The following is a 57,327-nucleotide window of genomic DNA, read 5'->3' on the forward strand; positions in this document are numbered from 1 at the left end:
GAACATCTTGGTGACCTCCGGCCTCGGCGACCGCCTGCCGCATCGCTGCCACGACTCGGTCGTCCACCACCCCGAAGGCCGGCTTCCTGCGGTCCGGCCGTTGATCGGCCAGTCCCATCACGCCCTGGGCCTGGTAGCGGCGCCGCTTCAGGGCGGCTCGGCGGCCTTCGCCCGCTCGCGGACCGTCGACGACCGGCCCGTGTGGCCGGTGCCGCGTACGAGCACCCCGATCTTCACCGCCTCGTCGTTCATGTCCACCAAGAGCCCGCCACGTCCACGGTGGACGGGAACAGCATCCTCCAGCCGGAGCAACGGCTCTTCCGCGACGTCGGACTGTCGGCCACACCAAGATCGGCGCCGGCCACGGAAAGCGAGCGAGCCGGGGACCCGTATCCGGAGGCTGTGGAAGTTCAGCGCGGACGGCTGCAACGACGTAGGCCGGACAGGCGCCCCACAGCGGCTGACGGTCGGCGAGTGGACGCGATCCGCCCTGACTCCCGTATTGACGGTGGATCTCTGGAATCGGCTCTGTTGCCACCTGGGTGGAGCCGCTAGCAAGTGCGGCTCCACCCCTCGCCGGCAGAACCGCCGAGCATGGTCGCCCCGAGGATGGACATCGGGGCGCGGGAACTCACTGGACCGGCTGGTAGGCCTCGGTTCCGTCGTTCAGGAGGCGCTCGGCCTCGGCCTCGATCTCGTGCAGTGGCAGGTCGAGGTTGAGGGTTTTGCGGAACGGCTGGCGGACGTCCTTCTCCACACGGACGTACACCTCGTTGCGGTTGCCCTCGGGGTCGAAGAAGTAGATGCCGTAGGCGTTGCCGTGGGTGACTTCCTGCTGGACGATGATGCCCTCGTCCCGGAAGCGGTTGTGGTAGCCGACGAGGGTCTCCAGGGAGTCGATGCGCCAGGAGATCTGGTGGGTGAGCTTGACTCCGTCGGGGGCGGTACGACCGCTCTGGAGGACGAACTCGTGGTGCTCTTCGTCGGGCTTGGAGCTGAGGAACACGATGCCGCGCTCAGGGTCCTCGTCGGTGACCGTGAGACCCAGCAGACGGGTGTAGAAGTCGCGCATGACCTCCAGGTCGTTGACCCAGAGTCCGGTGTGGCCGAGGCCGGTGATCGCCATGGGGATGCTCGCTTTCGTTTGAGTGGTGCCGGGAGGGATTACGCCCGGGGCTGTTCGGCTTGGACGGTGCTGGTCAGGTCACCGATGCCGTCGATGCTGACGGTGACGCGGTCGCCGGGAGTCAGGAACACCTGGGGGTCGCGACGGAATCCGACCCCACCGGGGGTGCCGGTGAGGATGACGTCGCCCGGGAGCAGCGTCGTGAACTCGGAGACGGTGCTGACCAGGGTGGGGATGTCGAAGATGAGACGGGAGGTGTCGGAGGACTGCAGCACCTCGCCGTTGAGGGTCAGTGTCACCGTCAGTTCGGCGACCCTGTCGCCGATCTCGTCCTCCGTGACCAGCCAAGGGCCCAGGGGCGTGCTGGCGTCCCATGCCTTGCCCTGGAGCCACTGGTGCGTCTTGTACTGGTAGTCGCGCATGGTCACGTCGTTGGCGATGGTGTAACCGGCGATCACCTCGAAGGCGTTCTCCGGAGCCACTCGGCGAGCCTCCCGGCCGATCACGACGGCGAGCTCGGCCTCGTAGTCGACCTGGGACGACTCGGCCGGGACGAGGATCGGGTCGTCCGGGCCGAGGAGACTGGTCGGGAACTTGGTGAACAGAACCGGGTAGGTGGGCAGTTCACGCTTGGTCTCGGTGACGTGAGAGCGGTAGTTCAGGCCTACGCAGAAGATCTTCTGGGGCTCCGGGACGACCGGGCGAAGGGTCACTTCGGCGAGCGGCACGCGGCCCGCCTCGTCCAGTCGCGGCTCGGCGAGCAGTTGCTTCGGAGTCTCGCGCCCCAGCTCACGGACTCCTGCCAGGGGGACGATGTCGTCGCCGTCCACCAGTCCTGCGTGGGGGACTCCGTCCCGGAGATATGACACGTAGCGCATGTGCGCCCCTTTCCATGGTGCAGAGGGGGGATGGTCACCGGCTGCGGGGCGGCGGGCCTCCGACGGAGGTGGCCTCGGGCACGGTGCGGGCCTGGTCGGCATGGGTCCCGAGGAGTCGGCGCAGAGCCGCACCGACAGCGGACGCCTGCCGTGGTTCGAGGACCGCGCAGACGTACCGGTCCGGCCTGATGACCAGCAGTTTTCCGCGGCTGTCCGCCATGATCCGGTCCAGCCTGCCGTCGTAGTCGGCGACCGTCCGGCGGGCGGCACCGCTCCGGGGCAGCCGGTCGCCGTACAGGACGTCGATCTCGGTGGCGCCCAGTGCGGCCAGCGGGGAGTCGTGGACAGGACGCCAGTCGTCCTGGGCGAGGTCGACGCCGACGAGCGCGAAGCCGTTGCCCAGCGCGCTGTCGAGATGATCCGTGGTACACCCGTCCGACAGCAGCACCCGCGGCTGCTCCAGGGGCCGGCCGAGCAGCGGTGACGCGGAACCGGCGGGGGGACCCACGACCACTCCGGAGCTCAGGACCGCCGACGGCCGGTACTTCATGCCCTCCAGGTACCGGCGTCCGCTGGGGAGGAGCATCCCGAGGGATATGAGGAGGTCGCGGGCGACTGCTTTGGGTCTGCTGGTGGTCATGACGGTGTCGCGGAGCATTTCCGAGAGCCGCACCACGGCGGTCGCGTGCGGGCGGCGCTCGGTCTCGTAGGTGTCCAGCAGTTCGTCTCCCGCTCTCGCGGCCAGCACCTCGGCGAGCTTCCAGCAGAGGTTGGCGGCGTCCCTGACCCCGGAGTTGAGGCCCTGGCCGGCGAACGGAGGCATCATGTGCGCGGCATCACCCAGGAGGAAGGCGCGTCCGGAGCGCCAGCGGTCGGCGACCACGGCGTTGAAGCGGTAGTTGACGCTGCGTTCCACTTGTTCGGGCGTGATCGTCCGGTAGGGCGCGAGCAGCTCACGGATCAGCTCGAAGGCGGGCGGGACGCCTGGTTCGCCCTCGCCGGGGTGGAGCAGGAACTCGTACCGGCAGCGGCCCTCGCGGCCGGGGACGACCACGTGCGGACGGGACGGGTCACCGTGGTGCATGCCGTACCGCTCGTCGTGCGGGTCCTCGACGGTGTCGACCACCAACCAGACGTCCGGGTAGCTGGTGCCGGTCATACCGACCCCGGTGAGCTGGCGCACGGTGCTACGGCCGCCGTCGCACCCCAGGACGTAGCGCGCCGTGACGCGCTCCTCACCCGTCGGCGTACCGATCACGGCCGTGACGCCCTCCGGATCCTGCTCCAGCGTGAGCAGTTCCTGCCCGAAGCGGGACTCGCCGGGCAGGGTGTCCAGCAGCAGTCGCTCCAGCTCCGGCTGGGCGAACTGGTTCTTGAAGGAGTGGCCGAACTGGAACGGCGTCGCGCCCCGGGCCTGGAAGAGGGGCCGGCCGGTGCGCGCGTAGTAGCGGGTCCCGGTGCCCGGGACGACCACGGAGGACAGCCCTTCGACCAGGCCGCCCGACCGCAGTGTGCGCAGCGACTCGTCGTCGAGGCTGATGGCCTTCGCCTCGTCGCTGGTCGACGCGTTGCGCTCGATCAGGAGCGTGCGTACTCCGCGGGCGGCCAGCAGGTGGGCCGAGGTCAGACCGACCGGTCCCCCGCCCACCACAAGCACCTCGTAGTCCGCGGGCATCCCACGTACCTCCTCCGCTCGGAACATCGCGGCGTGGACGCCGCATCTCGAACATAGGACAAGCGTGTTCTGAAATCAAGGACGGACGTTTCGAATAACAGAACACATGCTCCCCGTTCCGTCAGGCTCAGTCGCCGATGCGGCTGAAGGGCTGAGGCGGAGGAAGCGGCGACGCGGCTCGGGGCACGGCGACGCCGTCGTCCCGGGACGGTTGAGGGTCCCGGGACGACGGCGGTCAGGCGCGGCGTCCGGCGTCCGGCCTAGACCATCGCCCGGTCGGCCGCCTCGTCGGCGGGGGCGAGGGGCCGGGAACGGCTGCGGCGGGGCTCCTTGAGGCCGAAGGCCGGCAGGACGGCCACCAGGTAGGAGCAGGAGGTCGCGGCCATGACGATCTTGCGCCCCATAGGCCCCGGCCGACCGCTCGAACCGTGGTGACATGCCGACGCCGCCAGACCTGTCCAGGGTGGTGATGAGCCGTGGGCCGACAGGACGCCCGTTCCCACTCGCCCACCGCACACCGGAGGCAGCGACGGTTGCAGGGCGCCTGTGGATTCGAGGCTCGTGGATCGTGCCGCCGGGAGCAGCGCGGGCGCCTGTCTGCCCTCCCGCGCCAACCGGCACCGCCCACGGCGGAAGCAGGCCCGGCCATGCGGCGACCTCACATTCGCCCGACGGTCGCGGCCCTCGCGCCGAAGGCCATCACCCCGGCCGGGACCGGGGAGGAGACGGTGCGGCCCCGCTGCGACGGAATCCGTGAGCGGCACACGGCAAACGGGATGGATCGGAAGCAATCTCCCACTCCACCCCGTCCACGACGGCGGCAAGGCCGCCACCGAGCGGCTTCGTCAGCGCCCGGTGACGCTCGTCCGCCGGCTCGAGGCGCCCGGCCTCAAGCAGCAACCCGCCTGTCACCGGCGTCGGCAGGCTGCCACGGGCGCACCAGCACGGCGAGCGAGAGCAGCGCCCCGGAGAAGACGGCGAAGCCGAGCGAGCCGCCGACCGGCAAGCGGCGCCTGCCGATGCTGTCGCTGGCGGGTCCGCAGAAGACCTGTCCGACGACCAGGCCGATCAGGAAGGTCGTCATGGTGAGCTGGAGCGCGGAGCTGCTGGTGCCGAGGGCGTCCCCATGGAGGGGAAGCCCGGGTCTTTCCTCGGCAGCCGGCGATCGAGGCACGTCTGCTGTCCGGTCTGGGAGAACAAGGACCGGCCGTGCTGCGCGCGCTGGACGCCCTGGTGGACGCGCTGCACGACCGGCGCGCCGGCGACGGCGAGGGGTGAGTCGCGAAGCGCCGTCACCTCGTGTCGTCGCGTGGTTCCCCGTCCCGTCGCGGGCGCGGCCGGGTGGAACGCTCCCCCGCTCCTCGCCGGCTGCCCGCCTCGCGGCGGACGTCGCGTGCGCCGCCGGTACTCAGCCGGCGAGTTCGAGCGCCCCGGTGATGCGGGCGGCCGCGTCGCGGACCAGGTCCAGAACCTCGGGAAGCCGCTCCGCCGGAACCCGCCGCTCCAGGGCCGCGATGCTGATCGCGGCGGTGACGACGCCCTGGGCATCCCTCAGGGGTGCGGCGATGCCGAGAATGTAGTCATCGAGCTCGCCTCGGGACACGCAGTAGCCGTCCTCGCGGATGCGCTCCAGGCGGGCGGTCAGCTCCTTCACGTCGGTCAGAGTGTTGGGGGTGAACCTGGCCAGCGGCTCCCTGGCGAACAGTTCCTCCGCCGCGGACGGCGGCAGCCACGCCAGCAGGACGAGCGCGGACGCACCCGCGTTGATGGGCAGGATGCTGCCGCGCTCGTAGGAGATGCGAGCGGGGTGGTCGGCCTCGGACCGCTCCAGGCAGATGGCATGGCCCCCTACCCGGCGGGTCAGCAGGACCGTCTCGCCGGTGCGGTCCCGTAGTTCGTCCATGACCGGCAGCGCCACCTCGGACAGTCCGTAGGCGCGGCGGGCCAGACGCGACAGTTCCAGGATGCGCGGCCCCAGACGGAAGCCGCCCCGGGGGTTCTCCTCCAGGAATCCGCCCGCGATCAGACTCTGCACGTAGCGGTAGGCCGTGGAGCGGGCCGTGCCCAGTTCCGTCGCGATCTCCTGCCCGGAGAGCGACAGGCGTGCGTCCGAGAAGAGATTGAGGATGTCGAGCGCGCGGTCCGCGGTGGAATTGCGCTCGCGGTAGTTCCCGGGACCGCCGGCGGGCTTCTCACCATCACGTCCTGTCATGCAGGACACTGTACCGGCATGTCGGATGCGTGTGATGCTGTGACCGGAACGGAGCTCGGCCGCCGGTATCGCACGACCACCGGGCGACGGAGCGGGAAAGGCGGAACGGTGTCGGACTGGATCAGGAACCTGAGGCCCGAGGGGCCCGTCCAGGCGCCGGCCAGCGCTGCGGAGACGATCGCCGAGGCGACGCGCGTCGTGGGACCGGAGGTCGTCCAGTGGGCCGTGCAGCTGGCGGCGCGCATCGACAGGGACGTCTCGCGAAGCGCCCGGGAAGATCCGCAGTTGTGGCTCACCGGACGGGAGCGCTCCGCCTGTGAGGCGTCCCTGCTGACGGCGCTCACGTCCCTGGCCTCGGAGGGGGGCCAGCCGCGGGCCGCGCCGGAGGAGGCCGTGGCCCACGTACGGCTGGCGGTTCGCCAGGGGGCCCCGGTCACCGGGGTGCTGCGGGTGGTGTGGCTGTCGCACACCGCCGTACAGGACACCCTGCTGGACGTCCTCACCGAGTCCGCCGGCGGGCAGCCCCCGATGTCGGAGGTGCGGCGGCTGGCCTCGCGGCTGCTGGAGTTCGTCGACCTGCTCGCCCGCGAACTCTCCCTGTCGTATGAGGCCGAGCAAGAGGCCTGGCAGAACAAGGTGTCGGTGTCCCGTCGACACGTGTTCGACGACATCCTCGCCACCGGGCGGGCGCCGCAAGGGGCGGAGGAAGTCCTCGGCGTGCGTCTGGCACGCCGCCACGTCGCCGGGGTGCTGTGGGCGCACGGCCCGGCGCAGCAGTCGTCGTCCGCCGACCCCCTGAGCGCCTTCGCCCACCAGGTGGCCGCGGAGACCGGGGCCGCGGGGGTCCTGACCGTGGACAGCCCCGATGGCACCGCGACGGTGGTGTGGTCCTTCCGGGCAGAGGAGAGCGACCCGGTCCGCCGGATCCGCGACGTGGTCGCTCCCCCCGGGCTGTGTGCGGCGATCGGCCCGGCTGCGGCCGGGAGCGGGGGGCTGCGGGTGAGCGTCCTGGGCTCGCGGCTGATGCACCGGCTCGGCCGCCGGGTCGGGGGTGTGGGCCGATGGTTCTACGACGGCACCGCCCTCGCGGCGCTCGCCGCCACCGCCGACGACGACACCCGCCGCTACGTCCAGCACGTCCTGGCGGGCCTCACCGACCGGGACAGCAGATCCGCCGCCATCCGCGAGACGCTCCGCTCCTACCTGGAGCATGGGGGAAGCCGCCAGTCCGCGGCCCAGGAACTCTCGCTGGCGCCCAACACGGTGGCCTACCGGGTGCGGCAGGCCGAGCAGCGCCTGGGGCGGCCGGTGACCGAGCAGCCGACGGACACCGTGGCCGCCCTCATCCTGTCCCGGGAGTGTCCCTGGGCCCTGGAGCCGGAGCGGCTGCGCTGACGGATGCCTCACCCCCGCGCGCCGGACGGGTGACGGCACTGCGGCACAGCGGCGGGGGCAGGCCGGCGGGCAGGCCGGCGGGCAGGCCGGCGGGCAGGCCGGCGGGCAGGCCGGCGGGCAGGCCGGGGTGCCGCGCACCAGCTGTGCGCGGCACCCCGGCTCGGAAAGCTGCCTTCAGCGAACTAGAAGGGGTAGCGCTCGATGTCGCTCTGAGCGGTGATCCACTGGACCTCGGAGAAGGTGTCGAGGCCGGCGTTGCCGCCGAAGCGGCCGCCGGTGCCGGAGGCCTTCGTGCCGCCGAACGGCGCCACCGCCTCGTCGTCGACGGTCTGGTCGTTGATGTGGACCGCTCCGGACTCGATCCGGTCGGCGAGCTCCCATGCGGCGAAGGGGTCGGAGGTCAGAACGGCCACCGACAGCCCGTACTCCGAGGAGTTGATCAGCTCGATCGCCTCGTCGACCGTGTCGTAGGCGACGACCGGGGCGACGGGGCCGAAGACCTCCTCGGCGAACGCCGGGGCGTCCAGCGGCACGTCCGTCAGCACGGTGGGCCGGTAGAACAGACCGTCGTAGGTGCCACCCGCAGCGAGGACCGCGCCCGCCTCCACCGAACGCGTCACGATCGAGTGGACCTTGTCGCGCTGCCGCTCGTCGATGATCGGGCCGAGCGGGTTGGCCGGGTCCGTCGGGTCGCCCACCGGGATGTGGGCGGCCTTCTCGGCGAGCTTCGCCGCGTACTCGGCCACCTGCGAACGGTGCACCAGGTGGCGGCCCGTGGTCATGCAGATCTGCCCTTGGTGGAGGAAGGAGCCCCAGGCTCCCGCCGACGCCGCCGCGTCCAGGTCGGCGTCCGGCAGGACGAGCAGCGCGTTGTTCCCGCCCAGCTCCAGATGCACCTTCTTCAGCAGCGGCGCGGCAGCCGTGGCGATCGCCCGGCCGGCCGGGGTGGAGCCGGTGAAGGAGATGCACGGCACGTCGGGGTGGGCGACCAGGGCCTGCCCGACCTCGGCGCCGCCGGGCAGCACGTGCAGCAGACCGGCCGGCAGACCCGCCTCCTCCAGTACCTCCGCCAGTGCCAGACCGCCTGACACCGAGGTGCGCGGGTCCGGCTTCAGGACCACCGCGTTGCCCGCGGCCAGTGCCGGCGCCACCGAACGCATCGCCAGGATCGCCGGGAAGTTGAAGGGGCTGATCACGCCCACGACGCCGAGGGGTACCCGGCGCACCGCGGACAGCCGGGGCTTGCCGCTGCGCAGCAGCTCGCCGTAGGGCTGGGAGGTGAGCGAGGCCGCCTCGGTCAGCTCGGAGACCACCAGCCCGACCTCGAACGCGGCCTTGCCCTGCCCCGACCCCGACTCCGGCACCAGCCAGCGCAGCACCCGGTCCGGGTCGGTCTCCAGGAGCGCGGCGGCCCGGACGAAGACGCGGGCTCGCTCCGCGTAGGTGAGGCGTGCCCAGGCCCGCTGGGCCACCCGGGCCGCCGCCACCGACTCGTCGAGGTCCTCGGCGGTGGCGTTGCCGATGGTCGCGATCGTCTTCCCGGTGGCCGGCGCGGTCACATCCAGCGTGCCGCCGCGGGCGTCCCGCCAGGAGCCGTCGAAGATCTTGCCGTGCCAGCGGGGCGCGGCAGAGGGGTATGCGGTCATGATGTGTGTCCTTCGGCGAGGTCTGGTCAGGAAGCCGGGTGGGCAGTGTCGGCGGCCGCGGCGGCCTTGTCGAGGCCGGCCTGGTCGGCCCAGTTGCCGTGGAAGCCGAAGGGGACGCGCACCGGGAGGAGCACCCGGGCGATCGGCTGGGAGTCGAAGGACGCGGCGTCGTGGATGAGGAGTTCGGACAGTTCGGTGTCGCGGTTCCACCACAGGGTGAGGAGGTAGCCGTCCTCCTCCCGTTCGGCACCCGCGCGGGCCACGAAGACCGGCTCGCTCGGGTTGGTCAGGGCGCCGGGCCCCTCGATGACGAGGGTGTTGCCCGCGGTGAAGTCGTGCCGGGCGAGGCCGTCGGTCATGGTGTCGGCGGCCAGCGACCGGGTGGTGGCGAAGTAGCCGTACTGCTGCGGCTTGCCGAGGAAGTCGTCGTTGATCTTCGGGAACTCGCCTGCGACTCCGCTGAGCTGCCGGTTGGTGACCTTGCCCGTGGTGGTGTTCACGCGCCACTGCCAGGAGTGGGCGGGCGGGAACCACTCGTGCGAGGAGACCGGGGTGCCGAGCCGGGAGGCGGGGTTGCCCAGGCGGGTGATGCGGTGGCAGTCGACGACCACCTCGTCACCGGTCTCGTGGGCGTTGAAGAAGTGGGTGGGGGCGGAGGTGTCGCCCGCCTCGTGCCAGGTCACCTGGCCCGTCCGGCGGTCGAGGAGCACGATCTGGGTGCCGTGCGGGAGCACGGACTCGTCCCAGACGACGCCGGGCAGGCCCTGGGCGATGAGGTCCAGACGGAACAGGTTGGGCGCGACCAGGAAGATCGCGTAGTGCTCGCTGACCGCGAAGTCGTGCATCAGGACGGGGACGCCGACGTCGATCGCCTGGCTCTCGACCACCCGGCCGGTGCGGGCGTCGGCCCGGTACCAGGTGATGACCGGGCCGGTGGCGGCGAAGAAGAGCATGTCGCCGGTGACCGGGTCGATCTTGTAATGGGCGGTGCACAGGACGTCGATGCCGCCGTGGAAGTCGTGGGTGCCGTAGGTCTCCAGCGTCTTCGGGTGCATGCGGTAGGGCAGGCCGCCCTCGAAGTACACCAGCAGGTGGTCGTCGAAGATGCCGACATTGGTGTTGGCGACGTTCTTGGCCGGCGGGGCGCCGTCGGGAAGGCGTCCGGGGGTGCCGCCGTTGACGAACCCGCTGTAGACGGCCTCGCCCTTCTCCACCTCGAACTTCATGGAGTCGGTCAGCACCCAGCTCGTGCGGAAGGCGGCCTTGCCGTCGCGCAGGTACACGCCGGCGACCATCCCGTCCCCCTCCCACCAGTGGTAGCGGTCGGTGTTGCGGGGCTGGAAGCGCGGGTTGGACGAGATGCGGAAGAGCGCGCCGGCCAGATCGTCGGGAATGCGACCGATCACCGGCAGATCGTAGCCATGGGTCTCCTCGTGCCAGGGCGCGAAGGGGCCTTTGAGGAACTTGTTGTCGGTCGGCCAGTTCTGGGAGGGGCCCTGCGGCGCGGGCGCCAGGTTCATGGGTGTCGTCGCGACGACACCGGGAGGACGGCTGGTCATGGGGGGGCGCCTTTCGTGCGTGGCGTCGGTCGCTTGCCGCGGCCGGCGGAGTGTCGTGTGTCGGGGGGAGCCCGGTCAGCGGCTCAGGACCGGGGTGTGCCCGGACGGATCCCGTGGTTGCCGGGAGAGAGGATTCCCGCGGGGTCCAGGGCGTCCTTGAGACGCCGGTGGAGGCGCGGCAGCGCGTGGTCGTTGAAGTCGAAGCCCGCGGCGACCTTCTCCGCGAGCATCGGGTGGGCCCGGTACTCGCTCCAGCCGCGTTCCGCGGCCTGGTCGCACAGGCGGGTGACGGCTCGGCGGGCGGCAGCGGCCTGTGCGGGGTCATCGATGTCGAAGAGGACCATGCTGACGCCGACCAACGAGCGGGAGGTGGCGATCCAGGCGAAGCCGGCCACCAGCCCTTCCTCGGCCAGTGCCTGCTGCACCATCCGCTCGTGGTCGGCGGCGGCCTCGCCGGTGAACGGGAGGACCGGGGAGAAATCGAGGTGGCCGAGCCGGTCGCCGAAGTGTCGCTTCATCACGTCGAGCAGGAACATGTTGGGGATGCCGGCCGGGACGAGATCGTGCGGGTGCACCTCGTCCGCCGTGGCGCTGCCCGGGTAGCCGCGCAGATCGACGGTGACCCCGGGAAGGTGCTCGACGGCCTTGCGCAGCGCCGCTTCCCTGGCCCGGACCAGTTCGGTGCCACCGTAGAACGACACCCGTGCGTTCCAGCGGCCGGGCGGGAACGCGGCGCACAGCTTCTGCTGAGGCGAGAGGCCGGTGGTGTCGTCGGTGAACTCGGGCCGTCCGCCTTCGGGTTCGGGGGAGCTCGTGATGAGCGGGAGTCCCTGGATCGTTCCGTCGAGCATGAGGGGGGCCAGCGCGTCGATGAGCGCCTCGACGTCCTCGTCCCGGTGGCAGATCACCGAACCGGTGGTGAACGTCTCCGGCTCGGGCATCAGCCAGACGCCCATCTTGGTGACGATGCCGAAGTTCGACTGCATGAACAGCGAGTCGAGCGAGGGTCCGAAGCCCCGCTTGTGCCGCTGCCACAGAGGGCTGTCCGTGATGCCGCCCATGCCGGTGCGGACGATGTCGCCGTCGGCCAGGACGACCTCGAGGCCGCACACCGCGGCGGCGTGGTCGCCGTTCACCGTGTAGCCGTAACCGTGTTCCATCGCGTTGCCCACGACGCTGCCCCAGCCGAGGTCGGGCACCGACATCCAGAGTTTCAGGCCCCGCCGCTTGATCTCCTCGTACAGGTCGAAGAAGCGGACGCCCGGCTCGATCAGGGCGTAGCCCGCACGCTCGTCGATCTCCAGGATCCGGTTCATGCGCCGGAGGTTCACGACGATGGCGCCGTTGTCGGCCGGAGCCGACCCGCCGTAGCCGAAGTTGCGGCCGGTGGACGACGTCCACAGGTGCACGCCCAGCTCGCCGGCGATCCGGACGACCTGCTGGACCTCTTCGGTGGACGAGGGCTGGACGACGAAGGAGGGCTGGAACCGGCTGCGGTCGCCTCCCGCGTAGGGGTCCCGGAACTCGTCGATCTGCTCGTCGGAGGTGAGGACCGCCTCCGGGCCCAGCGCCGCCACCAGACGCTCGCGCGCTTCCTTGAGCGCGGTCTCGCACTCGGGCGCACCGGCATGGAAAGTCATGGGTTGCTCCACTTCCGCGAAGCACTACGTCGAGCTTCGCTGGACACATCCTGTGGCGTAACACCGTCGTGACGCTCCAGTGCGGGACGACAGGATCGCGACCGTCTTCTGTCGCCCGGAGGCGAGACCGGCCAGGACCCCGTCGCCTGACCCGACCAGGGAATACGGCTCCAGCCTGGTCTCGCCGCGCGTCCCGCCGCGCCGGAAAGGGGGCTGCGTCACGCCTTGACGCCACCGGAACGACGTGACTTCATGTCCTGCGGAGCGCACCGCAGCGGCGACATCGGTTCACCGCGCTCGTCCGGCTCGACCAGCGCCAGCAGGGCCGGCCGATCAGCAGTCGTCGCTGCCGCTCATCCAGTGCGGGAACAACACCGCACATCTGATGGCGAGTTGGTTACGGATCTCGTCCGGGATGCGCACACCACATCAACGAGCCATGGGACGGGATGCAACACCTTGATGCTCTCGAGCCCTTTGGGAGAACGCGGTGACTGTGGCCACCGGGCCGAAGATCTCCTCGGTCGCGTTGCGCATGTTGCGGGTTTTCGGCCACCTGAGCGGAAGAGGCTGAGGGACGAGCTCAACGCACTGGGAGTGCGGGAGGCGAGGAAGTAGCCGGGGGAGGCCGCTGGCGGAAGCGATCACCCCGCCTGGGCAGAGGCGACGGCACACACGGAGCGCGCGGCGTCCAGCGGCTCCTGCATGCCGACCGCCATGCGGGCGAATCCGGTGCCCCGCCAACCGGCACACCGCGTCATTCCGAAGGAATGCGAAACTCGAACTCGGGACGGTCCCACGGCACGGCGGGCGGGTTCGCGAACGCGGTCCCGGTCCGCACCGCACCGACGCGGTGGTAGAAGTCCTCGGCGGGAAGATGCGACACGACCTTGAGACGGTCGAGCCCGGCGGCTCGGGCCTCGGACTTCATGTGCGCCACGAGCAGCCGTCCGATTCCCCGTCCTTGCACTTCGTCGGCGACGAACAGCAGGTCGAGCTCCGGTGGAGCGAGAACGAGCGAGTAGAACCCGAGGACCCGGCCTTCATGCTCGTCGGCGCCGACGGCCACAAAGGCGCGGTGGGCCTCGAGGTAATCAGGACCGACCCGATAGCCCGCGACTGCGGCTGCGTACTTGCCCTCGTAGGCACCTGAGCCACGCACGAGCCGCGTGAGCCGTTTGGCATCCCGCGCGACGGCCCTCCGTATCGTGATCGGCTGGCTGATCGGAGAAGGGCGTGAACTCATCGGAAGAGTATTCCGCACCGGGGAATGCCTTCGTACGGCGGGTCGGCTGCTCGGGCAGACGTTCCTGCACCGCTCACGGGAACCGCTCGCCCAGGCCCCGATCGGCCACGTCACTGCCGCCGAATCGGCCGCCCGCAAGCGGCCGCGGGACGCCCGAACCGATGCGGCGGAGCTGGAGAACGGTACGCGGTGGCCGGCCGGGGCGCCTCCGCGTCGGGATCGGCGTCCACGACCGGAGCCGTGAGGAAAACGCCGACTCTGCGGGCGGCCTCGCCCTCCGCGCGGAACCGTTCACGGAAGTACGGGTCGGCCGCCAGTTCGGATCGGGCCACCTTGACCGCGACGGCCCGACCGCCCCGTGAACGGGCGGGGTGGACCGTTCCCCTGCCGCCCGCGCCCAGTTCTCGCTCGACGGTGCAGGCACCGATCCGCCGCGGCAGGTCCGCGCCGTTCTCCCTCGCCTGCACGCCTCCCCCCGCGCACGCTCACCCGTACGTGACGCCGTCCGGTGCGCCCCGGCCGATCTCCGGTCCCGCGTATCCGTCCAGCAGCGTGGACGAAGACACCGCCCGGCAGTCCGAGGAAGCCGGTCTCAGCCGCCGCGCCGCACCCGGGCCGCCTTGCGGGCCTCCGCGAGCTTGCGGGCCTCGCTGCTCTTGCGGGACGACGACCTGCCACCGGAACCGCTCTTCGCGTCCTTGGTGCTGCCCAGGCCGCCGAACGGGACGTTGTGATTCTTGGGGCGGGGTACGGCCGGCCCGCCGTCGAGAGGCTTTCCAGAGGGGGCCTTGGCGCCGGTGATCCGGCTCAGCTCCGCCTCGCCGGACCGCACTTTGGTGACCTTGGGGGCGACATCGGCGTCCGCCATGACCTGGCTCGTCTCGCGGCGCTGTCCCGACAGGACGAGTGTCACGACGGTGCCGGAGCGGCCGGCCCGGGCCGTGCGGCCCGCGCGGTGCAGATAGTCCTTCGGGTCGGTGGCCGGGTCGACGTTGACCACGAGGTCGAGGTCGTCGACGTGCAGGCCGCGTGCGGCGACGTTCGTCGCCACCAGCGCGGTGATCTGCCCGTTCTTGAACTGGGCCAGGGTCCGGGTGCGCTGCGGCTGGGACTTCCCGCTGTGCAGGGCGGCGGCGGCCACACCGCTGGCCCGCAGATGCCGCGTGAGCTGGTCGACGCCGTGCTTGGTGTCCAGGAACAGCAGGACGCGGCCGTCCCGGGCGGCGATCTCCGTGGCCACGGCGTACCGGTCCGGGCCGTGCACGACGAAGACGTGGTGCTCGATCGCGGAGACGGCGCTGGACGAGGGGTCCACGGAGTGGACGGCGGGGTCGCGCAGGTAGCGCTGCACCAGCTGGTCGACGTCGCGGTCGAGGGTGGCGGAGAACAGCATCCGCTGCCCGTCGGGACGCACCTGGTCCAGGATCCCGGTCACCTGCGGCAGGAACCCCATGTCACACATCTGGTCGGCCTCGTCCAGGACCGCGATGCGCACCCGTCCCAGCCGGCAGTCCTTGCGCTCGATGAGGTCGTGCAGCCGGCCGGGCGTGGCGACGACGATCTCGGCGCCGTCCCGCAGCACGGCGGCCTGCCCTCCGATGGACACGCCGCCCACCACGGTCGCGAGCCGCAGCCGCAGCGCCTCGGCGTACGGGGTGAGCGCCTCACCGACCTGCTGCGCCAGCTCCCTGGTGGGCACCAGCACGAGCGCCAGCGGCTCTTTCGGCTGCGCGCGCTGCCCGGCCGTCCGGGCGAGCATCCCCAGGCCGAAGGCGAGCGTCTTGCCGGATCCGGTGCGGCCCCGGCCCAGGACGTCCCGTCCCGCGAGCGCATTCGGCAGCGCCGCCGCCTGGATGGGGAAGGGCACGGTCACACCCTGCTCATCGAGCGCCCGCAGGACCTCGGCCGGCAACCCCAGCTGGGCGAAGGACACCGCCGTGGGCACGGCCGAAGTGGCGCCCGACGCCTCGGACACATCGTCCTGCTGCCGGGCATCGGCACATGTTGCTTCGCTCACAGAGAGCCTTCCTCCGAAGGGACCGTACCGAGGAAGGCGCGGCAGGGACGCGGCCGCCGACCGGGGACGCCCAACGGAGCACCGACACAGCGACACAGCAAAAGCGCAACGTTAGCACGGGGCCCACCGTCCGGGCCTCCCGTGCCGCGCCGCTCAGCCGGGAACGACAGCCGGACCTGCCCGTGCGGAGCCATGTGGTGCCCCAGGGACACTCCCGGCATCGGCGCCCAGCGCGGCCCCCGCCGCCAAGCTCCGGACCAGGAGCGGACCAACTTCGCTTCTCCTCCGGCGATTTCGCTCATTTCCTCGGGTCAGCGGCGGATTAGGCCGTATACCACCAGCAGACGAAGAACCTGCTGGTGTCGTACTCGCCGAAGAAGCCCGGCTTCTTCCAGACGGATGAAGAAAGGCTCCTGACCTGGGCTTTCACCCGTCAGGCGCCTGTCACCCAGCCCACCTCGATGCTCTGACCGGCCCGGCGGGCGCACTCGGCCGGATCCACTCTGGAGGAGAGCCAGAACGAGATCCCGGCGTGCCGGAGATCGTAAGGTCGCTTGGCCAGGCGAGAAGCGCGCTCAGAACGAGTCAGGACGTACTCCCGGGCCCGCGCCCACGTGATGCCGTAGGCGGCAGCGTCCACCGTAGTTGCCGGCCTGGTTCCGGAAGGGCCGACCGTCAGGTGCCGTTCGGTGAAACTGCTGTCACGACCGGGGTAGTTGTAGTGGCGGGCCCAGCGGGCCGGTGCGTCGCAGATCATCTCGCATGAAAGACCGCGGACTGCCGGCGGGGCACCGCCGGGTCTTCGCAGGGGGCAGTGGTCAGCCTTGCCGACGGAAGTCCAGCATGCAGAAGACCTTGTCGTACCGGCGTTCGCCGACGGCGACGAAGCCGGGCAGGCGGCCGTATTCGGTGAAGCCCAGCGACCGGTAGAGGTGCAGGGCGTTGGTGTTGTCGCCACGGGCGTCCAGGGTGAGGACCTCGATACCCGTCTCCCGGGCGTCAGCGATCAAGGCGGCGGCCAGCGCCCGACCGACGCCACGACCCTGCGCAGCAGCATCTACCGCGATCTTCTCCAGATCGGCGTGTGGCCGATGAGTCGGCCGGGCGTAGCGGAGCCAGTACCCCAACCCGACCAGCCGACGCCCAAGGTAAGCGGCACGCAGGGCCGCATCCCCGGCCCGCACCGCAGAGACGACCTGCCCGAGAAGTTCCGCCACCTCGTCCCGCGAGGGTGGATCGACCCAGCCCAGCGCGGCACCCCCACCGACCAGATCCGCCAGGATCTGGTGGGCCGACTCCGCGAACCGGACCTCCAGCTCCGGATCGGACGTCAGCTCCATGACGTCAAGGATGGCGGGCTCAGTGGTCACACCGCTGGTCATGGTCGGCAGCATAGCCCGGCCCGACGCGCCATCGAGCCGCCGCACACCACCGGCTCGGCGGCCCGATCATGCTCGTCCGGGGCAGCCTCAGCCGCCGACGTCACGCTCAAGGAGCGGCGAGTGGTTCCTGGGGTCGCCCCGTACGGGCCGCTGCCGGTGGGGCGGCAGCGGCACCGCGGCCCGCCAAGGGGAGATGGGCACGCGGTAGCCGTACGGGAAAGGCCGTCGGGCCCCGGCTGGAGTCGGTCACTCGGTCTCGACCGCGTCGTCCATGCTCTTCAGCGCCTCGTCGACGGTGGTGTCACCGGAGAACAGCTTCTGCACGGCGGTGAAGTGCGCCTGCTGCACCTCCGGGTTCGGCCAGCGCTGGTCCATGAACGGGATGGTCCTGCCGTCCTGCTGGAGGTCGATCAGGACGTCCAGGGCCGGGTCCGCCTCGAAGGAGTCGTTGGGCAGGGCCGGCAGGGTGCCGCCCTCCTCGGCGTAGATCTTCTGGCCGTCCTGCGAGGCCAGGTACTCGATGAACTTCTTGCCCGCGGCCTCGTTCTTGCTCGCGGCGTTCAGGCCGTAGGCGGCGGAGACGGCCCCGGGGATGCGGGTGGCGTCCGCGTCGTTCGACGCCGGCAGGGCGAACATGCCCAGCTCGGCCTCGCCGGCCTCCTTCTGCACCTGCGGGATGCTGGTGGTGACCTGGACGACGCCGACGGCCTTGCCGGAGCCGACGTCGGACAGGGACGTCTCGTAGCTGGTGCCGTTCGGGTTCTTGGTGAAGCAGCCCGCCTCGTTCAGGTCGAGGTACTGCTGGAGGGTGTCCTTCCAGGCGGAGCCGGCGAAGGTGGCCTCGCCCGCGCTGAGCCGCTCGTCGAAGTCGGCGTCCTTCGTGTACACGGTGGTCGCGGCGAGCGCGTAGTCGACGAGCTGCGTGACCCACGTGGTCTGGTTGCCGAGGGCCAGCAGCACCTTGTCGTGGTCCTGCGCCTTCTTGCACAGGTCCAGGACGTCGTCCCAGGTCTTCGGCTCGGTGCCGCCTATCTCCGCCAGCGTCTCCTTGTTGTAGACGGCGCCGATGCCGTTGAAGGTGACGGGCACGATGTACGTCTTGCCGTCGACCTGCGTGACGCTCTTGTCGCCCTCGGCGATGTCCGACACGAAGCCGTAGTCGCTCAGGTCGGCGAGGTAGCCGCCCGCCTGGAGCACCTGGACCGCGGCCGGGTTGCCGTTGCCGGGCCAGACGGTGAAGACGTCCGGCGCGGTGCCCGAGGAGAGCTGGGTGCGCAGCGTCGACTGGAGCTGGTCGGTGTCGGCGTAGGTGACGTCGACCGCGATGTCCGGGTTGGCCTTCTCGAACGCCTTGACGACGGCGTCCATCGGGGTGCGGTCGGTGGAGTTGGCGGCGATGCGCAGGGTGTCGCCGTCACCGCTGCCACCGGTGGCGGCGCCGGAGCTGCACGCGGCGGTGGCGGCCGCGAGGCACAGGACGGAGAAGGTGGCGGCGAGGGGACGGGTTGCTCTCATGACGGCTCCAAGGGGCGGGAGGAAGGGGTGGTGCACGGCCGGCGCCGGGCATGTGGCGCCGTACGGGCGGCTCGGACGACGAGCGGGGGAAGGGTGGAGTGCCGGAGGGGCGGTCAGCCCTTCAGGCCGCCGGCGAAGCCCTGGATGATGCGCTTCTGCATCAGGAAGTAGGCGATCAGCACCGGCAGGATGCCGATGATGAGCCCGGCGAAGACCATGGGCCACTGCGAGACGTACTGGCCCACGAAGCCGAACAGGGCGACGGGGATGGTCTGCCGGCCCGATCCGCTGAGGTACAGCAGCGGGGTGAGGAAGTCGTTCCAGACGAAGATGACGTTGAGGATGACCACGGTGCCGGTGATGGGCCGCATCAGCGGGAAGACGACCCTGACGAAGGCGCGCACGGGACCGCAGCCGTCCATGAGCGCCGCTTCCTCGTAACCGGGGTCCAGGGACCGCAGGAACCCGGTGTACATGAAGATCGAGAAGGGCAGCTGGAGGCCGGTGTAGAAGATGACCAGCGCCAGCGGGTTCCCCAGCAGGTGCAGGTCGCGCATGGTCTGGTACAGCGGGATCAGCGCGAGCTGGAACGGCAGCAGCAGCCCCAGCATGAACAGGCCGAAGACACCGCGGGACCAGTACCGGGTGGACCGGGCCAGCGGATAGGCCGCCGCCGCGGCCAGGGCGACGATCAGCACGACGCTGCCGACGGTGACCAGGATGCTGTTGGTGATGGCCGCGCCGAGACCGGCCTGCCGCCACGCGTCGCCGAAGTTGCCGAGCGTGGGGCTGGACGGCAGGGAGATCGGCGAGGCGTCGTCGCCCTCCTCGCGCAGGGCCATGGAGAGCAGGACGTAGAGGGGGAAGGCGAAGAGGAGGGCGACCACGATCATGACCGCTTCGAGGATGCCGGTACGCCATGTGTAGCGGTTCATGAGGTCTTCTTCTCCTGGCGGCTGAGGTAGAAGTACTGCAAGCCGCTGACGACGATCACGAAGAGGGTCAGCACCAGGCCCATGGCGATGCTGTAGCCGTACTTGTTGAACTGGAACGCCTGCTTGTAGATGACGGTGGACAGGGTGTCCGTGGCGCCGCCGGGACCGCCCTGGGTCATCACCCAGACCTGGTCGAACAGTTTCAGGCCACCGATGATCGACAGCATGAGGTTGATGGTGATGGCCGGGGCGAGCATCGGCCGGATGACGGACCAGAACCGCCGCACCGGGCCGGCGCCGTCCATCGCCGCCGCCTCGTGGATCTCCTGGGGGATGGACTGGAGGCCCGCGAGGAAGATGACCATGGAGTAGCCGGCGAACTGCCAGACGACCACGGCGACCACCGACCACAGCGCGATGTCCGGGTCACCGAGCCAGTCCTGCGTCAGCGCGTCGAGCCCGACGGCCTTCAGCAGGGCGTTGATCGCGCCCTCCGGTGCGTACAGGTACTTCCAGAGGTACGCGGTGACCACCGGGGTGATCACGGCCGGCGCGAAGAAGAAGACGCGCAGGATGGTGCGGGACTTGATGCGGGCGTTGACGCCGAGGGCGAGGAGCAGGCCGATGGCGTTCTGCACGACCGTGATGGCGATCGCGGCCAGCAGGGTGGTGCCCACCGCGTCCCGGGCCGCCGTGTCCTCCCACAGGGCCCGGAACTGGTCCAGCCCCACGAAGTGCTTGACGGGGCTGATGCCGTCCCAGTCGGTGAAGGCGAACCAGCCGCCCTGCACGCTGGGGACGAGGACCACGAAGGCGAAGAAGACCAGGGCCGGCAGGACGAACCACCAGGGGGCCCGGTTGCGCGTGGTACGGGATCTCCCGCCGCCCGGGGCCGGCTCCTTCCCGGGAGGCCCGTCCCGGTGCTTGCGGAAAGGGCTGGTCGCCACAGTGGCCATCTGGCTCTCCATCGAGTCACGCGGCGCGCCGTTGTGCCGCCACGATGATGCGTTAACGAAGCTGAAACGCTTCAAATTATGGCCAGAAACTAGGTTCAGCCCGGAGTCGTGTCAAGAGTGGATTCGCTATTTTCTCGGCGTCTGTTCCGGACACCGGACAGCGCGGCGTCGGTCCCCTTGACGCATCACTCCCGACATGACCTGCGTATTCAGGAGCGTCGCACTGCTTGACGTGGCCGCGCAAGCATCCTTACCGTGTGCCCGGTTCGGCGATTGAAGCGTTTCACGCGCTTCAGGCGCACCCCGTGACCGGCCCAGCCACCCGGTCGACAGAACAGGAGCCGCTCCATGCCCGAGAATCCACCTGCCGGTACATCCGTGGTGGTGGCCGCGCCGACCGCCGAGCACCACGGCGGCGGTCTCGGCATCGGTGAGGCCCGCCCCAGGCTCTCCTGGGTGACGGAGTCCGCGCCGGACGGATGGCTCCAGACCGCATACGAAGTGGAGATCTCCCCGGAGGACGGACCGGCGTGGAGCAGCGGCCGCGTCGAGAGCGGCGAGTCCGTCCTCGTGGCATGGCCGGAAGAGGTCCCCGCGCTGGCCTCCCGGGAGCGCCGCACGGTCCGCGTCCGGGTCTGGGGCGCCGACGGCACCCGCTCCGGCTGGAGCCCGGCGCTCGCCGTCGAGGCCGGCCTGCTCTCCCCCGGCGATGTCACCGCCGCCATGATCACGCCGGCCGTGCCCGAACTGACCCGGCCCGCGCTGCTGCGCACCGCCTTCGAGCTGCCCGCCCCGGTCGTGCGCGCCCGCCTCTACATCACCGCCCACGGTCTGTACGAGGCGGAGATCAACGGCCTGCGTGTCGGCGACGAGGTCCTCGCCCCGGGCTGGAGCAGCTACCACCACCGGTTGCGCTACGCGACGCACGACGTGACCGCCCTGCTGACGGAGGGCTCCAACGCGATCGGGGCGTGGCTCGGCGAGGGCTGGTTCAGCGGCCGGTTCGGCATCCACGGCGGCAAGACCTGCCACTACGGCCGGCACACCGGGCTGCTCGCGCAGCTGGAGGTGGAGTGCGCCGACGGCAGCCGGGTCGTGGTCAGCACCGACGAACGCTGGCGCGCCGCGTACGGGCCCATCACGTTCGCCGGACTGTACGAGGGCGAACGGTACGACGCCCGCGCCGAGTTGCCCGGCTGGTCCCGTCCCGGCTTCGACGCGTCGGGCTGGCAGGGCGTGCAGCGCGTCGAGTTCGACGCCGGAACACTGTGCGCGCCGCCCGGGCAGCCGGTGCGCCGGGTGGAGAGCCGTGCGCCGGAGGCCGTGCTCACCTCCCCCAGCGGGCGCCGCGTCCTGGACTTCGGGCAGAACATCGCCGGCCGGGTCCGGATCCGCGTCACGGGCAGTGCCGGCACGACCATCACCCTGCGCCACGCCGAGGTGCTCCAGGACGGCGAGCTGTACACCCGGCCGCTGCGCCACGCCACGTCCGCCGACACCTACGTCCTCAAGGGCGGCGGCTCGGTCGAGGAGTGGGAGCCCCGCTTCACGATCCACGGCTTCCGGTACGTGGAAGTCACCGGCTGGCCCGAGGACCGGGCGCCCCTCGACGTCACGGCCCAGGTGCTCCACACCGACATGCGCCGCACCGGCTGGTTCTCCTCGTCCGACGCGCTGCTCGACCGGCTGCACGAGAACGTCCGCTGGAGCATGCGCGGCAACTTCGTCGACGTGCCCACCGACTGTCCGCAGCGCGACGAGCGGCTCGGCTGGACCGGTGACATCCAGGTCTTCGGCCCGACGGCGTCCTTCCTGTACGACTGCGCGGGCTTCCTCACCTCGTGGCTGGCGGACCTCGCGCACGACCAGTACGCCGACGGCACGGTCCCCTTCATCGTGCCCGCCATCCCCGTACCGGAGTGGACACCGGCGTGGGCGGCGGCACTGTGGGGGGACGCGGCCGTGCTGGTGCCGTGGACGCTGTACCAGCGTTTCGGGGACCGGGGGGTGCTGCGCGCCCAGTACGCCAGTGCCCGGGCGTGGGTCGACCTGGTCGCCTCCCAGCGCGGCGAGGACGGGGTGTGGCGGCACGGCAAGCAGCTCGGTGACTGGCTCGACCCGGCCTCGCCGCCGGAGGACCCCTGGCAGGCGCGGACCGACCCCTACCTGGTGGCGCAGGCCTACCTGGCGCGCTCCGCGCACGTCCTCGCGCTGATCGCCGCCGAACTCGGCGAGGACGCCGACGCGTCGCGCTACCGGACCCTCTCCGACGAGGCCCGCGCCGCGTTCCGGCGGGCGTTCGTCACCGCCGAGGGGCGCATGACGTCCGACACGCAGACGGCGTACGCGCTGGCGCTCCGCTTCGGCCTGCTGCCGGACGCCGCGGCCCGCGCCACGGCCGGCGAGCGGCTCGCGGAGCTGGTCGGCGAGGACGGGTACCGCATCGCCACCGGCTTCGCGGGGACGCCGGAGGTGTGCGACGCGCTGAGCGACACCGGCCACGACGACACCGCCTACCGGCTGCTCCTCCAGCGGGAGTGCCCCTCGTGGCTGTACCCGGTCACGCAGGGCGCGACGACGGTGTGGGAGCGCTGGGACAGCATGCTGCCGGACGGGACCGTCAACCCGGGTGAGATGACGTCGTTCAACCACTACGCGCTCGGCGCGGTCGCCGACTTCCTGCACCGTGTCGTCGCCGGTCTCGCGCCCGCCGCCCCCGGTTACCGGCGGCTGCGGATCGCCCCGCGTCCCGGCGGTCACCTCACCCGCGCCGACGCCCGCCACCTCACGCCCTACGGGACGGCCGAGGCGGGGTGGCGGCTGGACGGCGGCACGCTCACGGTGACGGCCACGGTCCCGCCGAACACCACCGCCGACATCGACCTGCCCGGTCTGGCCACCACTGTCGGCAGCGGCACCCACCGCTTCGAGGTGCCCTGGCCGGCTCGGGGCAAGCAGCCGGACCCGGCGGATACGATGTCGGTCCAGGGTTGAAGCGTTACAACCGACCGCCCGCCAGGCGGCCGTCTGAAGGGCTCATGGGGATGAACACCGTCGGGATCAAAGACGTCGCGCTGCGCGCCGGAGTCTCGATCGCAACCGTCTCCAACGTCCTCAACCGGCCGGACAAGGTGGCGCGGGCCACGCGGGAACGGGTCGAGGACGCCATCGACGTCCTCGGCTACGTCCCCAACCCGGCCGCCCGGCAGCTCTCGGGCAGCCGCGGCGGCAGCGTCGTCGGCCTGGTCGTCTTCGACGTCCGCAACCCGTTCCTGACCGACGTGGCCCGCGGCGCCGAGGACCTGCTGCACGCCGAGGGCCGGACCGTGATGCTGTGCAACAGCGACGTCCTCGCCGACAAGGAGGAGCGGTACCTCAAGCAGCTCGCCCAGCAGCACGCCACCGGGGTCCTCATCACGCCCGCCGACCTCAACCGCGGCTGGCTGGAGAGCGTCCGGGAGCGGGGGCTGCGGGTCGTCCTGCTCGACAACGCCGACACCTATCCCGACGTGTGTTCCGTCGCGGTCGACGACGTGGCCGGGGCGGACGCGGCCGTCACGCACCTGCTGGCCCGCGGGCACCAGCGGATCGCGTTCGTCACCGGACCGATGAACATGCGCCAGTCCCAGGACCGGCTCGCGGGCAGCCGGCAGGCCCTGGAGCGCGCCGGGCGGCCCTCCGACGTGCTCCAGGTCGTCGAGACCACCGCGTTCACCGTCGACCAGGGGCGGCGGGCCGGGGAGCAACTGCTGACCGCGAGCGAGCGCGTCACCGCCGCGTTCTGCGCCAACGACCTGCTGGCGCTGGGTGTCATGCAGACGGCGTTCCGGGCGGGGCTGCGGGTCCCCGACGACCTGGCGATCGTCGGGTACGACGACATCCACTCGGCGGCGACCGCGGGTGTGCCGCTCACCTCGGTGCACGTCGGCGGGTACGACCTGGGGAAGGCCGCGGCCGAGCTGCTCATCGACGAGGACCGGGAAGGTCACACGCACCGGCGGCTGGTGTTCCCGCCGCGGCTGGTCGAGCGCAACTCGTCCTGAACTCAGGGTCGTTCACCGGTCGGCGGGCCGCTGCTGTCCCGGACGACCAGTGACGGTGTGACGACGTGGTGCTGCGGTTCGTCGCGGCCCTCGATGCGTTCGAGGAGCATCGCCACCGCCCGCCGGCCCATCTCGGGGCCCTGCTGGTCGACGGAGGTCAGCGAGATCGCCGGATGCGCGGCGAGGTCGGTGTTGTCGTAGCCGACGAGGGAGATCTCCCGGCCGGCGTCGTGCTCCACCAGGGCGGCGAGCGCGCCCAGGGCGAGCTGGTCGTGGCTGGCGAACACCGCTGTGGGCCAAGGGTGTTGAGAAAGCAGGTCGTTCATCGTGGCGCGGGCGCTCTCCTCGGTCTGGCCGGTGCGCACCACCCGTGCCGGCTCGGGGCTGCCCGCGGCCCGCACCGCCTCCTCGAAGGCGCGCAGCCGCAGCGCGTGCGGGCTGCCGGTGCCGGGCGCGGTCACCGCCGCTTCCTCGGTGAGGTGCACGATCCGCCGGTGCCCGAGCCCCAGAAGGTACTCCATGACCTGCCGGGTGCCGGCGACGTCGTCGCCGACAACGGTGTCGTACCGCGCGGAACGGTCGTGCCGCCCGAGCATCACCACCGGCACCCCGGTCGCCAGCCGCTCCAGCCAGTCGGCGTCCACCCGGGGCGAGACGACGACGATGCCGTCGACCTGGCGGTCGGCGAGCGCCTCGATCGCGCCGTACCCCTCGCGGCCGTCGGCGGGGGCGATGACGAGCTGGTACCGGGTGCCCTCCAGCGCCCGGAGGGCGCCGTCGACGATCTGGGTGAGGAACCGGTTGCCGAGGTGCGGGACCTCCAGGCCGAGGGTGTAGCTCGACCCGCGCAGGGACCGCGCGGCCACACTGGGCCGGTAGTTCAGCTCCTCGATGGCCGCGTTGACCCGGGCGCGCATCGCGGGGCTGACCCCGGAGGCGTCCCGGATGACCTTGGACACGGCCGCCCGCGACACCCCGGCCGCCCGTGCCACGTCCTGGATCGTGACCGACCGGCGCCGACTGCTGGCCTGCGACACGTGGTCCCTCCCGTGCGATCACCGTCAGCGCAGCCCTCCCCGCCGGCCGCGCGGTCCGCAAGGCGCCCCGGGCGCCCCCGGGGGATCCGGGGGCGCCCGGGGCTCGGTGAGGCGCTGTGCTGCCGGCCGGGGGTCCCGGCCGGTGGCGGTCAGCGTCTCACAGTGGTGTCCGTACGCTCAGCGCCGCCCCTCGGCGACGGTCTTCTCCGCGTACGGCCGGACGACGACGGGACCGACGAGCCCGTACGACTGCTTCGCGTCGTACGCGGCGTTGCCGGGCAGCGTCGCCACGTGCACCTCGATGACGTTCCGGCCGGCCGTCACCCAGCCGGTCAGGTCGACGGCCGAGGCGTCGACGAGGTCGGCCTTCGGCAGGGCCCGTCCGTGGAGCTCGACGGTGTACGTGCCGTTGACCGTGCCCAGGTCGAGGGTGGCTCCGCCGTTCCGCACGACGGACTCGTCCAGGTCGGCGGTGGTGCGGTACGTCGACTTCCCGGACCTGTCCCCCAGGCCGGCGATGCTCTGCCGGTCCGGCAGGGCCCCGCCGTCCCCGGCCTCCACCGTGAACGGGCCCCGTCCGCGGACGGGCGGTGCGGGCCGGGACGGTCAGCGCTTGCCGAGGGTGAACGTCGTGGACAGCGTGGTGTCCGAGGACGTGCCGACGTGCGCGGTGAAGGTCCCCGACGGGGTGCGCCAGGCGTCACGGTCGTCGTCGTAGTACTGGGTCAGGTGCCGGGTCTCGACCTGCTCCCGCGTCAGCTCGATCGTGACGGATCTGCTCTGGCCGGCCTTCAGGGAGACCCGGTCCCAGGCGATGAGCCGCGCCGACGGCTCGTCCGCGCTGCGCGGCAGCTCCAGGTAGACCTGCGGGACCTCGGTGCCGGCGCGCTTGCCGGTGTTGGTCACCTTGAACTGGACGGTCAGGCCGTTCTCGCCGTTGGTGGAGACCTTCGCCCCGGAGACGTCGAAGTCCGTGTAGGACAGGCCGTACCCGTAGTCGAAGAGGGGCTCCTCGTCCTGCGCCTGGTACCAGCGGTAGCCGACCTCGAGGCCCTCGCTGTACTCGACCTGGCGGATGGTCTCGCCCTCGGGGACGACGCCCGGGTACTGCTCCTCGGTGTCGGCGGGCTGCCGCTCCTCGGACTTGGGGAAGGTCATGGGGAGCTTGCCGGAGGGGTTGACGTCGCCGAAGAGCAGGGAGGCGATGGCGGGACCGGCCTGCTCGCCCGGGTACCAGGTCTCCAGCACGGAGTCGACCTTCGACAGCCACGGCATGGTGGTCGCGGTGCCGGTCTCCAGCACCACCACGGTCGAGGGGTTCTCGTCGGCCACGGCGCTGATCAGCGCGTCGCCGCCGGCGTCCAGGCCGAGGTCCTTCGGGTCGGAGAACTCGCCGACCTGCTTGTAGCCGAAGACCACGGCGACGTCCGCGTCGGCGGCGACCTCGGCGGCGCGCTCCGCGTCGCTGCCGTCGTCGTAGACGACCTCGATGCCGAGCCCGGCGGCGCGCTCGGTGAGGGAGTCGAGCGGGGCGACCATGTCCTCGCAGGCCATGGTGTTGCGGCCGCTGGTGGTGCCGCCGAAGTTCAGCGGCAGGCTGCACAGTTGCCTGGCCGTCATGCCGGAGTCGGGGTCGTTGGCGGCGACCGAGCCGATGACGGCGAGGGTCTTGCCGCTGCGCTGGTTGAGCGGGAGGGTGTCGCCGCTGTTCTTCAGCAGCACCGAGCCCTCCTCGGCGATCTGCCGGGCCAGCGCCTTGTGGGCGGGCGTCGACACGTCCGCGACGGGCTCGTCGGCCGGCGCGTGGTCGAAGAGGCCGCCGTCGATGTAGGAGCGGACGACGCGCAGCGCGGCCCGCTCGATGTCTGCCTGGGTGATCTCGCCGGCGGCGAGGGCGGCGTCGAGCTTCTCCGGCGTGTAGTAGATCGGCCGGTTCAGCTCCTGGTCGAGGCCGGCCTTGAGGGAGGCGGCGGTGGAGTGGACGGCGCCGTAATCGCTCATGACGTAGCCCTCGAAGCCGAGTTCGCCCTTGAGGCTCTCGTCGAGCAGCTCGTTCTCGCAGGCGTAGACGCCGTTGATCTGGTTGTACGAGCACATGACGCTCTCGGGGTCGCCCTCCGACAGGGCGATGCCGTAAGGGAGTTCGTAGATCTCCTTGAACGTCCGCTCGTCCATGTTGGAGGAGCTGGTCTGCCGGTCGGTCTCCTGTTCGTTGGCCACGTAGTGCTTGAGGTCGGCCAGGACCGGCTTGTTCTCGTTGCTCTCGATGCCGCGGGCCTGGGCGCCGGCGAGGACGCCGTTGACGACCGGGTCCTCACCGAAGTACTCCGGCGTCCGGCCGGCGAGCGCGGTGCGGCCGCCCCCGACGCCCGGGCCGAGGATGACGTTCCTGCCCTTGTCGAAGGACTCGCTGCCCATCGCCTTGCCCTTGGCGTAGGCGGTGTCCTCGTCGAAGCTCGACGCCAGGGATATCTGTGCCGGGAAGGCGGTGACGCCCTCGACGGACCGCACGCCCTCGGGGCCGTCGGTGTAGGTGACGGTCGGGGTGCAGGAGACCTGCACCGGGTAGGTCACGCCCTGGAAGTCGGTCTGGGTGGGGCTGTTGGCGGGCTGCTCGACGAGCCAGCGGTAGATCTGGTGCCGGGTGCTGGCGGCGAGCAGCGCCTTGGCCCGCTGGTCGGCGGACTTCCGGGTGTCCGTCCACGGCGCCTTGGAGCAGTCCGTGGCCGCGGCGTTGCCCGCCGTCGCGGTGCCGGCGGTGGTCGGCACGACCGTGATCAGCACGGCGGACGCGACGATCGCGGCGCCTCTTCGCCGGCGGCGGCTCGCCGTTCGCGGTGTCTGCCTTTCGGACACGATGCCTCCTTGTAACGTTTCAAAATCATGCGGTCGTCCACCGCACAGGGATGAGGAGAGGACGTCCCGTCCCGGCGGGCCTGGGCAGGTCCGCGGGAGAGAGAGCGGAGAAAAAGGCGGGGAAGCGGGGAGGGGGACAGGTCAGAGCGGCGGCTCGGCCACGGCTCGTCGGCGCGGCAGGGCGGTCCGGGCGGGCGTCCGGTGCGCGGACCGGCCTGGGTACGGGCCGGGCTGCGGCCGGGTGCGCGGGCACACCCCTCCGCCGGCACCGCACCGCAGGCTTTGGCTCCGCGCTGTCTGACGCATCTTCATCGACGCCTCCCGGGAGGCGGGGAACACGGCTCGCCCCGCCGCTCGCTGCACCGCGTAGACCGATCTACGCGGTGACGGCCCTCACCGTAAGCGGTTCGCTGTAGGTCGGCAATGCCTTGGACAAGGATCCGCAGCCGTGATCAGCTCCGACCGATGACGGCCTGGGGGGACCGCATGCCCTTGCCCGCCCTCAGGGCTCCGGGAACGGTCGAGATACTCGGCGCGAGCGGCCTCGTCCTGCCACCGCCGACCGGCATCGTTCCCTCGCTGGCGCCGACCGCGGCCATCGGCTTCGTCCTCCGGCAGGCCGGTGCGATCGCCGTCCACCTGACCGGCGGAGACCGCCGGATCGCACTCAACATCGGACACGCCGCCCTCCACGCGCTGTTCGGTGAGGTGTCCTCCGCCGTCGAAACCCGTCGTCAGAGCCACCTTCGCCAAGGTGACAGCAGCCCGCGATGACGAGGTCGTGGGATGCGTCGGCCCCCGGCTGGTGCCGGGGGCCGGTTCGCTGTCGGATCGTCGGCCGGGTGCCGGGCCGGCTTAGCTGATGGCGTTCAGCATCGCTTCTTCGACGTGGTCGGCGGCGTTGCGGTGGCCGAGGGCGTTGGGGTGCACGAAGGACAGTTGGTCGGGCAGGGTGACGAAGCCTTCGACCCACTTGCTGTCGTCGCAGACGCTGTGGTTCCGGGAGGAGGTGGAGAGGTCGACGAAGCCGGCGGCTTCCTGTGTGCCGGTCGAGTTGTTGATGGCCTTGTTGAGGGGTTCCAGGACGTCCTGGCGCAGCCAGTTCAGGTCGCCCTGGGTGATCGTGCCGAACTGCGTCAGGTCGCCGAAGTTGCAGCTGGAGGTGTCCTTGGGGATGACCGTGGGGTAGCCGACGGCCAGGATCTTCGCGTGCGGGGCGCGCTCGTGGAGGACGGTGAGCATCCGGTCGTATTCCTGGCGCACCTTCTTCAGCCGGGCCGGGATGCCGGCGCCCAGGGCGTCCTTGCACGGGGTGCCCACGCCGCCGCTCTCGCCGCCCAGCTCCGGGCACTTCATGAGGAGGTCGGCGAAGCCGAGGGTGTTTCCGCCCACGCCGACGGTGATGACGTCGGTGTCGGGGCCCACCGCCTCGGACTGAGGAGGCACCGCGGGGAAGGGGTAGTCCGGGTCCTCGGAGATGGGCGGCAGGTGGCGGCCGATCGGGTGCTGGGGTGTGTCGGTGACGTTCTCGATGGTGGCGGCGCCGCAGCTGACGTTGGTCAGGTCGAAGAGGCCCCAGAGGTCGCGGTCGATGACCTGGGGGTAGGACCGGTCGGTGCGCTCGCAGCCGTCGCGCGGGACTTCGAAGGTGTTGCCCGCGGCCCGGATGACACCGGCGGTGTAGGAGTCACCCAGGGCGACCCACTGGTGCTCCTCGGCCGCGGCGGCGGGTCGCGCCCCGGCGAACTGTGCGGGGACAAGAGCGCCGACGGCGAGAGCCGCGGCCGAGCCGAGCAGGGCCAGACGAGTGCGGAAGCGTGCCACGAATCCTCCAGGGATACGGTGTTGGCGTCGCTTCGACCGTAAAGAGATCGTCACTCAACGCACTAGATCCAATGCGGACAGTCACATGCGGGCTGCGGTGCGCACCTTTGTGGGGGACCGGGGTTCGGTGTGTCGATCACTCGTCCACTACCGGCGACCACTTGGGAGTGGTGTCTGCGCAGCACCGTGCCGGTTCCTGATCGATGGCAGGGTCCCGGCCGGACACGCATCCTCACGAGGGCTGGCCTGTTCTCGATCGCCGGCACGCTCGACCCCCAGCCGTGGGGCCGGAGCCCGCGCCCGCCTACACCGGTCCGGCCGGTCCGGGGGCGACCGGATACAGTGCGCGAGACGGCAGCCTGGTCTGTGAGGGGAAGCGTGACCGACACCAGCGACACCCGACCCGCCGGCACTGACGCGCAAGTTCCGCGGCAGAGCCGGCTGCACCGCCTGATGCGCTACATCCCCCTGATCGCCCCCGTGCTTCTGTGGACCGTGCCCTGCTGGGTGCTCCTGTACACCGGCCAGCACTGGCCGCTGCCCGTCACGCTGGCCGGCACGGCCGCGTTCGTCCTCGGCCTCGTCGGTATGCCGCTCGCGCTGGTGCGCGGCCACGGCCGGCGACAGCAGGACCGGGCGGCGATCGCCGGCGACACCCTGCTGGGCACGGGCTGGGTTCTGTTCACCTGGTCCGTTCTGCTCGGTGTCTTCCTGCGGCTCGCCCTGACCGTGGCCGGCGTCGGCGGGAGTCAGGACCGGGCCCGCATCGTCACCTGGGCCGTCCTCGGCGTCACCGCCGTCCTGCTCGCCTGGGGGTACGCCGAGGCCCGCCGCGTACCGCGCGTGCGCCGGCTCGACGTGCGACTCCCGCGGCTGGGTGCCGGGCTGGACGGCCTCCGCGTCGTCCTCATCACCGACACCCACTACGGCCCGCTCGATCGCGCCCGCTGGTCGGCACGGGTGTGCGAGACGGTGAACACCCTGGAAGCCGACCTGGTCTGCCACACCGGCGACATCGCGGACGGCACGGCCGAACGCCGCCGCGCCCAGGCCGCCCCGCTCGGAACCGTGCGGGCCACCCGGGCCCGTGTGTACGTCACCGGCAACCACGAGTACTACAGCGAGGCCCAGGGCTGGGTCGACCTGATGGACGAGCTGGGCTGGGAGCCGCTGCGCAACCGCCATCTGCTGCTCGAACGCGGCGGCGACACCCTCGTGGTCGCCGGCGTGGACGACGTCACCGCCGAGTCCTCCGGCCTGGCGGGCCACCGCGCCCACCTCGCCGGAGCCCTGGACGGCGCCGATCCCGACCTGCCCGTCCTGCTCCTGGCACACCAGCCCAAGTTCATCGACCGGGCGGCAGCAGCCGGCATCGACCTCCAGCTCTCCGGCCACACCCACGGCGGTCAGATCTGGCCCTTCCACCACCTGGTCCGCATCGACCAGCCCGCCCTCGCCGGCCTCAGCCACCACGGCCCCCGCACCCTCCTCTACACCAGCCGCGGCACCGGCTTCTGGGGCCCGCCGTTCCGGGTCTTCGCCCCCAGCGAGATCACCCTGCTCGTGCTCCGCTCCCCGCACCCGACCGCCTCGACGTAGCACTCGCCGGGCCGGCCCCTCCGCACCGGCGGACGGAGAAGCCGGGCTTCCTCCAGACACGGGAGAAGGGTGCCTGCCCCGGGCGTCTGCCCGGCTCAGGCACCCTTCGCGCCGCTCGGGCCGCCGCCCGTTCCGTCACTCCGCGCCGAGCCGGGCCACGTCCGGCGGCCTCGCCGCGCCGAAGAAGGCGGTGGCCTCGTGCGCGGTGTCGGGATCAGCCGGTTCGCCGGTGCCGCGGACCTGGTGCAGCAGCGCGCCGCCCCAGACCATGTCCAGGTAGCGGGCAGTACGCCGGAGCATGCCCACCAGGGGCTCGGCGTCATGGGCCTCGCCGCGGGCGAAGGTGCTGACGGCCCACAGGGTCTTGCCGCCCATGCGGGTGCGGAAGCCCAGCTCGGGGCTGCTCATCCAGCGGGCCCAGTAGTCCAGGTAGAGCTTGGCCTGCGCGGAGACGCTGTACCAGTAGAGGGGGGACACGACCACGATGTCCGTGTGCTCCAGGGTCGCGTCCAGCAGCAGTTTCTCCTGCCCTGCCGCCCCTGGGCAGGCGTCCACGGCCGGGGCGGAGGAGGCGGGGCCGAAGCCTTCCGCTCCGGGGAGCGGCAGCCCGCTCAGCGACAGCCAGCTCCGCCCGGCCCGCGGGGGGAGCCCCTCGGCCGCGCGGCGGGCCAGCCGCTCGGACGCACCGCCCGGCCGGGGGCTGCCCAGCATGAAGGCGAAGCTCCGCGCGCGGTCCTGGTCGAGCGCCCGGCCCGCCGTCCTGCCCGGCGCGGCCTCAGTCATGGGCCGGTACGGCCGCGCCGGAGCCGGAGCCGGAGTCGGAGCCGGAGTCGGGGCGCGCCACGAGGCCCAGGTGACGCTCGGCGTCCTGGCGCAGCTCCTCGGTGTACCGGACCGCGCCGCCCGGTCCCGCGTAGCGGCGTGCCCGCACCCCGCTGGTGCGGCGCAGCACGGTGATGCTGTTCTGCATCAGCTTCTGCGACTCCAGGAGGTTCACCACCTCCAGCTCGCCCGGGTGGGCCTGCTGGAACTTCGCGATGTAGCGCAGCAGGGCCTCGCCCTCCGGGTAGGTCATCAGGTAGTGCATGACCACGAGCCCGCCGTCCGGGTTGATCAGTTCCCAGAAGTGGTCGAAGAAGTACAGGCACTCCCACGCGTCGACCCAGGCGAGGTCGATGGGCGGGAAGTCGTCGGGGAGGCGCTCGGCGGCGTCCTTGAGGTCGGCGTTCACCACCGTCACCCAGCGGTCGAGGTCCAGCTCGCGCAGGACCTCCTGGACGCGGCCGGCGGAGGAGTCGGCGATGGACAGGTTGTCCACGGCCACCAGGCGCGGCCGGTAGGGCTCCAGGTGGTGCGAGGGGGACACCAGCGGAGGGTCGGCCAGCAGCCACGCGTCGTCCAGCTCCGCCCCCCGGGCGAGGTGCTCCCGGGTCTTGGCGGCGAGCGCGACGGACTCCTGCCGCACGGCGTCCTCCGTGTCCGCCAGGGCGGCGGCGAGGTAGGGCGTGGTGTACCCCATGCCCACCTCCAGGACGCGTTCGGGCCGCAGCAGCTGGATCAGATTCGCGAGCAGCGGGCCCACGACCTCGGTGCCCATGCCGGGGACGCTCAGCCCGGCCACCGCCTTGTGGAACTCCTCGGTGTGCAGCCTCTGGGTCATATCCCGTCCTTCTTCTGCGTCAGGCATATCAGTGGATACCCTCGGAAAACCGCCGGGAAATACCGGAATACTCAAATCGATCTTCCTGTTTCTGGGCAGATCGACCCAATGCGAGCCCGCATTAACATGCACGCATGCCACACGATCACGCAGGGCACGAATCCGAACCCAACCGATGCGATCGGATGAACTGCGGAGCGGAACTGTGCGAGGCCGGGCTGCGCCGGTACCGGGAGACGACAGCGGCGGGGGCGGTCGCCGAAGGGTCGGCCGAGCACTGTGTCATCGCCCTCGGCCTGCTGGAGCCGGCGGTGAACGCCCCCGGGTACCTGGTTCCCGTACCGCCCTGCGTCGCCGCCCACCGGGTGATGTCCCCCCTCGAGGAGCAAGTGGCGACCGGGCGCCGCCGGCTGCTGCATCTCGGGGAGTCCTTCCACGCCGCGGGAGAGGTGTTCGCCGCGGCACGCAAAGGCGACCTGCCCAGCGCCACGATCCTGCGCGGCAGTGAGCTCATCGCCCGGACGGTCGACGCCTCCGTGGCCGCCTGCCGGTCCGCACTGCTCACCGCGCAGCCCGGGGGTCGCCGGCCCCCGGAAATACTGGAAGCGGTGGCGGAACGCAATCTCGCGCTCCTGGCGAAGGGAATACGCCAGCGCACCCTCTACCAGCACTCGGTGTGGTCGCACCCGCCGACCGTCGAATACATCAAGAAGGTCGCGGCGGCCGGCGGGGAAATACGGACGGTGGACGAGATGTTCGACCGGCTCATCATCTGCGACCGGGAGGTGGCGTACATCCCCACCAACCCGGACTACTCCGACGAGGCGCTGGAGGTCCGTGATCCGGCGATCGTCTGGTTCCTGACCAACGTGTTCGAGTACGCCTGGGCGCGGGGCACGCCGGTCGACCCGAACGTGCGGAGCCGCCCGCGCGTCGTCGTCTCCGAGATCGAGCAGAGCATCATCCGCTTCCTCGTCGCCGGTCAGACCGACGAGAAGATCGCCCGTGGGCTGGGCGTCAGCCGGCGCACGGTGGCCGAGTACATCAGCCGCATCTCGCGTCAGCTCGGCAGCGTCAGCAGGGCGCAGCTCGGCTATCTCATCGCCACCCATGGGCTGCTCCCCGACCAGATGCTCGCCGTCCCCGTCGCCCCCGAGTTACCCGGGGAGGCGCCGGGTGACGGCCGTCCGTAGGTTCCGTCCCGTCGAAGGCCTTCGCGGAGGAGCCGGAGCCGGTCTCCGGGATCCTCTCGTGCGCCGGCGCGTGGAGAAGCCTGCCGCCGGCCCGGCCGGCGATCGTGTCGGGGTGGCCCTCGGTCACGGGCTCCGAGGTGAGCGGGCGGCGGGACATGTCAGGTGCTCCTGAGGGAGGGGAGTCCGGCGGAAGGGGGGAGGGAGACGCGGGCGCCCGCGGGGGACACCGCTGCCATCTCGTCGCGGACGGCGGCGCACACCTCTTTCACGTGGTCGAACAGGTAGAAGTGGCCGCCCGGCCAGGAGCGTGCGGTGGTCCGCGCCGTGGTGCGCTCGCCCCAGGGAGCGGCGGTCCGCGGACCGGCCACGGGGTCGTCGTCTCCGGTGAAGACGGTGAGCGGGGCCTGGAGCGGCGGGCCGGCGTGCACCTCGTAGGTGTCCACGATCGACAGGTCGTGGCGGAGCACCTCCACCATGAGCTCCAGCAGGTCGGGCATCTCGAAGACCTGCTCCGGGGTGCCCCCCAGACCCCGCATGAAGGCGATCAGCCGGTCTCGCGGCCACAGGTGACGCTGCGCCCGGTCCGGGCGGTGTCCGGGCGCGGGCGCCCCGGAGAGCCCCACCCACCGCGGCGTCAGCCCCTGCGCGGACAGCTCACGGGCCGTCTCGAACGCGACCAGCGCGCCCATGCTGTGCCCGAAGACCGCGTAGGGGCCGGGCAGCAGGGAGCGGAGCTCGGGCACCAGGTACGCGGCGGCCTCGGCCGAGGTGCGGCAGGCCCGTTCCCCGGTGGCCATCAGCCGCCCCGGCAGGTCGACGGACCACAGGTTCCAGTCGGCGGGGAGCCACCGGGCGAAGGGCGCGAAGGACGCCGCCGACCCCCCGGCATGGTGCAGGAACACCAGGGTGAACGCTCCGCTCCCCGTCCCGTCCCCGGCGGGCACCGGTGCCAGCAGGCGCCGGAGGTCCTTCACCCCCGCTCCGAAGGTCGTGTTCATCGGCCCCGGTACTCCACGGCCGTGACGGCCCAGGTGAACCCCATGCCGCTGCTGGCCAGCAGCAGGAGGTCGCCCTCGGCGAGCCGCTTGTCGTCCAGGAGGTCCCGCAGGGCGATCAGCAGGTCGGAACCGCCCATGTGGCCGAGCCGGTCGTAGTTGAAGACGCTCTTCTCCGCCGGGATGCCCAGTCTCCCCAGCAGCCGTTCGTGCATGCCCCGGTCGCCCTGGTTGATCAGGAAGTACGCGACGTCGGAGACATCCCTGCCCAGCGTGTCCAGCACGTCCCGGACCCGGGCGGGGAAGTTCTCCAGGTAGGCGTCGGCGAGACCGGGGCGACGGCCGCGCCGGCGCATCAGGATCCGGTCGTCCTCGATGTCCCCGGAGTAGTAGTCCGCCCAGGAGGGGTCCGTGCGCATCGACGAGGCCAGCACCTCGAAGGCGTGGTCGCGGCGGCCGAGCAGAACCGCCGCGGGGGCGTCGCCGAAGTTGAACAGGGCCTTGGAGTCGGGGTCCTCGCGGTCGACCAGCGTGCTGAGCCGGTCCCCCACGATCACCAGCACGAACGGGCCGCCGCCCAGCGCGAGTTCGTTCAGACCGGCGCGTACGGCGGTCATGGCGCCGTTGCAGAAGTTGGTCACCTCGAAGCAGTGCGCGCGGGAGATGTCCAGTTCCTGCGCGACCCGGGCCGCCGGCGACCAGAAGGGCAGGTCCCACTCCCCCGAGCCCGCGCAGATCACGTGACTGACGTCGTCGGGCGAGACCTCGTTGCGTTCCAGCACCGCCCGTGCGGCCTCGGCCGCCAGCTCCCACGCCTGCTCGTGGTCCCCCAGGGCGGGGAACCGCTCGGTGTGGGTGATGGCGAGGATGTCCTCGACGGCCACCCCGGATTCCTCGTGCAGGTGGTGCACGTCCACGCGGGACGCGGGAAAGCGCACCTCGAAGTCGACTATGCCGCCCATGGCCCTCTCCGTCGTCGTGCCGTCCGGCTCCGGTCCGCCCGTCGGCGCGCGGCCGCTCACCGCGCCTCCTCGTCCTGTGCGACGAGCAGGCGCAGCCGGTTCAGGTGGGTGAGCCCGGCGAGGACCGACGGCGTCGGCAGTCCGAAGTCGATGAGGCAGGCCACCTCGTCCACCCCGATCTCCCGGAAGCGGGCCATGCTGCCGCGCACCTTCTCCACCGTTCCCAGCAGACCGCCGCCGTCGAAGTAGCGGTCGAAGGAGCGGCCGACGATGAACTCCACGTCCTCCGGCCCGAGCCGCGAGGCGTCGATCCGGCGGCCGTCCAGCTGGGAGCCGAGCAGCAGGCCGAGCGAGCTGCGCAGGTAGTCGCTCAGCGGGCCGCGGACCTCCTCGCGGACGACGTCCTCGTCCTCCCCGAGGTAGGTGTGCACCATGAGGGCGACATGACCGGTCCACCCGTCCCTGCCCTGCTCCGAGACCGCCTTGCGGTACTCGGTGATCTTCAGGGCGAGGTCGTCCAGGTCCTGGCCGAGGAGGTGGGTCAGCAGCCCGGCACCGAGCCGCCCCGCGCTGCGGAAGGTCTCCACGCTTCCGGAGCTGGTCACCCAGACGGGCAGCTCGGACTGGACCGGCGGCGGGAAGACGCCGAGCCGGCGCGTGGTCCCGACGCCGTCGGTCACCGACAGTTTCTCGCCCCGCCACAGCGCCCGTACCTGCTCGATGCGCTCCAGGAGGAGCTGCCGGCGGTTGTCGTAGTTCTCCGGGCAGAGGGCGAAGTCGGTGGCGTGCCAGCCGGAGGCGAAGGACAGTCCGACCCGGCCGTCGGACAGGTTGTCCACGACCGACCACTCCTCGGCGATCCGCAGCGGATGGTGCAGCGGTGCCACCACGCTGCCGGCCCGTATCCCGACGCGCTCGGTGACCGCCGCCACCGCCGCCGCGGTCACCGACGGGTTCGGGTAGAGGCCCCCGAAGGGGTGGAAGTGCCGTTCCGGCGTCCACACGGCCGAGAAGCCGTTGCGGTCCGCGAAGCGGGCGCCCTCCAGCAGGAGCTGGTAGCGATCCTTCTCCTTCTCGGTGCTGTCGTTGGCGAAGTAGAAGAGGCTGACATCCATGGTGCTTCCTCAGGCTGCCGGGACCGGGTCGTCCGGCGGACGGATCCGCGCGGCGACGCGGTGGACGGACTGGGCGGCGGACGGGCCGGGCCACGAACGGACCGGGCGGCCGACGGACTGGGCGACCGACGGGCTGGACGACCGAACGGACTGGGCTGCGGGCGGACTTGCGATGAACGGACCGGGCTGTGGACGGAACGGGCTGCGGACGGACTAGGCGACCGGCTCCTCGGCGGCGGACGACGAGGTCCCGCGGGTCCCGGCGGCCCAGGACGCCACCGCCGGGGCGACCAGGCCGGCGCCGAGCAGCAGGCCCGAGAAGACGATCCAGCCGCCCGCGCCCAGACGGGCGAGCAGCGCGGTGGCCAGCGCCGGCGTCACCACCGTGCCGAGCTGGGTGGACATGCCGAACATCCCCTGGTACTGGCCCTGTGCGTGGTCCGGGGCCAGCCCGAACGCCAGCGACCAGGAGCCGGCGCTGTAGAACATCTCGCCGACCACGTGGACGACGGCGCCCGCCAGCAGGATCAGCACGGCGAGCCAGACGGGACGGTCCGCCGCCAGGGCGAAGAGCAGACAGCACACCGCGAGCAGGACTCCCGACCTGCGCAGCGTCCGGGCCCCGCCCGGCACGTCGTCGCTGCCCTTGCTCGCCCGCACCTGGAACAGCACGACCACGACGGTGTTGAGGACGATGATCGCCGAGTACAGCCACTCGGGCGCCGTCGTCCGGTCCGCGAGCCAGACGGGCAGTGCCACGGTGAGGATGGCGACGTTCATCACGAGGACCGAGTTGAGCAGTGCCACCACGGCGTAGGGGGCGTCGCGCAGCACCACCCACTCCGGCCCGGACCGCTCCCTGGGCACCGGCGCCACCTGGGGGACCGCCAGGTAGGCCAGTCCGGCCACCACGAACATCGCACCGCCCGCGACCAGCAGGCCGACGTAGCCGCCGCGGTTGTCGACGTAGAGGGCGACCGCCCCGGCCACGGCCCCCAGCGACACACCGAGGTTGCTGACCGCCCGCATGTAGGACCAGGCACGCACCCGCTCCTCCTGCGGGATCAGCCCGGCGATCAGCGCGCCGCGGGCCGCGTCCGTGGAGGACTCCGCCATCAGCGCCAGGCTGGTGACGGCCACCAGACCGGCGAAGCTGTCGACGAAGCCGTAGCCGGCGACGAACACGCCGAGCAGCAGCAGGAAGCCCACCGTGGTGTTGCGCGGCCCGGTCACGTCGGCCAGCCGGCCCGCCGGGATGCTGGCGGCCATGCCCAGCGCGGCGCCGATCGTCATGGCCAGACCGACCCGTTCGGCGGGGATGCCCACGGTCCGTATGAAGAACAGCACGCTGACCGACATGAGGATGCCGTGGCCCGCCGTCTTGGCCAGGTTGCTCACACACAGGGTGCGCACCACGCCCTTGGGCGGAACGATGTCGTCGAGGAATGGCACGGAATCTCCTAGCCGGCCGTGGGTGCCGGGCGAAGTGACCTGAGGTCGGACGTGATGCGGGGCCGGTCGATCTTGCCGTTGGCGTTGAGCGGCATCGTCTCCAGGAGCCGGAAGCGGCGCGGCACCATGTGGACGGGCAACTGCCTGCGCAGGGCGCGGGCGAGGACGCCCGGCTCGGCCGGTTCGCCGGTGTAGCAGCCCACGAGCTCGGTGTCGTCCCCGTCGCGCAGCGCGACCACGACGGCCTGGCGCACGGCGGGGTGCCGGCGCAGGACGGCCTCGATCTCGCCGAGTTCGACGCGGTAGCCGCGCACCTTCACCTGGTTGTCCAGCCGGCCCAGGTGCACGAGGTGTCCGTCCTCCCACCGCACCCGGTCACCGGTGCGGTAGTAGTGCTCCGCCGTCACCCCGCCCTCGCCGTCGTACACGGTGACGCCGTCCTCGCCGTGGAGCAGGAAGCGCCCCTTGTCGTCGCCGGGGTCGAGGTAGCCGTCGAAGCGCTGGGAGCCGCGTACCACCAGCTCGCCCTCCTCGGCGGGGCGGCCCCGCTCGTCGAGCACCAGGTGCTCCAGGAAGCCGTGGACGGGTCCGATCGGCACCGTGTCGTTGGAGGTCTTCGGCCACTGTCCGGTGTCGGCCGGCAGGGTGTACTCGGTGCAGGCGACGGTGAGTTCGGTGGGGCCGTAGACGTTCACGAGGGTCGCCTGCGGCGCCACCGCGCGCCAGGATTCCGCCTGGTCGTACGAGAGCTGTTCGCCGATGAAGACGCTCATCCGCAGCCCGGTCGCCCGTCCGGTCGGCAGGTTGCCCAGCTCCGCGCCGACCGAGACCACGGACGGCACCGAGAACCAGTGCGTGATCCTGTTGTCCGCCACGTAGTCGACCGGCGACAGCAGTTCGGCCCGGCCGGGCACGACGAGGGTCGCACCACCGCCCCAGGTGACGAACAGGTCGAACACCGACGGGTCGAAGGTGAGGTCGAAGGTGTGCGACATCCGGCAGCCCGGTCCCACGCCGAACCGCGCGATGTTGTGCGCGAGGTACGGGGAGACGTTGCGGTGCCGGATGGGCACTCCCTTGGGCCGTCCGGTCGACCCCGAGGTGAACAGCACGTACGCCACGTCGTCCGGGGACGCGGCCGCCGCGGGCAGCGGGCGCGCGGGGGCGACGCCCGCGCGCCCGGCGGCCGCCACCTCGTCCGCGGCCAGCCGCAGTGCGGTCGGTACGACGCCGCCGAGTTCCTTGTCGAGCTGGGCCGCGTCGGCGGCGTCCGCGATCAGCACCTCGCTCCGGGCCAGTTCGCAGATCATGCGGTTGCGCGAGGCCGGGAAGGCGGGGTTCACGGGGGTGACCGTGGCGCCCAGGCGCAGGGCCGCCAGGTAGCCGACCAGGGACACCACACTGCGGGTCGCCATCACCGAGACACGGGCGGGTGCCGCGCCGTGCTCCTCCACGAGGCGGCCGGCGACCGCCTCGGCCGCGGTGCGCAGCTCTCCGTAGGTGAGCCGTTCGCCGCCCGCCTCCAGCGCCGGCAGGTCGGGGTGGCGGGCCGCGGACCGCTCGAACCACTCGTACATCGTCAGCGTGTCAGTCACGGCCCGTCCCCCCGGCGGCCTCGTCGGTGCCCAGGCCCGGCGCGTCGAGGCGCATGGTGGTGGGCGGCTCCTGCCGTACGGGCTCGATGGACAGCAGTTCGACGCCCTCGTGGTCCGCGGCACCGGCCTCGCCGGGCAGGAGGTCGGAGCGTTCGCCCTCGTACGGGGTGAACCCGGCGAAGCGGTAGGCGACCTCCATCATCCGGTTGCGTTCGGTGCGCCGGAAGTCCGCGAGGAGCCGCACCCCGGAGCGGGCCGCCTCGTCGATGAGCCAGCGCAGCAGCACGGCGCCGGCGCCGAAGGAGACCACCCGGCAGGACGTGGCGAGCAGCTTGAGCAGCCAGGCGCCGGGATGCCGCTGGAGCAGCACGATGCCCACGGCCCCGTGGTCGCCGAACCGGTCGCGCAACTGGACCACGAGCACCTCGTGCGCCGGGTCGGCCAGCAGGGCACGCAGTCGCTCGTCGCCGTAGTGGACGCCCGTGGCGTTCATCTGGCTGGTGCGCAGGGTCAGTTCCTCGACCCGGGCCAGGTCGGGCTCGGTGGCCCGGCGGATGGTCATCTCCAGGCCGAGGGTGCGCAGGAACTCCTCGTCCGGCCCGGCGAACTCCTCGCGGGCCGCCTCCCGGCTGAAGCCGGCCTGGTACATCTCGCGGCGGCGCCGTGAGTCGGGGGTCACGACGGGGCTGAACTCCGGCAGCGAGGCCAGCTCCGCGGCCTGCTCCGCCGGGTAGCACCGCACCGCGGGCAGGTGGTGGGCGACCTCGGCCCGCTCGGCGGGCTGGTCGTCGACGAAGGCGATGGTCCCGTGCGCGAAGCCGAGCCGTTCGGCGATCCGCCGCACGGACTCGGACTTGGGGCCCCAGCCGATGTGCGGAAGGACGAAGTACTCGGCGATCCCGAGCTTCTCCAGCCGTGCCCAGGCGTGGTCGTGGTCGTTCTTGCTGGCCACCGCCTGGAGGATGCCGCGCTCGTCCAGGGTGCGGACGACGTCGCGTATCGGCTCGGGCAGCGTGACCTCGCCGTCCTCCAGGAGGGTCCCGTTCCACAGGGTGTTGTCCAGGTCCCACACCAGGCACTTGACGGCGGGGGACGCTGCCGTCGGGGCGGCCGGGGACGTTGCCGTCGGGGCGGGGGCGTCCGTCGCGTCCATCCTGCCCTTCTCCGTTCTGCTTCCTGCTCCTGCTCCTGCTCCTGCTCCTGCTTCCGCTTCCGCCGGTGACACGGTTCAGACCTCCCACAGGGTCACGGCCCAGGCGGCGACCGGGCTGTTGTTCAGGACCAGCACGAGATCGCCCCGGCTCAGCTCACCACGCGCCAGCAGCCGGTCGAGGTTGAGCACGACGTCCATGGCGCCCAGGTGTCCGTAGGCGGCGAGGTGCTCGTTGCAGACCGGGTGGACGGGCAGGCCGAGGAGGGACGCGTAGAACTGGTAGGCGCTCGCCGTCACGTTCTGCATGAGGGTCGCGGCGACGCCGTCCTTGGCCACGCCCGCCTCGTCGAGGACCTCGTCCACCATCCGGCCCAGCCGCATCCGGCTGTGCAGAGCCAGGTCGAAGCGGTAGCGGTCGGGGGACCCGCACTCCTCGCGCCACTCGTAGTACGGCACGTCCTTGTAGTCGACCCGGAACAGGTCGTGGAAGGAGCCGTCGGTCTCCATGCGGTGGGCGCGCAGCACGGGGCGGCCGCCCCGCACCAGGGTCATGGCACAGGCGCCGTCGCCGATCACGGTGACCGGGTACCGGACCCGGTCCAGGCCGGTGGGCCGGCTGCCGTGGGCGATCAGCACGCTCTGCCGGGAGGGGTCGGCCAGCAGCAGGTCGCGGCCGAGTGCCCAGGCCGCGCTGGAGCCGGTGCAGCCCAGCCCGTCCACGGTGAACGCGAAGGCTCCGTCGAGTTTCGCGTCGGCCTGGATCCGGCACACGTCGGAGCCGAGCAGCACGTCCGGCGCGCGCGGGCCGACCAGCATCAGCGTGTCCGGGCGCGGCGGGGCACCGGAGTCGTCCTCGTCCAGCCGGGCCAGCAGGCCGCGGACGGCCTCGAGGGCCAGGTCCCCGGCGCTGCGGTCGTCGAGGACGCCGACCGTGGCGATGCCGCTGCCCTGGACGAACTCGGCTTCCTCCTCGCCGAGTCCGGAGTACTCGGCGAGGGAGGCCACGCTCGTGAGCTCCGTCGGGAGCACGCAGTGGATGGTGCCGATGCCGATGGTCATGACCACACCGCCAGGGCGTGCTTGCCCAGCAGCAGCTGGCTGATCTCGTTGCTGCCCTCGATGATCTCCATGAGTTTGGCGTCGCGGTAGGCGCGGGCCACCGGGCCGCCGTCGCGGGCCCCGGCCGAGGCCATCACCTGCACCGCCGTGGCGGCACCGCGGGTGGCCTGTCCGGCCGCCAGGTGCTTGGCGGTCACGGCGGCGGTCACCAACCGGGGGTCCCCCTCGTCCCAGCAGCGGCTGGCGTACTCGCAGCAGCGGGTGGCGGCCTCCTGGGCGACGTGGAGTTCCGCGAGGTGCCGGGCGACCAGTTGGTGCTCGGCCAGCGGGGCGCCGAACTGCTCGCGGGTGGCGGCGTGCCCGCAGGCCGCCCGCAGGCAGGCGCGCAGCATGCCGACGCAGCCCCAGGCCACCGAGATCCGCCCGTAGGTCAGTGCCGACGTCACCAGCCAGTCGGTGGGCAGGCCGGCGCCGCCGAGCAGGCTGTCGGCGGGCAGCCGTACCCCGTCGAGCCGGACGCCGGCGTGGCCGGCGGCCCGGCAGCCCATCGGATCGGCCACCCGCTCCACGGTGACTCCCGGAGCGTCGGCCGGTACGACGACGGCGGCCGCGCCCGCACCGTAGCGGCCGAAGACCACCAGGAGGTCGGCGTACGCGCCGACGGTGACCCAGACCTTGCGGCCGTCCACGACGACGGTGTCACCGTCCCGCCGGATGGTGGTGGCCATGGCCGCGAGGTCGCTGCCGGCGCCGGGTTCGCTGAAGGCCACGCCGGCCAGCCGACCGGAGGTCAGGGCGCTGAGGCAGGCGGTCTTCTGCTCCTCGTCGCCGAAGCGCTGCACGGTCCAGGCGGCCATGCCCTGGGAGGTCATCACGCTGCGTACGGAGGAGCACAGGGAGCCGACGTGCGCGGTCAGTTCTCCGTTCTCGACGCCGGTCAGTCCCGGGCCGCCGTACGCCGCCGGGACCTGGGCGGCCAGCAGGCCCTTGCCGCCCAGCTCGCGCAGCAGGTCGCGGGGGAGTTCCCCCGCCAGGTCCCAGGCGTCGGCCCGGTCGCCGACCAGATCGGTGGCCAGCCGTTCCAGCTCGGACCGCACCGTGTCGTGGGCCGTCGCCGGGACCGGCTCCCGGAGCTGAGGCTCACTCACCCGTACCGCCCCGCAGACGCAGCACGAGCTCGGTCATCCGCTCCACCGTGCGGAAGTTGTCCATGTTCAGGTGCGGGCCGGTCACCTGGACGCCGAAGGTGCTCTCCACGTGGACCAGCAGCTCCATGGCGAAGAGCGAGGTGACCAGTCCGGAGGCGAAGAGGTCCACGTCGGGGGCGACGTCCGTCCTGGTACGCCGCCGCAGGAACGCGGTGAGGTTCTCGCCGATCGACTCGGCCGTCCGGGACTGCTCGGTGGGGGTGGTCATGACGTGCTACCTCCGTGCTCGAAGAATCCGCGGCCGGTCTTGCGGCCGAAGTCGCCCGCGGCGACCTTGTCCAGCAGCAGGGCGCAGGGCTCGTAACCGGCGTCGCCGGTGCGCTCGTGCAGCACGCGCAGCGAGTCGACCACGTTGTCGAGGCCGATGAGGTCGGCGGTGGCGAGCGGGCCGGTGGTGTGCCCCAGGCAGCCCTCGAAGGCGGCGTCGACGGACGCCGGGTCGGCGATGCCGTCGGCCACGATGCGGGCGGCTTCGTTGATCATGCGCTGGAGGATCCGGTTGACCACGAAGCCCGGGCCGTCCCCGACCTCGATGCCGTCCTGTCCCAGCGCCTTGAGCAGGGCGCGGGCGGCGGCGAGGGCATGCTCCCCGGAGCGCGGCCCGCGGATCAGCTCCGCCGTGTGGATCATGTACGGCGGGTTCATGAAGTGGATGCCGACCAGGTCCTCCGGCCGCCGCACCGCGTCCGCCTGCTCGTCGATGGGGACCGCGGAGGTGTTGGAGACCAGCAGGGTCCCCGGGGCGACCAGGGCGGACGCCTCGGCCAGCACCTCGGCCTTCAGCGGGGCGAGTTCGGTGACGGCCTCGATCACGGCGGTGGCCTGGACGATGTCCGCCAGGCGGGTGGTGGTGACCAGCTCGCCGGTGGCGCCCTCCCGGGGCACCTTGCCCATCATCCGGGCCAGCCGCAGCTGGGCCGCGACGCCGGCCCGGGCCTTGTCGAGGGCGGCCCGGTCGACGTCGACGAGCACGACGGGCAGGCCGTGGCCGACGGCCAGGGTGCTGATGCCGGTGCCCATGACGCCGGCGCCGATCACCGCGAGGCGGTGGGCCGGGCCGTCCGCGTGGCCGTCCGGGCCGTGCGCGGCGCCGGGGGCGGCGCCCTCGGCGGCGTCGGTGTCGCTGGTGCGGGTCTCGCTCACTTCTCCTCCTTCGCCGCTGTCCGTGCGCCCTCGGCCGCGAGCTCGGGCAGCAGGGAGCCGATGTCCTCGCTGCGGTGGGACAGGAACGCCAGTCCCCGGCGCAGCTGGCTGCCGCTGACGGCCGGGGACAGCCCGGCGCGGCGCAGCCAGGACTGCCAGCCCTTCGCCTGGACGCCGGCCTCGTCGAGTTCGTGGCCCTCCATCTCGTACAGGGCCGTGGCCGAGAGCACCTTGCTGCCGGTGGCCTGGGCCCGCTCGGCGATCAGCCGCTGCCACTCGGTCAGCGGCACGGTGCGGGTGGGCAGTCCGGCCTCCTCCAGGGCCGCGAAGAGGTCCTCCAGGCTGGGGGAGACCTCGTCCACCAGGTGGTAGGCGCGGCCCACGGACTTGGCGGACAGCGCGAGTTCGGCGACCGCGCGGGAGAGCACGTCCACCGGCGAGACCGGCATGCCGCGGTCGTCGACCGGGCGTGCCCCCACCGCCAGGCCGCTGGCGAGCAGGAACCAGATCAGGTCCTTGTCGTTGCAGGCGCCGGAAGCGGTCGAGGCCATGATCAGGCCGGGCCGGAAGACCCGGACCCGCATGCCGTCCTGGTCGGCGCGGTCCAGGATGCGCTCGCCGACCCACTTGCTCACGCCGTACCCGCCGAGCTGCGGGTCCAGCGGCTGGTCGCGGGTCTCCATCAGCTGCCCGCCGGCGCCGGTGGGCGCCGTGGCGGCGACCGTGGAGATGAAGCTGATGTCCCGGATGCCCAGCGGCCGCATCCAGTTGAGCAGCCCGACCAGCGGCAGGACGTTGTCCTCGCGCAGCATCCGGTACGGCTCGGTGAAGACGACCTTGGCCGCGCAGTGCAGCACGTGCCGGATGCGTGTGGCCAGTTCGCCGCCCCGGTACGCGCGGCACACGGTCCCGATGTCCCTCAGGTCACCGGGGACCGCGCGCACTCTCTCCGGGTCCGGCTCCGGCAGCCCGAACTTGGCCGCGGCGGCCTTCAGCCGGGCCATGCCCTCGGCTTCGTCGGCGGCCCGTACGACGCAGTAGACGCGGCCCCCGGACGCCTCGGACGCGGTGAGCAGCGCGTCGAGGAGGAAGGCGCCGAGGTAGCCGGTGGCGCCGGTGAGCAGCACGTCCCGGCCGGGGGCGGACTGCTTGGCCAGCGGCTCCAGCGGGATCTGGAGGTCCGTGTCGACCAGGGCCCCGTCCCCGTCGGCGGCGGGGTCGACCTCCGCGTCGCCGAGTCCGGCGCCGTTCTGGAGTCCGGTGACGATCTGTGCGAGCCGGCGGACGGTGGTCTGGCTGCCGCCCGCCCGGTGGATGTTGATGAGCACGCCGTGCCGCTGCTGGATCTCCAGGACCATCTGGACGGAGAGCAGGGAGGTGCCCCCCAGGGATCCGAACTCGTCGTCGAGGCCGACGGTGTCCAGGCCGAAGAGCTCCTGCCAGAGCTCGGTGAGCTGTGCCTCCAGCGTGCCGGGCGCGGCGGGCGCGCCGGCGGTCGCGGCGGGCGCCGGGCCGGGGGTGCCGCCGGCGGAACCCGTCCCGGCGGCCGGGGCCGCGGTGGCGTCCTCCGGCTGCCGGGCGGGCTGGTCGAACCCGGCCAGCCGGTCCAGGGCCCAGTGCCGCTTGCGGGTGAACGGGTACGTCGGCAGTGTCACGCGGCGGCCCGTTCCACCCGCCAGCGCCTCCCAGTCCACCTCGACGCCGTGCAGCCAGGCCGCCGTCGCGGCCTCCTCCAGGAGGTCGGCCACGGCGTCCTCGTCGGCGTCCGCGCAGGACCCCGCGCTGATCACATGGCGGTCCCGGGCGGGCGCGCCGTGCCCGGCGAGCAGCGCGAAGCGGCCCTCGGGCACCGTCTCCGGGAGCCCGGCCACCACCTCGGTGCCCGCCGGCAGCACGGCCTTCAGCCCCGCCGTCAGCGCGGCGGGCGGCTGCGGTGCCCCGGCCGGCGGCAGCACCACCAGCGCGGACCGCGCACCGTCGATGCGCCCGGTCCGTACGGCGGGCGGGCGCGGCAGCCGCAGCGCGGCCGCCAGGCGGTGCGCCGGAGCGGTGATCACCCGTCGCTCGTCGAAGGCGGCCCGGCCGACGCGCAGCGTGTGGGCGACGTCCTCGGCGGGCAGCTCGCCGTCGTCGAGGGCGTCGGCCAGCCTGCGGGACTGCTGGTCCAGCTCGGCGCGGGTACGGGCGGACAGCACGAGGCGCACCGTGGAGCGCCGTGGTGCGGCGGGCCGTACGGGAGCGGGCGGCGGGGCCAGCACCACGGCGGCGTTGGTGCCGCCGACGCCCATGGAGTTCACCAGGACATGGCGCTCGGGGGCCGCGCAGCGCTCGGGCGCGGTGGTGACGAAGAACGGGCTCTCCTCCAGGATGCCCGGGTCGCGCGGCCGCTCGAAGGTCGGGTGCGGTGGGACCTTGCCCGTACGCGCCACGTGCACCGCCTTGATGAAGCCCGCGATGCCGGCGGCCGGGCCGGTGTGCCCGATGTTGGACATGACCGAACCGAGCCCGCAGTAGCCGCTCTTGGCCGTGGTGGCGCGGAACGCCTTGGTGAGGGCGATGAGTTCGATGTTGTCGCCCACCGGGGTGGCGGTGCCGTGGGCCTCGACGTACCGCACCAGGTCGGCGGAGACGTCGGCGGTGCGCAGCGCGGAAGCGATCACGTCGGCGACGCCGTGGGGGCTGGGGGCGACGAAGCCGAGCCGGTCCCCTCCGTCGTTGCCGACCGCGCTGCCGCGGACCACCGCCAGCACCTCGTCACCGTCGGCGAGCGCGTCCGCCAGGCGGCGCAGGGCGACGACGCCGATGCCGGAGCTGTAGGTGGTGCCGGTGGAACTCGCGTCGAAGGAGCGGCAGTAGCCGTCCTCGGAGAGCACCCCGCCGGGCTGGTGGCGGTAGCCGCGGAAGGGCTCCAGCACCGTGGCGCCGCCGGCCAGCGCGATGTCGCACTCGCCCGACAGCAGGCTCAGGGTGGCGTAGTGCACCCCGTACAGGGAGGAGGAACAGCCGGTCTGGATGCTCAGGGCCGGGCCTCGCAGACCCAGCTTGTAGGCGACGCGGGAGGTCATGAAGTCGGCCTGGCCGCCGACGGTGAGTTCCAGGTCGTCCACCGCGGCGCGCAGCCCCTCCCGCCGGGCCTTGGCCGCGAGCAGGGCCGCCGAGTAGTTCCCCGCGGCGCTGCCGGCGAAGACGCCGGTCACGGGACCGTCCTTGCGGGCCGGATGGCCCGCGGCCTCCAGGGCCTCCCAGCACGCCTCCAGGAAGAGCCGCTGCTGGGGGTCGATCGTCGCCGCCTCGCGCGGCGGGTAGCCGAAGAACTCGGAGGCGAAGTCCTCGACGCCCGGCAGTGAGGTGGCCACGCGTACGAAGGCGGGGTCGGCGAGCATTTCGTCGGTGATCCCGGCGGCCTTGAGCTGGTCCGCCGACATCTCCCGCATGGAGACGACACCGCGGTCGACGTTCCGCCAGAACTCCTGAGGGGTGGTGGCGTCCGGGTAGCGCAGTCCTACACCGACGACCGCTATGTCCGTGCTGTTCGTCATGGCTGGGGATCCGTTCCGTTCGCCGTCATTCGGAGACGAGCGGGCTTCGTCGCGCCCGGCTCAGCAGACCCTCGCGGTTGCGTGCGCCCAGCCGGGTGGCGGGCTCCTGACCGGCCTCGTCGGCGCCGGCCAGCAGGGAGACCTGGGCCTGGACGGTGGCGTGCTGGAAGAGGTCGGAGACCTTCAGGGGGTGGGAGGCGAGCGGGTGGAGCTCCTCCCAGAGCATGATCAGCAGCAGCGAACTGCCGCCCGCTTCGAGGAAGTTGACGTCGACGGGCACCTGGTCCGCGCTGTCCAGGTCGAGCACGTCGGCCCAGGCCTGCCGGACCTTGAGGAGAAGTTCCGTCTGATTCGGGGCCGGTGCCTGTGCGGCCGTGGCGTCGTTCACGACATGCTCCTCTTGAGTGGGTGCGAATCCGGGTCGGCGACCAGGTCCGCGGCGGCCACCGCCAGCTCGGCGAGCAGTCCGCGCACGGTGTCCTCGCCGAACAGGCCGGTGGTGTAGGAGAAGGCCAGTTCCATGCCCCGCGCCCCGTGCTCCGTCACCACGAGTTCGAGCTCGTACTTCAGGTGCAGCGGGTCGAGCGGCAGATGGCGGCCGGTGACGCCGGGGGCGAGCTCGTCCGGTACCGGTGCGCTGCTCTGGAAGGCGAGGTAGACCGGTGTGAGGGCCGGACGGCTCAGGTCGCGGTCGGGGTGCAGCTCGGCGGCGAGCGCGTCCAGCGCGACATGGGCGTTGCGGTAGGAGACCACGCAGCTCTCCCTGACCTGGGCCAGCAGATCGGCCCAGGTGGTGGCCCGGCGCAGGTCGACGCGGAGCACCAGGGTGTTGACGAGCATGCCGACCGCGTCGGCGCTGCCGCTGGTCTCCCGGCCGGCCCAGGGGAAGGCGAAGAGGAAGTCCCGCTGGCCGCCGCGCCGGGCGAGGGTCACCGCGAGCAGCGCGGCGCTCGTCATGAACATCGTGCATCCGAGGGCGGCGCCGGTCACCGTGCGCAGCCCGGCGGCCACGTCACCGCCGAGCCGGGTGGTACACAGGCCCGCGTCGGTGGTCTGGAGTTCGCCGCGCGGCCGGTCGTGCGGCAACTCGACGTCCACCGGTGCGCCGCGCAGGTGCTCCAGCAGCGCCGCCGTCTGCGCGGCCACGTCCGTGTCGCCGGGGCCGTCGCCGTCGGTGAGCAGCGAGGGGTGCACGGGATCGCGCAGCTCCGGTTCGCGCCCGGTGGTGGCGGCCCGGTACACCTCGGTGATCTCGGCCGTCAGCAGGTCGCGCGACCAGCCGTCGGCGACGATGTGGTGCACGACGAGCACCAGCAGGGTGCGGTCCCCGGCGATCACGATCTCCGCCCGGGCGAGGGTGCCCAGCGCGAGGTCCATCGGCGCCCAGCACAGGCGGGAGAGGTGCTCGCGCAGCCGTGCGGCGTTCCAGTCGGAGGCGTCCGTGACGGGCGTGACCGCGGGTGTGCCGTCGGTGCTGTAGCACACCTGCCGTTTGCGGCGGTCGAGGAAGAACCGGGACCGCAGCGAGGGATGCCGGGCGAGCACCGCGTCCACCGCGCCGCGCAGCGCGTCCCGGTCCACCGCGCCGGTGTACTCCACGACGGTCGGGATGAGGTACGCGGCCCGGAGCGAGGGCAGCCGGTCCAGGAACCAGAACCGCTGCTGGATGGGGGATGCCGGGTGCTGCCGCTCGTCGGGGACCGCGGCGGCCGGCGGCCGGGCGCCGCCGGACGGGGCGCCTCGGCGCTCCCCCGTCGTCCCGGCGGCGAGCAGCCGGCCGAGGCCCGCGACCGTGGGTTCGGCGAGGAAGTCCCTGGGCGAGAGGGCGGCGCCGTACCGGCGCTGGGCGTCCGCGAGCATCGTCACGGCGAGCAGCGAGTGGCCGCCGAGCATGAAGAAGTTCGTGTCGGGCGGCAGCCCGGCCGGGTCGAGGGCGGAACCGGAGCCGGCCAGTGCGGCGGCGAAGAGCCCGGCCGCGCGGCGCTCGGCCTCCGTGGGCCCGGGGCCCCCGGCGGGCCGGGCCGCCCCGGACTGTGCCGCCCCGGACTGTGCCGTACGGCTCCCGGACCGCGCGGCGTCGAGGGCGGCGGCCGGCGGCGCGGGCAGTTCCTCGGCGGAGGGCTGACCGGGCAGCGCGGGCAGCTCCCGCAAGGCTGCCGAAGGGGCTTCGACGACCCGCTCCAGGAGCGCCGCCACGCCGTCCGCGACGGCCTCGGCCGTCCGCGCGGGATAGCGGTCGGTGTCGTACTCGACCGTGAGGGCGAGCCCGTCCTCGGCCTCGTCGACGATCAGCAGCAGATCGAACTTGGCGGTACCGGTGTGCAGCACCTCGGGCGGCGTCCACCTGGTGCGCGTCGACTTCGGCGCGGACATGTTCTGGTAGACGAACCCGATGTCGGCCAGGGGCCGCCGGCCCTGCCCGAGCGCCGCCGTGACGGCCGCGGTGAGCCGGTCGAAGGGAACGTCCTGGTGCGTCAGCTGACGGAACGCCTCACGCCGTGCGGCGGCGCACAGCTCGGCGAAGGACGCCCGCGGATCGACCCGGCAGCGCAGCGGCACCGTGTTGACGAAGAACCCCACCGCCTGCTCCAGGTCGGCGTGCGTCCGGTTGGCGGTCATCGTCGCGAGCAGGAACTCGCTCCGGCCCGACCACCGGTGCAGCACCGTCTGGAACGCCGCGGCCAGCACCACGTACGGAGTCACCCGGAGCGAGCGCGCCAGCCGCGCCACGCCCTCGCGGACCTTCTCCCCCACGGGACGGGTGACCTGCCGGCCGGCGCGGGAGCCGTCCGGGGCGGCGTCGCGCGGCGCGCGTCCGGCCAGCTCCAGTCCCACGGGGATGCCCACCAGCTCGGCGGCCCGGTCCGCGACGCGCTGCCGGAAGGCGGGGTCGTCCTCGGCGGCGCGCTCGTGCGCGGCGAAGTCCGGGTAGGCGGCCGGCAGGGCGGGCAGGGCGGGGTCGCGGCCGTCCAGAGCCGCCTCGTACGCGGCCGCCAGGTCGTCGAGGAGAGGGGCGAGTGACCAGCCGTCCACCGCGATGTGATGGATCGTCAGCAGTACGGCGTCCCCGCCGCCCGGCAGCCCCCGCCACACCGTGCACCGCAGCAGCGGTCCCTCGGCCAGGTCGAAGGGCAGTCGGCCGCGGGCGACGGCCTCCGCCCGCACGCGGTCGTCCGCGTCCGCCGCGCCCGCGACGTCGATGACCTCGACCTCGACGGGACGCGGCTCCAGCACCTTTTGCACCGGCCGGCCGCCGGCCAGCCGGAAGACGGTCCGCAGCGGCGCGTGCCGCGCCGTGACCGCTGCCAGGGCACGGCCCAGCGCCACGACGTCCAGGGGCTGGTGGGAGCGGAACAGCAGCGGCACGTTGTACGTGGCGTTGCCCGGGGCGGCGGCGTCCACGAACCACAGCCGCTCCTGCGCGAAGGACAGCGGGAACAGCCGCGGTTCGGGCCGCGCCGTGGCGCTCTGCGCACCGACTCCGGCCGTCACGGCGCCACCACGTCCCGCAGCGCGCCGGCCGGCTCGGACCCGGCCGCGGGGCCGCCGGCCGCACCGGTCCCAGCCGCACCGGTCCCGGCCGCACCGGTCCCGGCCGCGCCGGCCTCGGCCACGTGGGCGGCCAGCTCGCCCAGGGTGTCGCACAGCAGCACCGCTCCCCCGTCGACGGGTACGCCGAGCCGCTGCCGGGCCCTGGCCGCCACCTGCATGGCGAGGATCGAATTGCCTCCCAGGTCGAGGAAGTTCTGCTCGGGGAGCACCTGCTCGACCCCCAGCACTTCGCGCCAGATGTCACCGAGCGGGGCCACCAGTTCCCGCTCCGCGGTCCGCGTCGCCGGGGCGGCCCCCGTGGTGCGGGCGGTGCCGCCCGGATGCGCGGCGGGGGGCTCGGCCGAGAGCAGCTCCAGCAGCCGCGCCCGGTCGGCCTTGCCGGTGGAGCCGAGCGGGACCCGGTCCAGCACCAGCCAGCGGGCGGGCAGCATGTAGCTGGGCAGGGTCCGGCCCAGCCGGGCGTTGAGCAGAGCGGGCAGTGCGGCCGCGGCGGCACCGGCACCCGCCTGCTCGTCCACGTCCGCCTCCGCTGCGGAGAGTCCGTCCGCGGACGGCAGGACGAAGCCGACCAGGGAGGCGGCCGGGCCCTCGCCGACCTTCTCCACGAAGGCGGAGTCGGCCAGCCCGCAGGCCAGGGCGGCCCGCTCGATCTCCTCCAGCTCGATGCGGAAGCCGCGCAGTTTCACCTGACGGTCGCTGCGGCCGAAGAGCTCGACCGCTCCGCCGGGAAGCCGGCGCCCGGTGTCGCCGGTGCGGTAGATCCGCTCTCCGGTCGCGGGGTGGACGACGAACCGCTCGGCCGTCAGCTCCTCACGCCCCAGGTACCCGAGGGCGACGCCGGGGCCGCCGACGCACAGCTCGCCGGTCTCACCGGGCGGGACCGGGTTCAGGTCCGGGTCGAGCAGGTGGAGCGTGGTGTCCTGGAGCGGGTGTCCGACGGGGATGCGCTCCAGGCCGGCGAGGCTGTCCTCGGTGCAGTCGAAGTAGGCGGCGAACGTCGTGGTCTCCGTCGGCCCGTACCCGTTGACCAGCCGGCCGGGCGGTCCGGCCGCCAGCACCTTGCGGACGGCCGTCATCTCCAGTTGCTCGCCCCCGACCACGAGGTTGCGCAGCGCGCCGAAGGCGTCCGGGCGTTCCCTGGCCACGGTGTGGAACAGGGAGGTGGTCAGGAACATCGTGTCGATCCGCTCGGCGCGGGTCAGCGCCGCCCAGTCGTCCAGGGGCAGATCGGTGGCCGACGGGAAGACGACCACCGTGCCGCCGGCGGTGAGGGCGTTCCACAGCTCGAAGGTGGTGGCGTCGAAGGCGGGATTGGCGGCGCTGGCCACCTGGTCGCCGGGTTCGACGGAACAGAATTTCGGCCGCAGGGCCAGTCGCAGCACCGCGCGGTGCGGGACCACGACGCCCTTGGGCCGGCCCGTCGAGCCTGAGGTGAAGGACACGTACGCGGGGTCGTCCCCCACGGTCCCCGGATCGGGCACCGGGTGTCCCGGATCCGCGGGGGGCACGGGCAGCGGCTCCACGCCGGACGGCAGCCAGGAGGCGAGGTCCGCCCAGCGGCCGGCCGGTCCGGCGAGCGCGTCCTGGCGGGGCGAGTGGACGGCCCAGCGGGTGCCCGACTCGGCGACGATGCCGGTCAGCCGGTCCTTCGGGGCGAGCCCGTCGAGCGGCAGGTAGGCGGCTCCGCAGCGCAGGATGCCGAGGAAGGTCACGACGAGGTCGACGGACCGGTCCTGGGGGACCGCGACCAGATCACCGCGGCGCACTCCGCGCCGTGCCAGCTCCGCGGCGAGCCACCCGGCCCGCTCCCAGAGCTCGCCGTACGACAGCCCGTACCCCCCTGCCGGATCCCGCACGGCACAGGCGCCGCTCCGCTCCTGGACCTGTTGAGCCACCACGTCGTGCACGCTGGAAACTGCCATCACAGCCCGTCCTCATTCCCGCATCGGACTTGTGGACCTCGAAGGACCGAAGTGTGCAAGGCGCTGTCCGCCATGACGGCGTCAAGGCCCCCAGCCGTGGTCGGCGAGCACCGTGGTGCCGGCGGCGCCGAACCCGCCCTGCCCCGCACCCGACTGCGACGAAACGACGAACAAAGAAACACCGAATATGGCCACGACGATCGCGGCAATGCACTGGAAAAACGCCGTGTTCACGTGCCGTTCCCTCCTAGTCAACAGATATGTCGATAAGACGGTTCGCCCGACTCCTGATCTTGCTGAATTTCCGGAAACCAACGCAACGGATTTAGCCTGCACATCCATGCACCGCAGGATCACGCGGGGCCCATATTCCCGATATAGCTCGACATCACCCCCCGCATTTCAGGCAGTTGATCTACGATGACTCCACACGGAGGCCGAGCGTCCGGAAATCAGACCGCAGGAGGTTCATCATGACACTTTTCAGCCATCCCCTGACCGAAAACGCGGACTTGCGCCCGCTCGAACCCTGGCAGGCGGAGGAATTCTGCGCCTACGTGGACCGAGTGCGTTCCCACTTGGTGCCCTGGCTGCCCTGGGCCCATACCATCACCGACCCCGAATCATCACGGCAATTTCTCCAGCGGTACGCGGACGAACAAGCCAGGGGCGGTGGCCGGATATGCGGAATCTGGTCGGACGGGGAACTGGTGGGCGGCGCCCTGTTCCGGATCTTCGACACCCTGTCCGGCGTGTGCGAACTCGGTGTCTGGCTCTCCCCCGAGGCGCAGGGAAGGGGACTGGTGACCCGTGCGGCCCGTCACCTCGTCGACTGGGCGCTGAAGGAGCGGGGAATGGCCCGCGTGGAATGGCGGGTCACCCCCGCGAACATCCGGAGCGTCGCCGTCGCCAAGCGCCTGGGAATGCGCCACGAGGGCACCCTCCGAGAGGTCTTCCCGTTCAACGGGGTACGTCAGGACCTGGAGATCTGGGCACTCCTCGCCGGCGATCCGGCGGATCGCCGGCCCGTGGACTGACCGTCGGGGCTTCGGCGTTCCCCGCTGCGCCCTGCCGCCCCGGCCCTCCTGTCCGGGACGACGGCGCCCGGTCCAGAATGCGGGGCATGGAACCCACCACTGAACCCGCGCAGGGCAGCTCCCTGCTCACACACATCGGCGAACCGGACGGCGTGGCCCCGGGAACGGGCTACACCCACGTGGTCATGGGGACCGGCCGGCTGATCGCCGTGTCGGGGCAGGTCTCGTTCGACGCCGACGGAAAGCTGGTCGGAGAAGGCGACCCCGCCGCGCAGGCCCGGCAGGTCTTCGACAATCTCCGCCGCTGCCTCGCCTCGGCGGGCGCCGGATTCGAGAACGTCGTCAAACTCACCTACTACGTGACCGACGTGGCCTTCCTGCCCGCCGTGCGGGAGGTCCGGGACCAGTACATCGACGTCGAACGCCCCCCTGCCAGCACCGCCGTTCAGGTGGCCGCCCTCTTCCGGCCCGAACTGCTGCTGGAGGTGGAGGCGTTGGCACTCGTCCCGGCGTAGGACACCGTCCCGGGCGCGCCGCCCGCCCCGCGTCGAGCGGCAGGCGGGCGGGCAGGCGGGCAGGCGGGCAGGCGGGCAGGCGGGCAGGGGCCGGGACGCCGGTCGGTGCGGAATGGCTGCGGCGCGGGTCAGGGCCCTGTGTCGACCGGCCCCTCGGTCGTCTCCTCGGCCGGCGCCACGCCCGGAGTCCGCGAGGCAGGGGCGGACTCCGGGCTTCGTCTCATCGGCCCTGCTGCTTGAGGAGCGCGTCCAGGCGCGGATAAACGGCGCGGACGTTGTGCTCCTGGATCTCGGCGACCTCGGCGGTGGACAGGCCGGCGGCCTCGACGTAGCGTCGCGTGTCGTCGAAGTGGTGGCCCGAGCACGGGTCGATGTCCCGGACGGCGCCGATCATCTCGGAGGCGAAGAGGATGTTGCGCCGGGGTACCACGTCGAGCAGCAGGTCGATGCCGGGCTGGTGGTACACGCAGGTGTCGAAGAAGACGTTGCCCAGGACGTGCTCCTCCAGCTCGGGCTTCTTCAGCGCCATCGCCAGACCGCGGAAACGCCCCCAGTGGTAGGGCACCGCGCCGCCGCCGTGCGGGATCACGAGGCGCAGGGTCGGGAAGTCCGCGAACAGGTCGCCCTGGATCAGCTGCATGAACGCGGTGGTGTCGGCGTTGAGGTAGTGCGCGCCCGTGGTGTGGAACGCCGGGTTCACGCTCGTGCTGACGTGCACCATGGCCGGGAGGTCGTACTCGACCAGCTTCTCGTAGAGGGGGTACCACGAGCGGTCGGTCAGCGGGGGCGCCGTCCAGTGGCCGCCGGAGGGATCGGGGTTGAGGTTGACGGCGACCGCACCGTACTCCTCGACGCACCGGGTCAGCTCCGGGATGCAGGTGGCCGGGTCGACACCCGGGGACTGCGGGAGCATGGCCGCCATGGCGAACCGCTCGGGGTAGAGCCGGGCGACCCGGGCGCACAGCTCGTTGCAGAGGGAGGCCCACTGGGAGGAGGTCGCGAAGTCCCCGACGTGGTGGGCCATGAAGGAGGCGCGCGGGGAGAAGACCGTGACGTCGATGCCCCGCTCGTCCATCATGCGCAGCTGGTTCGGCTCGATGCTCTGCCGCAGATCGTCGTCGCTGATGCGCAGATCCGCGGGGTCGGGAGCCTCCGCGGGAGTGCCGAGCGCGGCGATCTGCCGGTCGCGCCAGGCGCCGAGCGCGGCCGGCGCGGTGGTGAAGTGACCGTGACAGTCGATGATCATTAAGCTGCTCCTCGCTCAAGAGGTCGGGCTGCCGGGCTCGGTACAGCCTGGTGTGCGGCCATGACGCCGGTCGTCGGCACGCGCGGCGTGTCGTCCGGCTCCCGGGCGGCTGCGACAGCAGCATAATCCGCAACATAATTGTTGACAATTATGCTGACATCTTGAGTGCCGCCCCGCCGTGCCACCCCGCCGCGCCGCCCCGCCCTGGCCCGGTCCCGGGACGGACCGCTCCGGCCGGTCCGCGGTGCGGTCCGCGTCACCAGGGACCGTTCACCCCGACGCGCTCCGCACCGCCATGACGAGCCCGCCGGCACACGCGAGGCGGACGGACCGGAAATCGTGACGTCCTTCCAGGTCGGCCAGCAACCGTCGCACGGCGGCCGCATGGGCCTCCGGCCACCCCGGCTGCGGGAGCAGGTCGTCGATCAGGTAGGTCCCGC

At 72.1% G+C, this 57,327-nt stretch carries 45 protein-coding genes and 2 pseudogenes (1 of these 47 running past the window's edge); 8 read left to right on the plus strand and 39 right to left on the minus strand.

Going from position 1 to position 57,327, the window contains the following annotated elements:
• Nucleotides 1-631 precede the first annotated feature (631 nt).
• From ACZ3KJ_RS19050 to ACZ3KJ_RS19075, 6 genes are all read right to left on the minus strand, one after another.
• The gene (locus ACZ3KJ_RS19050; RefSeq protein ID WP_467528311.1) at nucleotides 632-1,126 is read right to left on the minus strand and encodes a VOC family protein; all 495 of its coding nucleotides are present in this window, start codon (nucleotides 1,124-1,126) and stop codon (nucleotides 632-634) included.
• Between the two features lie 38 nt (nucleotides 1,127-1,164).
• Nucleotides 1,165-2,004 carry a fumarylacetoacetate hydrolase family protein gene (locus ACZ3KJ_RS19055; protein WP_467528313.1) on the minus strand — a complete coding sequence of 280 codons (840 nt, stop codon included), beginning with the start codon at nucleotides 2,002-2,004 and terminating at the stop codon, nucleotides 1,165-1,167.
• A 34-nt stretch (nucleotides 2,005-2,038) separates the two neighbouring features.
• Nucleotides 2,039-3,679, minus strand: a complete 1,641-nt coding sequence (locus tag ACZ3KJ_RS19060) for an FAD-dependent monooxygenase (protein ID WP_467528315.1) — start codon at nucleotides 3,677-3,679, stop codon at nucleotides 2,039-2,041.
• A 260-nt stretch (nucleotides 3,680-3,939) separates the two neighbouring features.
• A complete protein-coding gene (locus ACZ3KJ_RS19065) occupies nucleotides 3,940-4,083 on the minus strand; it encodes a hypothetical protein (protein WP_467528317.1) in 144 nt (47 codons plus the stop codon).
• A 485-nt stretch (nucleotides 4,084-4,568) separates the two neighbouring features.
• Nucleotides 4,569-4,853 carry an MFS transporter gene (locus ACZ3KJ_RS19070; protein WP_467528319.1) on the minus strand — a complete coding sequence of 95 codons (285 nt, stop codon included), beginning with the start codon at nucleotides 4,851-4,853 and terminating at the stop codon, nucleotides 4,569-4,571.
• 234 nt (nucleotides 4,854-5,087) lie between these two features.
• A complete protein-coding gene (locus tag ACZ3KJ_RS19075; protein WP_467528321.1) occupies nucleotides 5,088-5,891 on the minus strand; it encodes an IclR family transcriptional regulator in 804 nt (267 codons plus the stop codon).
• 108 nt (nucleotides 5,892-5,999) lie between these two features.
• Between ACZ3KJ_RS19075 and ACZ3KJ_RS19080 the strand changes: the two genes are divergently transcribed.
• A complete protein-coding gene (locus ACZ3KJ_RS19080) occupies nucleotides 6,000-7,286 on the plus strand; it encodes a PucR family transcriptional regulator (RefSeq protein ID WP_467528323.1) in 1,287 nt (428 codons plus the stop codon).
• A 182-nt stretch (nucleotides 7,287-7,468) separates the two neighbouring features.
• Here the strand turns inward: ACZ3KJ_RS19080 and ACZ3KJ_RS19085 are convergent, their stop codons facing one another.
• From ACZ3KJ_RS19085 to ACZ3KJ_RS19130, 10 genes and pseudogenes are all read right to left on the minus strand, one after another.
• The gene (locus ACZ3KJ_RS19085) at nucleotides 7,469-8,932 is read right to left on the minus strand and encodes an aldehyde dehydrogenase family protein (RefSeq protein ID WP_467528325.1); all 1,464 of its coding nucleotides are present in this window, start codon (nucleotides 8,930-8,932) and stop codon (nucleotides 7,469-7,471) included.
• 26 nt (nucleotides 8,933-8,958) lie between these two features.
• Nucleotides 8,959-10,491 carry a carotenoid oxygenase family protein gene (locus tag ACZ3KJ_RS19090; RefSeq protein ID WP_467528327.1) on the minus strand — a complete coding sequence of 511 codons (1,533 nt, stop codon included), beginning with the start codon at nucleotides 10,489-10,491 and terminating at the stop codon, nucleotides 8,959-8,961.
• Nucleotides 10,492-10,574: 83 nt separating this feature from the next.
• Nucleotides 10,575-12,131, minus strand: coding sequence for an FAD-binding oxidoreductase (locus tag ACZ3KJ_RS19095; RefSeq protein WP_467528329.1), 1,557 nt, complete (start codon nucleotides 12,129-12,131; stop codon nucleotides 10,575-10,577).
• Between the two features lie 757 nt (nucleotides 12,132-12,888).
• Nucleotides 12,889-13,377 carry a GNAT family N-acetyltransferase gene (locus tag ACZ3KJ_RS19100; protein ID WP_467528330.1) on the minus strand — a complete coding sequence of 163 codons (489 nt, stop codon included), beginning with the start codon at nucleotides 13,375-13,377 and terminating at the stop codon, nucleotides 12,889-12,891.
• A gap of 182 nt (nucleotides 13,378-13,559) precedes the next feature.
• A pseudogene (locus ACZ3KJ_RS19105) lies at nucleotides 13,560-13,817 on the minus strand (serine/threonine-protein kinase); the annotation flags it as partial.
• A gap of 152 nt (nucleotides 13,818-13,969) precedes the next feature.
• The gene (locus ACZ3KJ_RS19110) at nucleotides 13,970-15,352 is read right to left on the minus strand and encodes a DEAD/DEAH box helicase (protein WP_467528612.1); all 1,383 of its coding nucleotides are present in this window, start codon (nucleotides 15,350-15,352) and stop codon (nucleotides 13,970-13,972) included.
• A gap of 860 nt (nucleotides 15,353-16,212) precedes the next feature.
• Entirely contained in the window at nucleotides 16,213-16,776 is a 564-nt protein-coding gene (locus ACZ3KJ_RS19115; protein WP_467528332.1) for a GNAT family N-acetyltransferase, read from the minus strand.
• 246 nt (nucleotides 16,777-17,022) lie between these two features.
• The gene (locus tag ACZ3KJ_RS19120) at nucleotides 17,023-18,291 is read right to left on the minus strand and encodes an ABC transporter substrate-binding protein (protein ID WP_467528334.1); all 1,269 of its coding nucleotides are present in this window, start codon (nucleotides 18,289-18,291) and stop codon (nucleotides 17,023-17,025) included.
• A gap of 113 nt (nucleotides 18,292-18,404) precedes the next feature.
• Nucleotides 18,405-19,226, minus strand: a complete 822-nt coding sequence (locus ACZ3KJ_RS19125) for a carbohydrate ABC transporter permease (RefSeq protein WP_467528336.1) — start codon at nucleotides 19,224-19,226, stop codon at nucleotides 18,405-18,407.
• Entirely contained in the window at nucleotides 19,223-20,182 is a 960-nt protein-coding gene (locus ACZ3KJ_RS19130; protein ID WP_467528338.1) for a carbohydrate ABC transporter permease, read from the minus strand. The genes ACZ3KJ_RS19125 and ACZ3KJ_RS19130 overlap by 4 nt, the downstream gene beginning before the upstream one ends.
• 348 nt (nucleotides 20,183-20,530) lie before the next feature.
• Here ACZ3KJ_RS19130 and ACZ3KJ_RS19135 point away from each other — a divergent pair, with 348 nt between their 5' ends.
• Both ACZ3KJ_RS19135 and ACZ3KJ_RS19140 read left to right on the plus strand, forming a co-directional pair.
• Nucleotides 20,531-23,176 carry an alpha-L-rhamnosidase gene (locus tag ACZ3KJ_RS19135; RefSeq protein WP_467528340.1) on the plus strand — a complete coding sequence of 882 codons (2,646 nt, stop codon included), beginning with the start codon at nucleotides 20,531-20,533 and terminating at the stop codon, nucleotides 23,174-23,176.
• A gap of 50 nt (nucleotides 23,177-23,226) precedes the next feature.
• The gene (locus ACZ3KJ_RS19140) at nucleotides 23,227-24,225 is read left to right on the plus strand and encodes a LacI family DNA-binding transcriptional regulator (protein ID WP_467528341.1); all 999 of its coding nucleotides are present in this window, start codon (nucleotides 23,227-23,229) and stop codon (nucleotides 24,223-24,225) included.
• Nucleotides 24,226-24,227: 2 nt separating this feature from the next.
• Here ACZ3KJ_RS19140 and ACZ3KJ_RS19145 read toward each other — a convergent pair whose 3' ends face one another.
• From ACZ3KJ_RS19145 to ACZ3KJ_RS19155, 3 genes are all read right to left on the minus strand, one after another.
• Nucleotides 24,228-25,262 carry a LacI family DNA-binding transcriptional regulator gene (locus ACZ3KJ_RS19145; RefSeq protein ID WP_467528343.1) on the minus strand — a complete coding sequence of 345 codons (1,035 nt, stop codon included), beginning with the start codon at nucleotides 25,260-25,262 and terminating at the stop codon, nucleotides 24,228-24,230.
• 177 nt (nucleotides 25,263-25,439) lie between these two features.
• The gene (locus ACZ3KJ_RS19150; protein ID WP_467528345.1) at nucleotides 25,440-25,823 is read right to left on the minus strand and encodes a hypothetical protein; all 384 of its coding nucleotides are present in this window, start codon (nucleotides 25,821-25,823) and stop codon (nucleotides 25,440-25,442) included.
• A gap of 45 nt (nucleotides 25,824-25,868) precedes the next feature.
• A complete protein-coding gene (locus ACZ3KJ_RS19155) occupies nucleotides 25,869-28,118 on the minus strand; it encodes a beta-glucosidase (protein ID WP_467528347.1) in 2,250 nt (749 codons plus the stop codon).
• A 438-nt stretch (nucleotides 28,119-28,556) separates the two neighbouring features.
• On the opposite strand from ACZ3KJ_RS19155, the pseudogene ACZ3KJ_RS19160 reads away from it, so the two are divergent.
• Nucleotides 28,557-28,892: pseudogene (locus tag ACZ3KJ_RS19160) on the plus strand (DoxX family protein); the annotation flags it as partial.
• Between the two features lie 81 nt (nucleotides 28,893-28,973).
• Here ACZ3KJ_RS19160 and ACZ3KJ_RS19165 read toward each other — a convergent pair.
• Nucleotides 28,974-29,942, minus strand: coding sequence for an SGNH/GDSL hydrolase family protein (locus ACZ3KJ_RS19165; protein WP_467528349.1), 969 nt, complete (start codon nucleotides 29,940-29,942; stop codon nucleotides 28,974-28,976).
• Nucleotides 29,943-30,320: 378 nt separating this feature from the next.
• On the opposite strand from ACZ3KJ_RS19165, the gene ACZ3KJ_RS19170 reads away from it, so the two are divergent.
• Nucleotides 30,321-31,541 (plus strand): metallophosphoesterase, encoded by a 1,221-nt coding sequence (locus tag ACZ3KJ_RS19170; protein WP_467528350.1) that lies wholly within the window; start codon nucleotides 30,321-30,323, stop codon nucleotides 31,539-31,541.
• 135 nt (nucleotides 31,542-31,676) lie between these two features.
• Here ACZ3KJ_RS19170 and ACZ3KJ_RS19175 read toward each other — a convergent pair whose 3' ends face one another.
• Together ACZ3KJ_RS19175 and ACZ3KJ_RS19180 are read right to left on the minus strand one after the other, a co-directional pair.
• Nucleotides 31,677-32,324, minus strand: coding sequence for a flavodoxin family protein (locus ACZ3KJ_RS19175; protein WP_467528351.1), 648 nt, complete (start codon nucleotides 32,322-32,324; stop codon nucleotides 31,677-31,679).
• Nucleotides 32,317-33,201 carry an O-methyltransferase gene (locus tag ACZ3KJ_RS19180; RefSeq protein WP_467528353.1) on the minus strand — a complete coding sequence of 295 codons (885 nt, stop codon included), beginning with the start codon at nucleotides 33,199-33,201 and terminating at the stop codon, nucleotides 32,317-32,319. The genes ACZ3KJ_RS19175 and ACZ3KJ_RS19180 overlap by 8 nt, the downstream gene beginning before the upstream one ends.
• A 134-nt stretch (nucleotides 33,202-33,335) precedes the next feature.
• Here ACZ3KJ_RS19180 and ACZ3KJ_RS19185 point away from each other — a divergent pair, with 134 nt between their 5' ends.
• On the plus strand, nucleotides 33,336-34,394 hold the full coding sequence (locus ACZ3KJ_RS19185; protein WP_467528355.1) for a LuxR C-terminal-related transcriptional regulator: 1,059 nt from the start codon (nucleotides 33,336-33,338) through the stop codon (nucleotides 34,392-34,394).
• 158 nt (nucleotides 34,395-34,552) lie between these two features.
• Here ACZ3KJ_RS19185 and ACZ3KJ_RS19190 read toward each other — a convergent pair whose 3' ends face one another.
• From ACZ3KJ_RS19190 to ACZ3KJ_RS19260, 15 genes are all read right to left on the minus strand, one after another.
• Complete coding sequence (locus ACZ3KJ_RS19190; protein WP_467528357.1) at nucleotides 34,553-35,392, minus strand: thioesterase II family protein; 840 nt, start codon at nucleotides 35,390-35,392, stop codon at nucleotides 34,553-34,555.
• Complete coding sequence (locus ACZ3KJ_RS19195) at nucleotides 35,389-36,411, minus strand: 3-oxoacyl-ACP synthase III family protein (protein WP_467528359.1); 1,023 nt, start codon at nucleotides 36,409-36,411, stop codon at nucleotides 35,389-35,391. Before ACZ3KJ_RS19195 ends, ACZ3KJ_RS19190 begins: the two co-directional genes overlap by 4 nt.
• Entirely contained in the window at nucleotides 36,408-37,466 is a 1,059-nt protein-coding gene (locus ACZ3KJ_RS19200) for a MupA/Atu3671 family FMN-dependent luciferase-like monooxygenase (RefSeq protein ID WP_467528361.1), read from the minus strand. Before ACZ3KJ_RS19200 ends, ACZ3KJ_RS19195 begins: the two co-directional genes overlap by 4 nt.
• A 213-nt stretch (nucleotides 37,467-37,679) precedes the next feature.
• Nucleotides 37,680-38,918: an MFS transporter gene (locus tag ACZ3KJ_RS19205; protein WP_467528363.1), complete on the minus strand. Its 1,239-nt coding sequence runs from the start codon at nucleotides 38,916-38,918 to the stop codon at nucleotides 37,680-37,682.
• 8 nt (nucleotides 38,919-38,926) lie between these two features.
• The gene (locus tag ACZ3KJ_RS19210) at nucleotides 38,927-40,513 is read right to left on the minus strand and encodes an amino acid adenylation domain-containing protein (protein ID WP_467528365.1); all 1,587 of its coding nucleotides are present in this window, start codon (nucleotides 40,511-40,513) and stop codon (nucleotides 38,927-38,929) included.
• Nucleotides 40,506-41,666, minus strand: a complete 1,161-nt coding sequence (locus ACZ3KJ_RS19215; protein WP_467528367.1) for an HAD-IIIC family phosphatase — start codon at nucleotides 41,664-41,666, stop codon at nucleotides 40,506-40,508. The genes ACZ3KJ_RS19210 and ACZ3KJ_RS19215 overlap by 8 nt, the downstream gene beginning before the upstream one ends.
• 75 nt (nucleotides 41,667-41,741) lie before the next feature.
• Entirely contained in the window at nucleotides 41,742-42,725 is a 984-nt protein-coding gene (locus ACZ3KJ_RS19220) for a 3-oxoacyl-[acyl-carrier-protein] synthase III C-terminal domain-containing protein (RefSeq protein ID WP_467528369.1), read from the minus strand.
• Nucleotides 42,722-43,822 (minus strand): acyl-CoA dehydrogenase family protein, encoded by a 1,101-nt coding sequence (locus ACZ3KJ_RS19225; protein ID WP_467528613.1) that lies wholly within the window; start codon nucleotides 43,820-43,822, stop codon nucleotides 42,722-42,724. The genes ACZ3KJ_RS19220 and ACZ3KJ_RS19225 overlap by 4 nt, the downstream gene beginning before the upstream one ends.
• A 43-nt stretch (nucleotides 43,823-43,865) precedes the next feature.
• Nucleotides 43,866-44,141 (minus strand): acyl carrier protein, encoded by a 276-nt coding sequence (locus tag ACZ3KJ_RS19230; RefSeq protein ID WP_467528371.1) that lies wholly within the window; start codon nucleotides 44,139-44,141, stop codon nucleotides 43,866-43,868.
• Complete coding sequence (locus tag ACZ3KJ_RS19235; protein WP_467528373.1) at nucleotides 44,138-45,076, minus strand: 3-hydroxyacyl-CoA dehydrogenase family protein; 939 nt, start codon at nucleotides 45,074-45,076, stop codon at nucleotides 44,138-44,140. The genes ACZ3KJ_RS19230 and ACZ3KJ_RS19235 overlap by 4 nt, the downstream gene beginning before the upstream one ends.
• Nucleotides 45,073-48,615, minus strand: coding sequence for a beta-ketoacyl synthase N-terminal-like domain-containing protein (locus ACZ3KJ_RS19240; protein ID WP_467528375.1), 3,543 nt, complete (start codon nucleotides 48,613-48,615; stop codon nucleotides 45,073-45,075). Before ACZ3KJ_RS19240 ends, ACZ3KJ_RS19235 begins: the two co-directional genes overlap by 4 nt.
• Before the next feature lie 25 nt (nucleotides 48,616-48,640).
• Nucleotides 48,641-49,003 (minus strand): phosphopantetheine-binding protein, encoded by a 363-nt coding sequence (locus tag ACZ3KJ_RS19245; protein WP_467528377.1) that lies wholly within the window; start codon nucleotides 49,001-49,003, stop codon nucleotides 48,641-48,643.
• Nucleotides 49,000-52,107 (minus strand): condensation domain-containing protein, encoded by a 3,108-nt coding sequence (locus tag ACZ3KJ_RS19250; protein ID WP_467528379.1) that lies wholly within the window; start codon nucleotides 52,105-52,107, stop codon nucleotides 49,000-49,002. Before ACZ3KJ_RS19250 ends, ACZ3KJ_RS19245 begins: the two co-directional genes overlap by 4 nt.
• Complete coding sequence (locus ACZ3KJ_RS19255) at nucleotides 52,104-54,089, minus strand: non-ribosomal peptide synthetase (RefSeq protein WP_467528380.1); 1,986 nt, start codon at nucleotides 54,087-54,089, stop codon at nucleotides 52,104-52,106. Before ACZ3KJ_RS19255 ends, ACZ3KJ_RS19250 begins: the two co-directional genes overlap by 4 nt.
• A gap of 81 nt (nucleotides 54,090-54,170) precedes the next feature.
• Nucleotides 54,171-54,323, minus strand: a complete 153-nt coding sequence (locus tag ACZ3KJ_RS19260; RefSeq protein WP_467528382.1) for a hypothetical protein — start codon at nucleotides 54,321-54,323, stop codon at nucleotides 54,171-54,173.
• A 239-nt stretch (nucleotides 54,324-54,562) separates the two neighbouring features.
• Here ACZ3KJ_RS19260 and ACZ3KJ_RS19265 point away from each other — a divergent pair, with 239 nt between their 5' ends.
• Both ACZ3KJ_RS19265 and ACZ3KJ_RS19270 read left to right on the plus strand, forming a co-directional pair.
• Nucleotides 54,563-55,126: a GNAT family N-acetyltransferase gene (locus ACZ3KJ_RS19265; RefSeq protein WP_467528383.1), complete on the plus strand. Its 564-nt coding sequence runs from the start codon at nucleotides 54,563-54,565 to the stop codon at nucleotides 55,124-55,126.
• A gap of 86 nt (nucleotides 55,127-55,212) precedes the next feature.
• Nucleotides 55,213-55,641, plus strand: coding sequence for a RidA family protein (locus ACZ3KJ_RS19270; protein ID WP_467528385.1), 429 nt, complete (start codon nucleotides 55,213-55,215; stop codon nucleotides 55,639-55,641).
• Between the two features lie 220 nt (nucleotides 55,642-55,861).
• On the opposite strand, the gene ACZ3KJ_RS19275 is transcribed toward ACZ3KJ_RS19270, so the two are convergent.
• Complete coding sequence (locus ACZ3KJ_RS19275) at nucleotides 55,862-56,887, minus strand: amidohydrolase family protein (RefSeq protein WP_467528387.1); 1,026 nt, start codon at nucleotides 56,885-56,887, stop codon at nucleotides 55,862-55,864.
• A gap of 270 nt (nucleotides 56,888-57,157) precedes the next feature.
• A protein-coding gene (locus ACZ3KJ_RS19280; RefSeq protein WP_467528389.1) for an O-methyltransferase crosses the window boundary here: on the minus strand, nucleotides 57,158-57,327 show its 3' portion. 415 nt of this gene lie beyond the right edge of the window; the window shows 170 of its 585 coding nt (coding positions 416-585); its start codon lies off the right edge, out of view — the gene reads right to left on this strand; it ends in the stop codon at nucleotides 57,158-57,160.

It is taken from the genome of Streptomyces sp. NPDC003248, from assembly GCF_055563235.1.

Excerpts from the sequence above, each read along its gene's own strand:
- ACZ3KJ_RS19120 (WP_467528334.1), bottom strand. The coding sequence starts at position 18,291 with ATGAGAGCAACCCGTCCCCTCGCCGCCACCTTCTCCGTCCTGTGCCTC.
- ACZ3KJ_RS19220 (WP_467528369.1), bottom strand. The coding sequence starts at position 42,725 with ATGACCATCGGCATCGGCACCATCCACTGCGTGCTCCCGACGGAGCTC.
- ACZ3KJ_RS19185 (WP_467528355.1), top strand. The coding sequence starts at position 33,336 with ATGCCACACGATCACGCAGGGCACGAATCCGAACCCAACCGATGCGAT.
- ACZ3KJ_RS19095 (WP_467528329.1), bottom strand. The coding sequence starts at position 12,131 with ATGACTTTCCATGCCGGTGCGCCCGAGTGCGAGACCGCGCTCAAGGAA.
- ACZ3KJ_RS19130 (WP_467528338.1), bottom strand. The coding sequence starts at position 20,182 with ATGGCCACTGTGGCGACCAGCCCTTTCCGCAAGCACCGGGACGGGCCT.
- ACZ3KJ_RS19215 (WP_467528367.1), bottom strand. The coding sequence starts at position 41,666 with ATGGACGCGACGGACGCCCCCGCCCCGACGGCAACGTCCCCGGCCGCC.
- ACZ3KJ_RS19240 (WP_467528375.1), bottom strand. The coding sequence starts at position 48,615 with ATGACGAACAGCACGGACATAGCGGTCGTCGGTGTAGGACTGCGCTAC.
- ACZ3KJ_RS19085 (WP_467528325.1), bottom strand. The coding sequence starts at position 8,932 with ATGACCGCATACCCCTCTGCCGCGCCCCGCTGGCACGGCAAGATCTTC.
- ACZ3KJ_RS19265 (WP_467528383.1), top strand. The coding sequence starts at position 54,563 with ATGACACTTTTCAGCCATCCCCTGACCGAAAACGCGGACTTGCGCCCG.
- ACZ3KJ_RS19180 (WP_467528353.1), bottom strand. The coding sequence starts at position 33,201 with ATGACCCAGAGGCTGCACACCGAGGAGTTCCACAAGGCGGTGGCCGGG.
- ACZ3KJ_RS19090 (WP_467528327.1), bottom strand. The coding sequence starts at position 10,491 with ATGACCAGCCGTCCTCCCGGTGTCGTCGCGACGACACCCATGAACCTG.
- ACZ3KJ_RS19065 (WP_467528317.1), bottom strand. The coding sequence starts at position 4,083 with ATGGGGCGCAAGATCGTCATGGCCGCGACCTCCTGCTCCTACCTGGTG.
- ACZ3KJ_RS19255 (WP_467528380.1), bottom strand. The coding sequence starts at position 54,089 with ATGGCAGTTTCCAGCGTGCACGACGTGGTGGCTCAACAGGTCCAGGAG.
- ACZ3KJ_RS19175 (WP_467528351.1), bottom strand. The coding sequence starts at position 32,324 with ATGACTGAGGCCGCGCCGGGCAGGACGGCGGGCCGGGCGCTCGACCAG.
- ACZ3KJ_RS19055 (WP_467528313.1), bottom strand. The coding sequence starts at position 2,004 with ATGCGCTACGTGTCATATCTCCGGGACGGAGTCCCCCACGCAGGACTG.
- ACZ3KJ_RS19125 (WP_467528336.1), bottom strand. The coding sequence starts at position 19,226 with ATGAACCGCTACACATGGCGTACCGGCATCCTCGAAGCGGTCATGATC.
- ACZ3KJ_RS19190 (WP_467528357.1), bottom strand. The coding sequence starts at position 35,392 with ATGAACACGACCTTCGGAGCGGGGGTGAAGGACCTCCGGCGCCTGCTG.
- ACZ3KJ_RS19230 (WP_467528371.1), bottom strand. The coding sequence starts at position 44,141 with ATGACCACCCCCACCGAGCAGTCCCGGACGGCCGAGTCGATCGGCGAG.
- ACZ3KJ_RS19050 (WP_467528311.1), bottom strand. The coding sequence starts at position 1,126 with ATGGCGATCACCGGCCTCGGCCACACCGGACTCTGGGTCAACGACCTG.
- ACZ3KJ_RS19270 (WP_467528385.1), top strand. The coding sequence starts at position 55,213 with ATGGAACCCACCACTGAACCCGCGCAGGGCAGCTCCCTGCTCACACAC.
- ACZ3KJ_RS19200 (WP_467528361.1), bottom strand. The coding sequence starts at position 37,466 with ATGGATGTCAGCCTCTTCTACTTCGCCAACGACAGCACCGAGAAGGAG.
- ACZ3KJ_RS19140 (WP_467528341.1), top strand. The coding sequence starts at position 23,227 with ATGAACACCGTCGGGATCAAAGACGTCGCGCTGCGCGCCGGAGTCTCG.
- ACZ3KJ_RS19275 (WP_467528387.1), bottom strand. The coding sequence starts at position 56,887 with ATGATCATCGACTGTCACGGTCACTTCACCACCGCGCCGGCCGCGCTC.
- ACZ3KJ_RS19060 (WP_467528315.1), bottom strand. The coding sequence starts at position 3,679 with ATGCCCGCGGACTACGAGGTGCTTGTGGTGGGCGGGGGACCGGTCGGT.
- ACZ3KJ_RS19115 (WP_467528332.1), bottom strand. The coding sequence starts at position 16,776 with ATGACCAGCGGTGTGACCACTGAGCCCGCCATCCTTGACGTCATGGAG.
- ACZ3KJ_RS19135 (WP_467528340.1), top strand. The coding sequence starts at position 20,531 with ATGCCCGAGAATCCACCTGCCGGTACATCCGTGGTGGTGGCCGCGCCG.
- ACZ3KJ_RS19075 (WP_467528321.1), bottom strand. The coding sequence starts at position 5,891 with ATGACAGGACGTGATGGTGAGAAGCCCGCCGGCGGTCCCGGGAACTAC.
- ACZ3KJ_RS19100 (WP_467528330.1), bottom strand. The coding sequence starts at position 13,377 with ATGAGTTCACGCCCTTCTCCGATCAGCCAGCCGATCACGATACGGAGG.